General features: G+C 58.6%; 60 protein-coding genes and 1 riboswitch. Of the genes, 26 read left to right on the plus strand and 34 right to left on the minus strand.

Annotated elements, in window-relative coordinates; genetic code table 11:
* From J1W56_RS19365 to mazG, 5 genes are all read left to right on the plus strand, one after another.
* Nucleotides 1-235: hypothetical protein (locus tag J1W56_RS19365; protein ID WP_223614945.1), on the plus strand; the 235-nt coding region annotated here is incomplete at its 5' end.
* A 432-nt stretch (nt 236-667) separates the two neighbouring features.
* Nucleotides 668-2,746: a hypothetical protein gene (locus J1W56_RS19370; protein WP_223614946.1), complete on the plus strand. Its 2,079-nt coding sequence runs from the start codon at nt 668-670 to the stop codon at nt 2,744-2,746.
* 164 nt (nt 2,747-2,910) lie between these two features.
* A complete protein-coding gene (locus J1W56_RS19375; protein WP_223614947.1) occupies nt 2,911-3,933 on the plus strand; it encodes a hypothetical protein in 1,023 nt (340 codons plus the stop codon).
* A 110-nt stretch (nt 3,934-4,043) separates the two neighbouring features.
* Nucleotides 4,044-4,280, plus strand: coding sequence for a hypothetical protein (locus J1W56_RS19380; protein ID WP_223614948.1), 237 nt, complete (start codon nt 4,044-4,046; stop codon nt 4,278-4,280).
* Between the two features lie 76 nt (nt 4,281-4,356).
* Complete coding sequence (gene mazG / locus J1W56_RS19385) at nt 4,357-5,178, plus strand: nucleoside triphosphate pyrophosphohydrolase (protein ID WP_223614949.1); 822 nt, start codon at nt 4,357-4,359, stop codon at nt 5,176-5,178.
* Between the two features lie 6 nt (nt 5,179-5,184).
* On the opposite strand, the gene hflX is transcribed toward mazG, so the two are convergent.
* From hflX to J1W56_RS19430, 9 genes are all read right to left on the minus strand, one after another.
* Entirely contained in the window at nt 5,185-6,597 is a 1,413-nt protein-coding gene (gene hflX, locus J1W56_RS19390; RefSeq protein WP_319025570.1) for a GTPase HflX, read from the minus strand.
* Between the two features lie 8 nt (nt 6,598-6,605).
* Nucleotides 6,606-6,851: an RNA chaperone Hfq gene (gene hfq, locus J1W56_RS19395; RefSeq protein WP_091885912.1), complete on the minus strand. Its 246-nt coding sequence runs from the start codon at nt 6,849-6,851 to the stop codon at nt 6,606-6,608.
* A gap of 119 nt (nt 6,852-6,970) precedes the next feature.
* Nucleotides 6,971-7,837 (minus strand): D-amino-acid transaminase, encoded by an 867-nt coding sequence (locus J1W56_RS19400; RefSeq protein ID WP_223614950.1) that lies wholly within the window; start codon nt 7,835-7,837, stop codon nt 6,971-6,973.
* Between the two features lie 11 nt (nt 7,838-7,848).
* Entirely contained in the window at nt 7,849-8,952 is a 1,104-nt protein-coding gene (locus J1W56_RS19405; protein ID WP_223614951.1) for a lactonase family protein, read from the minus strand.
* An 8-nt stretch (nt 8,953-8,960) separates the two neighbouring features.
* A complete protein-coding gene (locus J1W56_RS19410) occupies nt 8,961-9,725 on the minus strand; it encodes an MBL fold metallo-hydrolase (protein WP_223614952.1) in 765 nt (254 codons plus the stop codon).
* A 21-nt stretch (nt 9,726-9,746) separates the two neighbouring features.
* Complete coding sequence (gene trkA, locus J1W56_RS19415) at nt 9,747-11,123, minus strand: Trk system potassium transporter TrkA (RefSeq protein WP_223614953.1); 1,377 nt, start codon at nt 11,121-11,123, stop codon at nt 9,747-9,749.
* 227 nt (nt 11,124-11,350) lie between these two features.
* Nucleotides 11,351-12,712, minus strand: a complete 1,362-nt coding sequence (ntrX, locus tag J1W56_RS19420; protein ID WP_223614954.1) for a nitrogen assimilation response regulator NtrX — start codon at nt 12,710-12,712, stop codon at nt 11,351-11,353.
* Nucleotides 12,702-14,978, minus strand: a complete 2,277-nt coding sequence (locus J1W56_RS19425; RefSeq protein WP_223614955.1) for a sensor histidine kinase NtrY-like — start codon at nt 14,976-14,978, stop codon at nt 12,702-12,704. Before J1W56_RS19425 ends, ntrX begins: the two co-directional genes overlap by 11 nt.
* Nucleotides 14,979-15,179: 201 nt before the next feature.
* Complete coding sequence (locus J1W56_RS19430; protein WP_188346345.1) at nt 15,180-16,079, minus strand: LysR family transcriptional regulator; 900 nt, start codon at nt 16,077-16,079, stop codon at nt 15,180-15,182.
* Between the two features lie 110 nt (nt 16,080-16,189).
* Between J1W56_RS19430 and J1W56_RS19435 the strand changes: the two genes are divergently transcribed.
* From J1W56_RS19435 to J1W56_RS19450, 4 genes are read left to right on the plus strand one after another with little or no spacing between them, the layout of a single operon-like run.
* Nucleotides 16,190-17,272 carry a 4-oxalomesaconate tautomerase gene (locus J1W56_RS19435; protein WP_223614956.1) on the plus strand — a complete coding sequence of 361 codons (1,083 nt, stop codon included), beginning with the start codon at nt 16,190-16,192 and terminating at the stop codon, nt 17,270-17,272.
* A gap of 47 nt (nt 17,273-17,319) precedes the next feature.
* A complete protein-coding gene (locus tag J1W56_RS19440) occupies nt 17,320-18,321 on the plus strand; it encodes an ABC transporter substrate-binding protein (RefSeq protein ID WP_223614957.1) in 1,002 nt (333 codons plus the stop codon).
* An 11-nt stretch (nt 18,322-18,332) separates the two neighbouring features.
* Nucleotides 18,333-19,163, plus strand: a complete 831-nt coding sequence (locus J1W56_RS19445) for an ABC transporter ATP-binding protein (RefSeq protein ID WP_223614958.1) — start codon at nt 18,333-18,335, stop codon at nt 19,161-19,163.
* On the plus strand, nt 19,147-19,923 hold the full coding sequence (locus J1W56_RS19450) for an ABC transporter permease (protein WP_223614959.1): 777 nt from the start codon (nt 19,147-19,149) through the stop codon (nt 19,921-19,923). Before J1W56_RS19445 ends, J1W56_RS19450 begins: the two co-directional genes overlap by 17 nt.
* A 62-nt stretch (nt 19,924-19,985) precedes the next feature.
* Here the strand turns inward: J1W56_RS19450 and J1W56_RS19455 are convergent, their stop codons facing one another.
* On the minus strand, nt 19,986-20,351 hold the full coding sequence (locus tag J1W56_RS19455; protein WP_223614960.1) for a nuclear transport factor 2 family protein: 366 nt from the start codon (nt 20,349-20,351) through the stop codon (nt 19,986-19,988).
* 204 nt (nt 20,352-20,555) lie between these two features.
* Between J1W56_RS19455 and J1W56_RS19460 the strand changes: the two genes are divergently transcribed.
* A complete protein-coding gene (locus J1W56_RS19460; protein WP_404928571.1) occupies nt 20,556-21,260 on the plus strand; it encodes a hypothetical protein in 705 nt (234 codons plus the stop codon).
* 20 nt (nt 21,261-21,280) lie between these two features.
* Nucleotides 21,281-21,754, plus strand: coding sequence for a DUF2127 domain-containing protein (locus J1W56_RS19465; protein WP_223614962.1), 474 nt, complete (start codon nt 21,281-21,283; stop codon nt 21,752-21,754).
* Nucleotides 21,755-21,790: 36 nt separating this feature from the next.
* Here the strand turns inward: J1W56_RS19465 and J1W56_RS19470 are convergent, their stop codons facing one another.
* The 6 genes from J1W56_RS19470 to J1W56_RS19495 all read right to left on the minus strand — a co-directional run bounded on the left by J1W56_RS19470 (nt 21,791) and on the right by J1W56_RS19495 (nt 27,053).
* A complete protein-coding gene (locus tag J1W56_RS19470) occupies nt 21,791-22,144 on the minus strand; it encodes a DUF1428 domain-containing protein (protein WP_223614963.1) in 354 nt (117 codons plus the stop codon).
* An 83-nt stretch (nt 22,145-22,227) separates the two neighbouring features.
* Nucleotides 22,228-22,689, minus strand: coding sequence for an SRPBCC family protein (locus tag J1W56_RS19475; protein WP_223614964.1), 462 nt, complete (start codon nt 22,687-22,689; stop codon nt 22,228-22,230).
* On the minus strand, nt 22,682-22,999 hold the full coding sequence (locus J1W56_RS19480; RefSeq protein ID WP_223615207.1) for an ArsR/SmtB family transcription factor: 318 nt from the start codon (nt 22,997-22,999) through the stop codon (nt 22,682-22,684). Before J1W56_RS19480 ends, J1W56_RS19475 begins: the two co-directional genes overlap by 8 nt.
* 178 nt (nt 23,000-23,177) lie before the next feature.
* The gene (locus tag J1W56_RS19485) at nt 23,178-24,107 is read right to left on the minus strand and encodes a substrate-binding domain-containing protein (RefSeq protein WP_223615208.1); all 930 of its coding nucleotides are present in this window, start codon (nt 24,105-24,107) and stop codon (nt 23,178-23,180) included.
* A gap of 67 nt (nt 24,108-24,174) precedes the next feature.
* On the minus strand, nt 24,175-25,500 hold the full coding sequence (locus tag J1W56_RS19490) for an ABC transporter permease (protein ID WP_223614965.1): 1,326 nt from the start codon (nt 25,498-25,500) through the stop codon (nt 24,175-24,177).
* Nucleotides 25,497-27,053, minus strand: a complete 1,557-nt coding sequence (locus J1W56_RS19495) for a sugar ABC transporter ATP-binding protein (RefSeq protein WP_319025571.1) — start codon at nt 27,051-27,053, stop codon at nt 25,497-25,499. Before J1W56_RS19495 ends, J1W56_RS19490 begins: the two co-directional genes overlap by 4 nt.
* Before the next feature lie 136 nt (nt 27,054-27,189).
* On the opposite strand from J1W56_RS19495, the gene J1W56_RS19500 reads away from it, so the two are divergent.
* Nucleotides 27,190-27,894, plus strand: coding sequence for a GntR family transcriptional regulator (locus tag J1W56_RS19500; RefSeq protein WP_223614967.1), 705 nt, complete (start codon nt 27,190-27,192; stop codon nt 27,892-27,894).
* Nucleotides 27,895-27,915: 21 nt separating this feature from the next.
* Here the strand turns inward: J1W56_RS19500 and J1W56_RS19505 are convergent, their stop codons facing one another.
* Together J1W56_RS19505 and J1W56_RS19510 are read right to left on the minus strand one after the other, a co-directional pair.
* Nucleotides 27,916-28,491 carry a DUF1349 domain-containing protein gene (locus tag J1W56_RS19505; RefSeq protein ID WP_223614968.1) on the minus strand — a complete coding sequence of 192 codons (576 nt, stop codon included), beginning with the start codon at nt 28,489-28,491 and terminating at the stop codon, nt 27,916-27,918.
* Nucleotides 28,492-28,656: 165 nt separating this feature from the next.
* Nucleotides 28,657-28,950: a hypothetical protein gene (locus J1W56_RS19510; RefSeq protein ID WP_223614969.1), complete on the minus strand. Its 294-nt coding sequence runs from the start codon at nt 28,948-28,950 to the stop codon at nt 28,657-28,659.
* A gap of 285 nt (nt 28,951-29,235) precedes the next feature.
* Here J1W56_RS19510 and J1W56_RS19515 point away from each other — a divergent pair, with 285 nt between their 5' ends.
* The 4 genes from J1W56_RS19515 to J1W56_RS19530 all read left to right on the plus strand — a co-directional run bounded on the left by J1W56_RS19515 (nt 29,236) and on the right by J1W56_RS19530 (nt 33,657).
* The gene (locus J1W56_RS19515) at nt 29,236-30,246 is read left to right on the plus strand and encodes an iron ABC transporter substrate-binding protein (protein ID WP_223614970.1); all 1,011 of its coding nucleotides are present in this window, start codon (nt 29,236-29,238) and stop codon (nt 30,244-30,246) included.
* A 210-nt stretch (nt 30,247-30,456) separates the two neighbouring features.
* The gene (locus J1W56_RS19520) at nt 30,457-31,998 is read left to right on the plus strand and encodes an ABC transporter permease (RefSeq protein ID WP_223614971.1); all 1,542 of its coding nucleotides are present in this window, start codon (nt 30,457-30,459) and stop codon (nt 31,996-31,998) included.
* Entirely contained in the window at nt 31,995-33,077 is a 1,083-nt protein-coding gene (locus J1W56_RS19525; protein WP_223614972.1) for an ABC transporter ATP-binding protein, read from the plus strand. The genes J1W56_RS19520 and J1W56_RS19525 overlap by 4 nt, the downstream gene beginning before the upstream one ends.
* A gap of 67 nt (nt 33,078-33,144) precedes the next feature.
* Nucleotides 33,145-33,657, plus strand: a complete 513-nt coding sequence (locus tag J1W56_RS19530) for a DUF1993 domain-containing protein (protein WP_223614973.1) — start codon at nt 33,145-33,147, stop codon at nt 33,655-33,657.
* 11 nt (nt 33,658-33,668) lie between these two features.
* Here the strand turns inward: J1W56_RS19530 and J1W56_RS19535 are convergent, their stop codons facing one another.
* Nucleotides 33,669-34,031: a DUF6481 family protein gene (locus J1W56_RS19535; protein WP_223614974.1), complete on the minus strand. Its 363-nt coding sequence runs from the start codon at nt 34,029-34,031 to the stop codon at nt 33,669-33,671.
* 305 nt (nt 34,032-34,336) lie between these two features.
* Here J1W56_RS19535 and J1W56_RS19540 point away from each other — a divergent pair, with 305 nt between their 5' ends.
* The gene (locus J1W56_RS19540; RefSeq protein ID WP_223614975.1) at nt 34,337-34,663 is read left to right on the plus strand and encodes a hypothetical protein; all 327 of its coding nucleotides are present in this window, start codon (nt 34,337-34,339) and stop codon (nt 34,661-34,663) included.
* 6 nt (nt 34,664-34,669) lie between these two features.
* On the opposite strand, the gene J1W56_RS19545 is transcribed toward J1W56_RS19540, so the two are convergent.
* The 9 genes from J1W56_RS19545 to J1W56_RS19585 all read right to left on the minus strand — a co-directional run bounded on the left by J1W56_RS19545 (nt 34,670) and on the right by J1W56_RS19585 (nt 41,889).
* The gene (locus tag J1W56_RS19545; protein ID WP_223614976.1) at nt 34,670-35,608 is read right to left on the minus strand and encodes a bifunctional helix-turn-helix transcriptional regulator/GNAT family N-acetyltransferase; all 939 of its coding nucleotides are present in this window, start codon (nt 35,606-35,608) and stop codon (nt 34,670-34,672) included.
* 126 nt (nt 35,609-35,734) lie between these two features.
* Nucleotides 35,735-35,941 (minus strand): TOBE domain-containing protein, encoded by a 207-nt coding sequence (locus J1W56_RS19550; protein WP_223614977.1) that lies wholly within the window; start codon nt 35,939-35,941, stop codon nt 35,735-35,737.
* A 109-nt stretch (nt 35,942-36,050) separates the two neighbouring features.
* The gene (locus tag J1W56_RS19555) at nt 36,051-36,926 is read right to left on the minus strand and encodes an aldo/keto reductase (protein ID WP_223614978.1); all 876 of its coding nucleotides are present in this window, start codon (nt 36,924-36,926) and stop codon (nt 36,051-36,053) included.
* Between the two features lie 219 nt (nt 36,927-37,145).
* Nucleotides 37,146-38,399, minus strand: a complete 1,254-nt coding sequence (locus J1W56_RS19560; protein WP_223614979.1) for a BAR domain-containing protein — start codon at nt 38,397-38,399, stop codon at nt 37,146-37,148.
* A gap of 112 nt (nt 38,400-38,511) precedes the next feature.
* Entirely contained in the window at nt 38,512-38,919 is a 408-nt protein-coding gene (locus tag J1W56_RS19565; protein ID WP_223614980.1) for a hypothetical protein, read from the minus strand.
* A gap of 198 nt (nt 38,920-39,117) precedes the next feature.
* Nucleotides 39,118-39,858, minus strand: a complete 741-nt coding sequence (locus tag J1W56_RS19570) for an NAD-dependent epimerase/dehydratase family protein (protein WP_223614981.1) — start codon at nt 39,856-39,858, stop codon at nt 39,118-39,120.
* A 92-nt stretch (nt 39,859-39,950) separates the two neighbouring features.
* Nucleotides 39,951-40,835, minus strand: a complete 885-nt coding sequence (copD, locus tag J1W56_RS19575) for a copper homeostasis membrane protein CopD (protein WP_223614982.1) — start codon at nt 40,833-40,835, stop codon at nt 39,951-39,953.
* Nucleotides 40,835-41,206 (minus strand): copper homeostasis periplasmic binding protein CopC, encoded by a 372-nt coding sequence (gene copC / locus J1W56_RS19580; protein WP_223614983.1) that lies wholly within the window; start codon nt 41,204-41,206, stop codon nt 40,835-40,837. The genes copD and copC overlap by 1 nt, the downstream gene beginning before the upstream one ends.
* A gap of 86 nt (nt 41,207-41,292) precedes the next feature.
* Nucleotides 41,293-41,889 carry a histidine phosphatase family protein gene (locus tag J1W56_RS19585; protein WP_223614984.1) on the minus strand — a complete coding sequence of 199 codons (597 nt, stop codon included), beginning with the start codon at nt 41,887-41,889 and terminating at the stop codon, nt 41,293-41,295.
* A gap of 47 nt (nt 41,890-41,936) precedes the next feature.
* Nucleotides 41,937-42,087: riboswitch (cobalamin riboswitch) on the plus strand.
* A gap of 32 nt (nt 42,088-42,119) precedes the next feature.
* Here J1W56_RS19585 and J1W56_RS19590 point away from each other — a divergent pair.
* The 4 genes from J1W56_RS19590 to J1W56_RS19605 all read left to right on the plus strand — a co-directional run bounded on the left by J1W56_RS19590 (nt 42,120) and on the right by J1W56_RS19605 (nt 44,312).
* Entirely contained in the window at nt 42,120-42,329 is a 210-nt protein-coding gene (locus J1W56_RS19590; RefSeq protein WP_130269314.1) for a CbtB domain-containing protein, read from the plus strand.
* A gap of 12 nt (nt 42,330-42,341) precedes the next feature.
* The gene (locus J1W56_RS19595) at nt 42,342-43,082 is read left to right on the plus strand and encodes a CbtA family protein (protein WP_223614985.1); all 741 of its coding nucleotides are present in this window, start codon (nt 42,342-42,344) and stop codon (nt 43,080-43,082) included.
* A 64-nt stretch (nt 43,083-43,146) separates the two neighbouring features.
* Nucleotides 43,147-43,797: a hypothetical protein gene (locus J1W56_RS19600; RefSeq protein ID WP_223614986.1), complete on the plus strand. Its 651-nt coding sequence runs from the start codon at nt 43,147-43,149 to the stop codon at nt 43,795-43,797.
* A gap of 164 nt (nt 43,798-43,961) precedes the next feature.
* A complete protein-coding gene (locus tag J1W56_RS19605; RefSeq protein ID WP_105733139.1) occupies nt 43,962-44,312 on the plus strand; it encodes a DMT family protein in 351 nt (116 codons plus the stop codon).
* A gap of 2 nt (nt 44,313-44,314) precedes the next feature.
* Here the strand turns inward: J1W56_RS19605 and J1W56_RS19610 are convergent, their stop codons facing one another.
* A complete protein-coding gene (locus tag J1W56_RS19610; RefSeq protein WP_223614987.1) occupies nt 44,315-45,277 on the minus strand; it encodes a hypothetical protein in 963 nt (320 codons plus the stop codon).
* Nucleotides 45,278-45,504: 227 nt separating this feature from the next.
* On the minus strand, nt 45,505-46,518 hold the full coding sequence (locus J1W56_RS19615) for a 1-aminocyclopropane-1-carboxylate deaminase (protein ID WP_223614988.1): 1,014 nt from the start codon (nt 46,516-46,518) through the stop codon (nt 45,505-45,507).
* A gap of 159 nt (nt 46,519-46,677) precedes the next feature.
* Here J1W56_RS19615 and J1W56_RS19620 point away from each other — a divergent pair, with 159 nt between their 5' ends.
* Entirely contained in the window at nt 46,678-47,142 is a 465-nt protein-coding gene (locus J1W56_RS19620) for an Lrp/AsnC family transcriptional regulator (protein WP_223614989.1), read from the plus strand.
* Between the two features lie 23 nt (nt 47,143-47,165).
* Here the strand turns inward: J1W56_RS19620 and ntrC are convergent, their stop codons facing one another.
* From ntrC to dusB, 3 genes are read right to left on the minus strand one after another with little or no spacing between them, the layout of a single operon-like run.
* Nucleotides 47,166-48,632 carry a nitrogen regulation protein NR(I) gene (gene ntrC, locus J1W56_RS19625; protein WP_223614990.1) on the minus strand — a complete coding sequence of 489 codons (1,467 nt, stop codon included), beginning with the start codon at nt 48,630-48,632 and terminating at the stop codon, nt 47,166-47,168.
* A gap of 2 nt (nt 48,633-48,634) precedes the next feature.
* A complete protein-coding gene (locus J1W56_RS19630) occupies nt 48,635-49,792 on the minus strand; it encodes a two-component system sensor histidine kinase NtrB (protein WP_223614991.1) in 1,158 nt (385 codons plus the stop codon).
* A complete protein-coding gene (gene dusB, locus J1W56_RS19635; RefSeq protein WP_223614992.1) occupies nt 49,789-50,787 on the minus strand; it encodes a tRNA dihydrouridine synthase DusB in 999 nt (332 codons plus the stop codon). Before dusB ends, J1W56_RS19630 begins: the two co-directional genes overlap by 4 nt.
* Nucleotides 50,788-50,979: 192 nt before the next feature.
* On the opposite strand from dusB, the gene J1W56_RS19640 reads away from it, so the two are divergent.
* Together J1W56_RS19640 and J1W56_RS19645 are read left to right on the plus strand one after the other, a co-directional pair.
* Nucleotides 50,980-52,173 carry a bifunctional 2-C-methyl-D-erythritol 4-phosphate cytidylyltransferase/2-C-methyl-D-erythritol 2,4-cyclodiphosphate synthase gene (locus J1W56_RS19640; protein ID WP_223615209.1) on the plus strand — a complete coding sequence of 398 codons (1,194 nt, stop codon included), beginning with the start codon at nt 50,980-50,982 and terminating at the stop codon, nt 52,171-52,173.
* Nucleotides 52,170-52,661, plus strand: coding sequence for a CinA family protein (locus J1W56_RS19645; RefSeq protein WP_223614993.1), 492 nt, complete (start codon nt 52,170-52,172; stop codon nt 52,659-52,661). The genes J1W56_RS19640 and J1W56_RS19645 overlap by 4 nt, the downstream gene beginning before the upstream one ends.
* Before the next feature lies 1 nt (nt 52,662).
* Here J1W56_RS19645 and J1W56_RS19650 read toward each other — a convergent pair whose 3' ends face one another.
* Nucleotides 52,663-53,091, minus strand: coding sequence for a GNAT family N-acetyltransferase (locus J1W56_RS19650; RefSeq protein ID WP_223614994.1), 429 nt, complete (start codon nt 53,089-53,091; stop codon nt 52,663-52,665).
* A gap of 299 nt (nt 53,092-53,390) precedes the next feature.
* On the opposite strand from J1W56_RS19650, the gene J1W56_RS19655 reads away from it, so the two are divergent.
* Both J1W56_RS19655 and J1W56_RS19660 read left to right on the plus strand, forming a co-directional pair.
* A complete protein-coding gene (locus J1W56_RS19655; protein ID WP_223614995.1) occupies nt 53,391-54,119 on the plus strand; it encodes a class I SAM-dependent methyltransferase in 729 nt (242 codons plus the stop codon).
* 355 nt (nt 54,120-54,474) lie between these two features.
* Nucleotides 54,475-55,104, plus strand: coding sequence for a DUF1062 domain-containing protein (locus tag J1W56_RS19660; protein WP_223614996.1), 630 nt, complete (start codon nt 54,475-54,477; stop codon nt 55,102-55,104).
* Nucleotides 55,105-55,179: the final 75 nt, after the last annotated feature.

Consider the following 55,179-nt stretch of genomic DNA (forward strand, 5'->3'; position numbering starts at 1 on the left):
CTATTCACTGTCGCCGGGCAGAGCTGCGATATCGAGGTCTCCGCCCTGCCCGTCGATGAGCCTCGGCATCTGTCAGGATGACATTTTAACTTTGCACAACAAGCGACATTTCAACCTTGCTGCCACATTGTTTGTAGCCGGGTACATTCTATTTTCAACTGCAACAGGTACTAAACCCTCTTTGTTCTCAGGAGGATGCAATGCGCAGCAGTTTCCGTCAGTTGAACATGAATGAACGCCGTATCATAGCGCAGATGCTGCAAGCCAGAGCAGGATGACTTCAACAATGATTTCTGCATATTTTTTGCGCTAGTGCTGATAAGAGCCCAATAATTAGGCTGATTTCATTTTCGAAGGCGGTGGCGAGGTAGACTGGTCTCACGAGCAGATCCGCAGTTTACGGTTTGGATCGTCACAACATGGATGGTTATCCCTATGTTATCTCGGATGTTGGCTAATTGCAGCCACGTCGGGATAATTGGCACAAAATTTGCGTATCGAGCTGTGGCGAATGGTTTTTTATTTCGCCATTTAGTCAAGCCCGTAATTTCGGGATGAAAACGATATTTCAGCAATTTTTGCGAGGCATAAAGTGAAAATCAATTTTGAACCGAGGCGCAATCTGCCTTTGCATGTCGATTAACCATCGCGGTTAAGGCGAGCTCTGTTGATGGGCTGCGCTTATTTACCTGCCACGTCTCTGCTAGCCGTATTGAGCGGGTGTAACGAAGATAACGGTCTGGCATCTGATAGTGAGACTATCACGGCATCTCCTTCGACGTTTGACCTTCCTTCCGAAGCCGTTGTTGAGGCAGAAGTTCCCCCGTCTACACCATCCCTTTCCATACCGCTTCCCCCTTACGCGACGACAGATGTTCAGCCGTCGCTCCCCGCCCCGTCCACCGAATCGCCGCCAACGACCGTGCCTGTCACGCATATCCCGGAACGGCCCGAGCTCATCGCGCCGCCCGCTGAGTCCGCGCCGGACAAAGGTGTTTCTCCGGAAGCGGGCAAGTCTCAGTCAGCAGCATCCGAGCCTGTGAAACCGCTTGTGGTGCAATCCGCGCCACCGACTGCAGCAATGGCTGTAGCTTCGACCGGCGCCGTTTCACCAACTACCCAAGCAGTTGTGGGAAATACCGTCCTGACGAAAGCGCCTGCGCCCTCGCCAAGCTTATCTGAGCCGGTGAAGCCGCCAGCTCCTCCAGCAGTCAAGCGGACCAGAATGAATGTTGGAATCTACAATTTGGAATATAACTCATTCACGCAAATTTCCACTCGCAGCAAAGCCATATTCACGGGATGGGCGGTAACAATCAACGATCCGAAAGATCCCCAAAAGACAATCACGTTCGAAAGCACGGACAAATATCTCAAATACGCCTCTGACAATAAGATGCCGCCAGCCATCACCTCTGATTCAGCTCGCATTGCCGATCCGAAAGACACGACCAAAACACTTGTTTACGAAGCAATTGAAACCTATCTGAAGCGCGCTCTGGACAACAGGTTTGCGCTCTTCTATCGGGCCATGGTGACGGCTTTTAAAAAGCACCCCCCGACGGAATTTGATGTGAGTTTCTTCACCGCACCGGAGTTCTACTGGAATGTTCCATGGAGCGATTTTGTGAATGAAGCCGAGTTGGTCAAATCCGGTGACTTATATCTTGATACCGTGACGCGCAACGCGAGAGCCTTGATATCGAAGTTTCCGGAAAAAAAATATGGCAAGATCGTTCTCTTGCCAGGTACTGTCGCGACGCTCGCGAAGGCCAGTCACACTTTTTATGTGAATCAAAAATACATCGAGACAACACCAATAGGAAAGCCGGTGTACAATGCGCGTAATCATCTTGTTTGCACGCACAATCTGTCATTGGATGATCCTCTCCATCGCAGGCCGGCCTATATGATCTGGCCCAAACGGATGGTCTCCTCGATAGACTACAAGGACAGCACAGCTGGTAATTGTAAGAATGATGACTGGGATAAAGCCAAAAAAGATGGCAAGCTCCTCACAACAGAGCCAACTAATCCAAATAAATGGGTTTACCCCATGGGGTGCACACTCAATTCGGATACCAAGCTCGAAATTTTAGTCGCAAAAGTAAGCTCGTCACTTGCCGAATCCTTTGATACCTCAGGAAATTTAATTTCGAGCAAGTTTCAAAATGACCTTATCGAGGGGCTGCCTTTCGGTATTGATATTTGCCTAGATTACATGTCCGCAAATGTTCAAAGCGACAAATATCGCATGGCACAATTGGACCAGCGATATTTCAAACTGGACTTCGTGATTTCGGCGGGAACTTCTCTATCAACTGCAAATTATGCCGATACGCCATATATCCAGTATGCGATACATAATGAGGGTATTCTGCCGTCCAGTGAGAGCTACCATTATTGGGATTATACAACTGGAAACGCAGTAAAAAGGGATTTATACAGCTCCATATGGGGTATTGAATACGATAAACGAAACAATACCGTCAGCGGTGAACTTTTGACACCTCTCGATGCCAGATCTACATATGACGACATAAGGGGTGTCATTACCGTCGATAAGAGCGTTTCTTTCATTGCTCCTGCGGACGCAGATTCACAGGGGATTCCCAATATTCTTGATGCAATGAATCCCGCCAAAGTTCGCATCTGGTCTCTTGATGTCGATGTTTCCGATACGGTGAAAAACGCGGATGCAGTTGCTGCTGCCAATACCAAATCAGTAGTTCAGTTCATAAAATAATCCCAGGCGATCCTTGGTGAAGGCCTTGCCTTGAAGGCCAGATATACAAGCAGGGGCTGTACAGCCCCTGCTCACATCGCTCGCCAAACCATATCTCCACCGCTAAGCTCATCGTCGAGTCGCACACGTGCCCTGAACTTGTAGACACAAGAAGGATGACCGCCGTGGATTTGAAAACTGTACGCGCACTGAAGACTGAAATCGCAGAACAGATCATTCGACCGCTCGTCACTGAAATTCGCGCCGAGCGCCGCATTGTCCGCTCCACCGCAATACGGCGTCTGACCGGCATCGAAGGCGGTATCGCGCTTGGCATTGCCGCCGGCGATGGAAAGAACGATTACCGGCTCGCCGTCCGCGTCCAGCGCCGTGCGCTCGAAACAAATGCCTATCTGCGCCAGCAGATCGAGGAAGCAGCCCGCAACAAGGCCGACATCACCTATATCGGAACCGTGTTCAAAGGCGGCGCTCTGGCAGCGCCGGCAGTCTTGCCCTGGCATCAGCTGCGCCAGAGGCCGCTGCTGATCGGCGCGTCGGTCGGGCATTATTCGATTACGGCGGGCACGCTCGGCGGCTTTGCGCAGCACACGGCGAGCGGCAAGGCCGTCATTCTGAGCAACAATCATGTGCTGGCCAATGAAAACAAGGCGAAGATCGGCGATGCGATCCTGCAGCCTGCCGCCTATGACGGCGGCAGGAAAAGCAAGGACAAGGTCGGCGAACTGCTGGCTTTCGAGCCGGTAGTATCGGGCGCAAACAATCTGGTCGACGCTGCCATCGCCTCGATCGATGCGGATATCGACTTCGACGCGGTGACCCTGATGGGTGCGGGGAAATTAAAGGGCCTGCGCAAGACCCCGCTCCGTCCCGGCGACAAGGTGTTCAAGATCGGCAGGACAACCGGCGCGACGCAAGGTGTTGTTACGGCAATCGAAGTCGATGACGTGGTGGTCAGCTATGAATTCGGCGACATCGGTTTTGACAGCCAGATCGAGATCCAGACCACAGGCAGCGGTCCTTTCAGCTCGGGCGGCGACAGCGGATCGGTGATCATGGACGAAAAGGGCTATGCCTGCGCCCTGCTGTTTGCCGGCAGCGACCAGGGTGGCACCAACGGCAAGGGTGTCACCTTTGCCAATGATCTTTCCATCGTGCTGGAGAAATTGGGGCTGACGATGCCGGTTTGACCCTAGTGGAACGAATTTGACATTCGCATTCCGTTTCACATCACGCGCACCAAGCGAATGTCAGAATCGGACCACTAGCGGGAGTGGTCGGGATGCACTAAATTAAAGCCATGACCACCTCCATCGAACAGGCGCGGCTTGCCAAGCCGAAAGCCAGGGAACTGGCCGGATCATGCGGCACTGTCATTGGTGTCGGCCTGATCCGCATCGGTGACTCCTACGCCATCAAGGTCAATCTGCGCGATCAGGTTCCCGAAACGACCGAGCTTCCGGAAACGGTGGACGGCGTGAGGGTCGTATATGACGTGATCGGGCCCATATCGCTGCAGGCGGCCGGGAAACGCTGACCGATCCTGTGGACAAGCCACCGGCATTTCAGCTCGGTCATATCAGCCGCCCCGCTCCTGTCTTAATGTATCCCTCATGAAACCATCACGTGACATCACCCGCCTTCTTGAGATCATGCAGGCCCTGCGCACGCCGGTGACCGGCTGTCCGTGGGATCTTGAGCAGGATTTCAAGTCCATCGCCCCCTATACGCTCGAGGAAGCCTTCGAGGTGATCGATGCCATCGAGCGCGATGATATCGACGATCTGCGCGAAGAATTGGGCGATCTGCTCTTGCAGGTGGTGTTTCATGCGCGGATGGCGGAAGAAATGAAGGCATTCGATTTCGGTGACGTGGTCCAGGCGATCACGCACAAGATGATCCGCCGCCATCCCCATGTCTTCGGTGAAGAGGCCGCCCGCGGTGCCGGCATGGCCAAGGGCATGTGGGACAAGATCAAGGCCGAGGAAAAGGCGGAGCGGCGCGAGCGCCGTGCTGCGCTCAATCTGGGCGCCGTGGAGCCGACCGGCTTCCTCGACGACATTCCGCACGGCTTTCCGGCCCTGATGCGCGCACTCAAACTGCAGCAGAAGGCGGCCAAGGTTGGCTTTGACTGGTCGGAAGCCGCGCCCATTCTCGACAAGATCGAGGAAGAAATCGGCGAGTTGAAACAGGCCATTGCCAATGGCGACCGGGAAAATACGGAAGAAGAATATGGCGACCTGCTGTTTGCCATGGTCAATCTCGGCCGCCATTTGAAGCTTGAACCGGAAAGCGCGCTGCGTGGCACCAATGAAAAGTTCCGGTCACGCTTCCACTATATCGAGCGCAAGCTGAACGAGCAGAAACAGACGCTCGACGCGGCGACACTCGATGAAATGGAAGCACTTTGGCAGGAAGCCAAAACCGCGAAGTAACCCGTCTTAGCCGTTGGTTCGGCGCAGCAATTTCTCGTCGAGATTGGCGTGGGACGCGACGGTCATGTCCATGGTGAGTGATACCGACCCGTCGTCCAGATCCTTGCGTTTCACATTGCTGGAGTGCTGGTAGATCCAGTCCATCAGCCGCATCTGGTCCGGCCGCAGGGTGATTTTGACATGCTTCAGCTTGCCGGCAATGCGGTTCTCGATTTCCTTCAGCAGGGCGTCGACGCCCTCGCCCGTGATCGCCGACACCGGAATCGGATGTTCGTCGCCCTTCACCGCCGCACTGAGACGCTGTGCCGACTCGCGGCCCGCATCGTCAAGCCTGTCGATCTTGTTCCACACTTCGAGAATGCGCTTCGTATCGCCGCGCTCGATGCCGAGGCTGGTCATGATCGCATGGACGTCTTCCGACTGGGCTGCAGTATCCGGATCGGAGATATCGCGGATGTGCAGGATCAGATCGGCTTCAACCACCTCTTCCAGCGTCGCCCGGAAGGCGGCAACGAGATGCGTAGGCAGGTTGGAGATGAAACCCACCGTGTCGGAGAGGATGATCGTCTCGCCGTGCTCCAGCCGGATACGGCGCAAGGTCGGATCAAGCGTGGCAAAGAGCATGTCCTCGGCCACGACCCCTGCTCCGGTCAGCCGGTTGAACAGTGTTGATTTGCCCGCATTGGTATAGCCGACGAGCGCCACGACCGGATGCGGCACCTTCTTGCGCTTGCTGCGGTGCAGGGTGCGGGTGCGCACCACCGTTTCCAGTTCGCGCTTGATGCGCAGGATCTTTTCCTGCAGTGCGCGCCTGTCGGCCTCGATCTGCGTTTCACCGGGACCGCCGAGGAAGCCGCCGCCGCCACGCTGGCGTTCAAGGTGGGTCCAGCTGCGGACCAGCCGCCCCTTCTGATAGGTGAGGTGCGCAAGTTCCACCTGCAGGGCGCCCTCTTTCGTCTGGGCGCGCCGTCCGAAAATCTCAAGAATGAGCCCGGTCCTGTCGAGAACCTTGGCGTTCCATGCCTTTTCGAGATTGCGCTGCTGTACCGGTGTCAGGGAATGATCGACGATCACGAGCTCCGCATGGGAAGCCTCGATGAGCTCATGAATCGTTTCAACCTTGCCCGTCCCCAGCAAGGTCGCCGGGCGCGGCGCCGAAACCTGCACGATATCGGAATGGACAATGTCCAGATCGATGGCGCGGGCCAAGCCTTCTGCCTCTTCCAGCCGCGCATCGTCGCTGCGCTGGAATTCGGGCTGGTGCTTCATGCGGCCGTGATCGTCGGCCTTGCCGCCATCGGAAAAGCGCGTCGGCAGAACCGGCACAATGACGATTGCGCGCGTGGCTTCTCTGGCGGTCTCACCATTGTCGGTTGATCCGCCAGGGTTTTGCGCGTTACGCCTTGTTTCTTTGGTCAAATGTTATCTCAGTCGCTGTCTTCGGCCTCAGCTTCGAACATTTGCACAGGCTGGCTCGGCATGATGGTCGAGATGGCATGTTTGTAGACGAGCTGAGAATGGCCGTCGCGGCGCAACAGGACGCAGAAATTGTCGAACGAGGTGACAATACCGGTCAGTTTGACGCCATTGATGAGGAAAATTGTCAGAGAAATCTTCTGTTTTCTGACTGAATTCAGAAATAGGTCCTGAAGATTCTGCGATCGTTCAGCCATTGTTTTTGTCCTTTTATGCGATCAGCAAACGTGTCTCATACAAATTTCGGCAACGGGAGCAGAAAGCCTACTCCTGCAGGAGGTGAAAAATGGTTTCTGTTAGTCCCCTCATACTCCGGTTAACAGGATGGCGTTTTTTCCGCAATGTCAAAAAACGCTTCCCGTAACGAAAGTGCGATCGTTCCCGGGTGCCCATTTGCCACCGATTCGCCGTCAATCGCAACGATTGGCATCACAACAGTTGTGGCTGCGGTCATGAAAACTTCGCGCGCCCGCTTGGCTTCCTCGACAGAAAAGCCGCGTTCCTCGATCGTCAATCCCAGCTTTTTGGCCACATCGAAGATGGTTGTGCGGGTAATACCGCGCAAAATGCCGGTTTCCGCCTGTCTGGTCACCAGAACGCCGTCCATGGTGACAATCCACGCATTTGTTGCCGCGCCTTCCTTAACGGTGCCATCCGGATCGATGAACCAGGCTTCCTGAGCGCCCTGCTCCTTGGCCAACTGGCGCGCCATAACATTTGGTAAAAGGCCGATAGATTTGATGTCCACCCGCTCCCAGCGGTTTTCCGGCACCGTGATGACCTTCACACCCTTTGCCGCCCGGGCAGCGAACATGACGGGATCCGTGCGCTTGGCGGTGATGACGATGGAAGGCGGCGTATTGGCCGCGGGAAAGACGTGGTCGCGCTTGGCGACACCGCGCGTCACCTGCAGATAGACCATGCCATTGTACACACGGTTGCGCCGGACCACCTCGGCGATCACGCTCTGCAGCGCCTTCCGGTTCATCGGCCAGCCGATCCGCAGCTCCGAAAGCGAGCGGTCGAGCCGATTGAGATGGCGCGTCATGTCCATGATGTTGCCGCGGGCAACCTCGCAGACTTCATAAACGCCATCGGCAAACTGGTAGCCGCGGTCTTCAATGTGAACACCGGCATTGGCATGGGGAATGTACTGGCCGTTGACATAGGCGATACGGGACATCGGCAAAACTCCTATTCGAACTGGCCGAAGACCATGCGCATGGGCGTTGGCAGGTCCACCCGCTTGCCGGTATCTTCCAGCGCACCCGTTTCGATATCGCGTTTGAACACGGCGATGCCCCCGCCTTTCTGATTGGCAACGAGCATGAACTTGCCCGTGGGATCGATGACGAAGTTGCGCGGGCCGAGACCCTGCGACGGTGTCCAGCCGATCAGCGCAAGGCTGCCGTCGGCGGCAATGGCGTAGCTGACGATGCTGTTGTGGCCACGGTTGGAGCCATAAAGGAACCGGCCGTCGGCACTGACGGCGATCTCTGCGCAGGTATTGGTCGCGGTGAAGTCCGCTGGGATGGATGGAAGCGTCTGGCCAAGCGCCAACTCGGCGGTTTCGGCATTATAATGCAGAACTGAAACAGTGCTGTTCAATTCGTTGATAACATAAGCAATCCTCCCATTCGGATGGAATGTCATATGGCGCGGTCCGGCACCATCGGGCAAGGTCGTGAAGGGCGATGCTGCCAGCTCCAGTTTGCCGCCCTTCGACGGCAGCTTATAGGCCATGATCCGGTCCAGGCCGAGATCGCAAACAAACACGGTCCGATTATCCGGGCTGACGACGGCGCAGTGACCATGCTGCCGCTTGTCCGTCGGCAGGATCGCATTTTTGCCCTCATGAATAGCAGCGGCAAAGGCCGGTTCCAGCCCGCCGTCGGCGCGGATGGCGAAAGCGGCAACGGCATTGCCGGGGCGTTCGCCCAGCGCGGCAACGGTATAATTGGAGGCAAAGATCGTCTCGCCGGACTGATCGAACCCGAGATGGCAGGTGGTGTTGCCAAGGGTCGGCTGCATGTTGATATAGGACAAGGCTCCCGAGGCCGGATCGATATCGAAGGCGACAGCCATCCCCTCGTTCCATTCGGGGATTTCCACTGCCGCGTAAAGACGCCGACGCTTTTCGTCGATGGCGATATAACCGGGATTGTCGATTGCGAGGTATTCGCTGACGAGCGTGAGATCACCGGTATTGTCGTCAAAGCGGAAGACGCTGATCCCCTTTCCCGTATTGGGCAAAGCGTTGCGATTCAGGTTGCCGACAAAAGCATAGGTCTTTGGCATGGTTGGTCTCATGGGTTGGGGGCTGTGAGATGGAGGGTTTCTCCATCGGAAGGGATGATCAGCTTGTGGGAATCGATAGCCGCTGCCTGCGCATGGGCCTTCAGATCGTCGCGGGTGACTGTTGCATGGTCAAGGGCTTCCATATGCGTCGCGATGACTTTTGTGTTCAGAGGTGAAATGCGGCAGACCTCGACGGTCTGCTCCGCATCCATGACGATGAGAACACCGTCCCATTTGGCACCGCAGGAATGGGTGACGATGATATCGGGCTGCGTCGCTTCGATTGTTTCGCGCACGGGCGGATAGAGGATCGTATCACCTGCCCAATAGATCGAGGGTTCGCCATCCGCCTCGATGGTGAAACCGATGACATTGCCCATCAGCTGAAGCACGGCCCCGGTGCCGTGATTGCCGTCGCGACGGGTCAGGCGCATATTCTTCCACGTCAGATCCCCGGTCAGTGGCGTGACGTCGGTGAAACCGAAGGAACGGATTTTCTCTTCATCGCCCGGCTGGCAAATCAGCGGCAGATGCTTGGGGACAAGTTCCTGCGCCACGGGGTCGAAATGATCCGCATGCAGATGCGAGACGAGTACAAGCTCGACGCCATCAAGGATCTCGTCGGTTGAAACCGGCAGATCCGTCATGGGATTCGGCGAACGGCCGGTAAAGGACGGACGGCTGTGTTTGGGAGCGAAAAATGGATCGATCAGGACGGTTGAACCGGCATAGTCGAGTTTCAGCGTGGCATTGCGGAGAAGTTGCAGTTTCATGTCGGTGCGTCTCTCTGCTGATCAGAAGAATTCGAGACTGACGCGGAACATCTGCTCGACCTGTTTGACCGCTTCGGCCGTGGCAAAGATGACCACCCGGTCCTGCGGTTTGATGCGGACCGAACCGTCGGGGCGGATGACTTCGCCGTTGCGGTAGATCGCGCCGATCCGCAGTCCGTCCGGCAGGTCGAGGTCGCGCAGCGGGGCGCCGACAAGCGGCGAGGTTTCAAGCGCCTCAGCCTCGATAATCTCCGCCCGGCCCTTCTGGACGCTGTGTACGGCCCGGATACGGCCCCGCCGCACATGCTGCAGCACACGCGAAATGGTGACGCTGCGCGGGCTGATATGGGCATCGATGCCGAGGGATTTGCTGAGGTCGAGATAGTCCGGGTTGTTGATGAGGACGAGACTGGATTTGCAGCCGAGGCGTTTGGCCATGACGCCGGCGAGCATGTTGACCTGGTCGTCATTGGTCAGTGCGACCAGAAGGTCCGCATCCTGGATTTCCGCTTCCAGCAGCAGTTTCTGATCCAGTGCACTGCCATGCAGCACCATGGAACGCCGAAGACCGTCTGCGATGGCATTGGCGCGGGTCAAATTGGGTTCGATCAGCTTGACCTTGGTCTTGGGCTGCTTGGCTTCGATCATCTGGGCGACGTAGAGCCCGACATTGCCGCCGCCGGCAATGACGATGCGTGTTGCCTCGGGTTCCTCGTGACCAAACAGCGCCAATGTACGGCGCACCTGTGACTTGGTTGTCGCGACATAGGCGATGTCACCGGCCAAGAGGTGATCGGCAGAGCGCGGAATGAGCAACGTGTCATTGCGGATGATCGCCATCACGGTCGACGGCAGGTCAGGGAAGAGATTGCTCAATTGAATGAGCGGCGTGTTGATGACGGGACAGTCTTCCAGGCATTCGATCGCCATCACCACGATAGTCTCGTCGGCAAAACGGACAACGTCGCTCACACCGGGCAAGGCGATGCGGCGCAGCACCATTTCCCCGACCTCAAGCTCGGGCGAAATGATGACGTCAATCGGCATGTGATCGCGGGAAAACAGATCCTGATAGTGCGGCTGCAGATAGGCCTGTGCGCGGATGCGGGCGATCTTGGTCGGCACATTGAACAGAGCATGCGCCACTTCACAGGCGACGATGTTCACCTCGTCATAAAGCGTTGCCGCAATGATCATGTCCGCCTGCTCGGCACCGGCGGCCGCCAGAACATCCGGGTGGGCGCCGTGACCGACAAAACCGCGCACATCCAGCGTGTCGCGTATGACCTGAATGAGCTCGGCCGACGTGTCGATGACCGAAATATCATTGTCTTCGGCAGCCAGGCGTTCGGCGATGCCATATCCAACCTGCCCTGCGCCGCAGATGATCACACGCATCAGCTGGCTTTGCCTTCGGCAATCACGGCCATTGCGTCCACGTCAATGAGACTGCTGGCCGGCGGGCCTTGCGGATTGACAGCACGAAACATTCCTCACTCCCATGATGAAGGGCCTATGCCGCAGGGCAAAGGCCGCCGACTTTCCCGTAAAAGCCGGAGAGTCGCAACCGAATACTGTCGGCTACCATCGTATTCCTCCGAAGTCCCGGAGATTGCGTGAAGCGGTTAGACCCCGAGCGATTTCAGCTTCCGGTGCAGAGCCGAACGCTCCATGCCGACAAACTCCGCCGTGCGGGAAATATTGCCGCCGAACCGGTTGATCTGCGCAATGAGATACTCCTTCTCGAAGCGCTCACGCGCCTCGCGCAGCGGCAGGGCCATGATGTGCTGGTCGGATTCGGTTGGAGCCTTCGGCAGCGTGTCGCCGATTTCCGCAGGCAGCAGATCGGCGGTGATAACGGCTTCCGGATCATCGCCGCGCGCCAGGATTATCAGGCGCTCGATATTGTTGCGCAGCTGGCGGATATTGCCCGGCCAGGAATGGGACTGCAGCACGGCCATGGCATCCGGGCCGATCTTGCGCGGCTTGATACCCGCCTGTTCGGCAATCTGCGTCATGAAGAATTCGACAAGCGCAGGAATGTCGTCGCGCCGGTCCGCCAAGGGCGGAACAATCACGGGAACCACTGCCAGCCGGTGGAACAGGTCTTCGCGGAACCGGCCCTCGGCAATCATCGCTTCGAGATTTTGCGCGGTCGAGGAGATGATCCGCACGTCCACCTTGATGCGCTTGGTGCCGCCTACCCGTTCAAACTGCTGATCGACGAGCACGCGCAGGATCTTGTTCTGCGTTTCGCGCGGCATATCGGCAATTTCATTGAGATAGAGAATGCCGCCATGGGCTTCCTCCAGCGCGCCCACCTTGCGCTCGCCGCCATCGGATTCCGTGCCGAAAAGCTCGACTTCCATGCGCTCCGGCGTGATCGTCGCCGCGTTCAGGTTGACGAATGGTCCCTTGGAACGGGTCGACAGGGCGTGGATGGCCCGTGCCGTGAGTTCCTTGCCTGCACCGGACGGGCCGGTGATCATGATGCGGCTGTTGGTCGGCGCGACACGTTCGATGGTCTGGCGCAGGTGGTTCATCGACAGCGACGTGCCGAGCAGTTCCGAGCTTTCCGTCGAGCGCTTGCGCAGGTCGGAAACTTCGCGCCGCAGCTTGGATGTTTCGAGCGCCCGTTCGGCGATCAGAATCAGACGGTCAGCCTTGAACGGCTTCTCGATGAAATCATAGGCGCCGCGCCGGATGGCCGAAACCGCGGTTTCGATGTTGCCGTGACCGGAAATCATGACCACGGGAATATCGGGATGGCGGCTCTTGATCTCGTCCAAAAGGGCAAGACCGTCGAGCCGGCTGCCCTGCATCCAGATGTCCAGAAAGATCAGGCGGGGAATGCGATCATCGATCGCCGCCAATGCGCTGTCCGCGTCCGAGGCTACACGGGTTTCGTGCCCCTCGTCGCTCAATATTCCTGCAACAAGCTCGCGGATGTCGACTTCATCGTCGACGACAAGAATGTCAGATGCCATTTGAATTCACCTGTTTCGCCGATGGATCGGAATTGTCGGCTGTCTGTGTATTGGTATGGGTCGTGGGAAAAACCATGCGGATCATTGCACCCCGCCCGCCGTGGAAATCCGCGGGGGCATCGTGCAGTTCAATTTGACCGTCATGTTCTTCAACGATCTTTTTGACAATTGCGAGGCCAAGGCCCGTGCCTTTCTCGCGCGTCGTCATGTAGGGTTCAAGCAAACGCTGCCGGTGTTCACGCGGCAAACCTTTGCCATTGTCGGAAATTTCGACAATCAGAGCATCTCCCTCCTGCCTCGACCGGATACGGATATGTCCGTCACCCAGTCCATCTTTCACAACGGATTCAATTGCTTCTGCAGCATTTTTGATAACGTTTCCGAACGCCTGCCCGATAAGCCGGCCGTCGAATTGCCCGATGAGCGGCACATTGCCGAAATCCCGCTCGAAGCGGATATCGCTGCGGCTGACTTCGACCAGGAACGAGGCTTCGCGCAAGGCTTCGCGCAAATCCATCGCCTTGATTTCCGGTTTCGGCATGCGCGCGAAGGATGAAAACTCGTCGACCATGCGCCCGATGTCACCCACCTGCCGGATGATGGTTTCCGTGCACTGGTCGAAAACTTCACGATCTTCGGTAATCACCTTGCCATAGCGCCGGCGGATGCGTTCCGCCGACAACTGAATGGGCGTGAGCGGATTTTTGATTTCGTGGGCGATGCGCCGCGCGACGTCGGCCCAGGCGGATGAACGCTGCGCCTCCACCAGATCGGTGATGTCATCGACGGTGACCACATAGGAGTGGTCAGCGGATTCCGCGTCTTCGACAGTAATCTGGACATTGAACGTCCGGGCGCTGCCGCGGCGCGACATCGATACCTGTTCGCGGTAAACCGACCGGCCCGTGGCATGGGCAACCTCGAACACCAGTCCGATTTCCGGGACGAGCGCCGTCAGATTCTTGCCGACGGTCGTGACGGGGTCCAGATCGAACATCGCTTCGGCGGAACGGTTCATGATACCGATTGCCCCATCGGCATCCACGCTGATGACCCCTGCGGTCACGCCGGAGAGCACCGCTTCGGAAAAACGGCGGCGTTCGTCGATCTGGTCCTTGGCGGCAACAAGATCGCGGCGCTGCGTTCCCAGCTGGCGCACCATGGTGTTGAATGTCTGGGACAGCGACCCGACATCGCCGTCGGAACGGCGCACCGGCACCGCAACATCCAGATTGCCGGTTGCAACATCATCCGCTGCACCGATCAGCAGCCGGATGGGGCGCACCAGCCGGTCCGCCACCGCAATGCCGGTCCAGATGGCCGAAAGAAGCAAAGTAAGAGTCAGGCCGAAGTAGAGCAGAGCAAACAGAATCTGCGTGTCCACACCATTGGCAACCGGTTTGCCGGCATCGAGATTGTTGCCCTCGATGGCGCGCATGGAGTTGAGAATGTCCCCATCGACCGGGCGGACCGTGTAGAGGAACATATCCGGTATCTGCTGGAGTTTCACGACGGCACTGAGCAGATTGGTCCGTTCCGGCGGGATGAGCACCGGCTTGCCGTCCTGCGCCGTGTTGAGAATGGATTTTGCGACCGGCGGAATTGAAAAATTCGTGCGAATGTCGGCGCGAACGGAGGTGTCACCGTTGGAGCGGATGATGAATGCGCCGATCAGGCCGCGGCCGAGCGCCTGCTGGGTCAGGAAGCGCGTAAAACTGGTGCGGTCCAGATTGTACAGCGAGCGTTGTGCGTCGACATCGCTGACCATTTCAAGCGTCGTGCCCTGCAGGTTGCGCGCGCTTTCCTGAATGTAGGAATTGGCAAGGCTGATCGACGAGTTGACGATCGTCGTGGTCCGCATTTCGAACCAGCGATCAAGCCCGAGATCGAGGGTGACCGATGCAACGATAGCCACCAGCATGGCCGGTACCGCAGCGACAAGTGAAAACAGCACGACGAGGCGCACATGCAGGCGGGATGCAGCCTTCCCCCGGTTCCTGGCCTGGCTGATACGATAGACTTCGCGGCCGATCAGCACGATCAAGGCGAGAATCAGCAGCGCATTGAGACCGGTCAGGATAAAAGTGAGGTTGCTCTCGGGCTGAACCGGGGTCATTCCCGTGAGGATGAAAAACGTTACGCCCGTCGTCAAAAGCGCCAGAACTACCGTGACAACGCCGATACGGGAGTAAAAGCGCTGCGTGTTGCCGCCAGCGGCAGCCGTGAGCGAGTTTCCCAACTGATTGACCGAATTTGATAAGAGCATTGCTTACATCATCCCAACCAAGTTGCACTCATGCAACACATTGTGGCGGAAATGCAACGCCCTCTCGTCGAAACCTGTGCAGAATTGGTTCAACACCGCACGGTTGGCACGGCTGGTCCCTTCGGGTTGACCAGGTCAATAGGCTGCATATTGCAGATCACAGCTTCCCTTGAAGAAGCAGTTTTCGCGGTGGGCACCGCCCTAACCTTCCGACCAAGTGCCAATCAGCATGTTGAGAAATCGCTCGGCAGCGGGTGACAATGTTCCTCCCCGCCGCCGTACGACACCGATGGTTCGTGAAATTTCCGGATTGCGGATCGGCCGGGTGACAAGAAACGGATGCTCCTCCTGCGGCGTTGCCAGCTTGGGCAGCACGGAAATCCCTAGTCCCGCCTCGACGAGGCCGAGCGACGTCGACAGGTGCGTCACCTCGTAGAACCAGCGCAATTTCAGGTTGGATTTTGCCAGTGCCGCGTCGAGCAGTGTCCGGTTGCCGCTGGAGCGGTGCACGGTGATCAGCGGATAGGGCGTCAGGTCTTCCCATCCGAGTTCGCTTTTGGCGGCAAGCGGGTGATCCTTGCGCGCCGCAAGCACGAACGGGTCCTCGATCAGCCGGTCGAAAATCAGATCGGGGTCGGCGGCGCCCATGATGTTGATGCCGAATTCCACCTCGCCGCGGGCAACGGCCAAAAGCCCGTCGGTGGCGGGAAGGTCCAGGATGCGAAAGCGGATGTGCGGGTATTCGGCATTGAACTGCTTGATCACCGTCGGCAGGAAATAGAAGGCGGCGGTGGGCAGGCACGCGATGGTGACGAGCCCGCTGCGCTGGGCGCCGATATCCCGCACGGCAAAGAGCGAGCCGTCAAACTCCTCCAGCATGCGCTGAACGAGCGGAATGAGTTCGCTTCCCACCGCCGTGGCCGAGACATGGCGCGTGGTCCGCTCCAGAAGCGGCGCTCCGATGGTTGCCTCCAGCTTCTGGATGCGCCGGCTCAACGCCGGTTGCGAGAGATTCAAGGCTTCCGCCGCCCGGTGAAAACTTTCCAGCTCCACCACCGAGAGAAAAGCCCGCAGATCCAGTATTTCACAATTAATGCTCATATCACATCAATCCTCGCAAACTTTGCATTTCACATATCAATCACCTTACCGCAAAATGCAAGAAACCGACAGATTGTTCTGTTGAACGCATGAATGAAGAGCACTGCGCCATGAATGACCTCCTTCGCATACCTTGCGTCCTCATGAGAGGCGGTACGTCCAAGGGACCGTTTTTTCTGGCATCGGACCTTCCCTCCGATCCACGTCAACGCGACCAGATCCTGTTGTCGGTGATGGGGTCCGGTCATCCCCTGCAGATTGACGGTATCGGCGGTGGCAACCCGGTCACCAGCAAGGTTGCCATCGTTGGCCCGTCGACGGTAACAGGCGCCGACGTCGACTATCTCTTTGCCCAGGTGCGGATCGATCAGCAGATGGTCGACACATCACCCAATTGCGGCAACATGCTTGCTGCCGTTGGCCCGTTTGCCATCGAAGCCGGTTTGATCAGAACGACAGGACCGGTAACGCGGGTGCGGATACACAATGTCAACACCGGCAAGCTGATTGAGGCGGAGGTCCCGACGCCGGATGGCCGCGTGGCCTATCTCGGCGATGCATCGATTGACGGGGTGCCGGGGTACGCCGCGCCGATTGCCCTGACATTCATGGACGCCGCCGGCGCACGGACCGGCAGGCTGTTTCCAACGGGCCATCCACGCGAGATCATCGACGGTATCGACGTCACCTGCATCGATTGCGCCATGCCGATGATGATACTTGAGGCTGCGTCCATCGGGGTAACAGGCTATGAGAGCGCTGCCGAACTCAACGCCGATCATGCCCTCCTCGAGCGGCTGGAAAAGCTGCGGCTGCAGGCAGGCCAGCGCATGGGCATGGGCGACGTGCGGACGCAGGTCACGCCCAAACCCGTCCTTATCTCGACGCCGAAAGCCGGCGGTGATCTGAACGTGCGCTATTTCATGCCGCACCAATGCCATCCCTCCCTCGCCACGACGGGAGCCGTTGGCATTGCCACCGCGTGCATCAGCGATGCCACGGTCGCATCACGCCTGATCGGAGGACGCAAGCTTCCGGTCAATCTTGTTCTCGAGCATCCGAGCGGCCGTCTGGAAGTCAAGCTGGAATCCCGCAATGGCACAACGGTCGCCGGCATACTGCGGACCGCCCGTCGCCTGTTCGAGGGGCAAGTCTTTGCCAAACCTGTAGCGCAAATGGTTTGCGCAGCATAATTGAACGCGGTTGCCGGGAGGGCATCGCACATCTGGGAGGAAATACCATGCATAAACTCATGCTCGCGCTGGCGGCGACGGTTGCATTCGCAGGATCGGCGTTTGCCGAACCTGTCCGCATCAGCGTCGGCTCCTACAATCTCAACAACCTGCCGTTTCCGGTCGCCTCGGGTCTGGGCCTTTATGAAAAGGAAGGGCTTGATGTCACCGTCGAGAATTTTGCCTCGGGCGGTTCGAAGACGCTGCAGGCGCTCGTCGCCGGTTCGACCGACATAGCCGTCGGCTTCTACGATCACACGATCCAGATGCAGGCGCAAAAGAAGAACGTTGTTGGCATTGTGCTGCTGGCGCGCAATTCGGGGCTGGTGCTTGCAGGCGGCAAGAACAGCACATTCGATCCGGCAAAGCCCGAAACCATCAAGGGCGCCAAGATCGGCATTACCGCCCCCGGTTCCTCGTCGGATTTCTTCGTTCGCTACTATCTGCAGCGCCACCAGCTTTCGGCGGATGACGTTTCGCTCATCGGCGTCGGTTCCGGCTCGGCAGCCGTCGCCGCTCTCGAACAGGGAAAGGTCGACCTCCTGGTGAACTACGATCCGGCGGCGACCTTCATTGAAGCCAAGGGCGTCGGCAAAATCCTGATCGACGCGCGCAGTGACGACGGCGCCAAGGAGATCTACGGCGGCATCTATCCGACCTCGGTTCTCTACGCCACGCAGTCCTACATCGACAAGAATCCGGAGACGATCCAGAAGGTCGTCAATGCAACGGTCAAGGCCCTGGAGTGGATGAACAAGAGCGCTCCGGAGGAAATCGTTCAAAAACTTCCTGAGGCCTTCATTTCCGGAGACAAGGAAACCTACATAAAGGCCGTGGCAAACGCCAAGCCCATCTTCTCTATCGACGGCCGCTTCAACGAGGCCGAAGTCGAAACGCCGCTGGCAGTCCTGAAAAGCTTCAATGACAAGGTGGCGGCAACGGATATCGACCTGAAGAAGACCTACACCAACAATTTCGTCGACAAAGCGCCGCACGAAGGCACGAACTGAGGGAGAGAACCATGGCCTTGGCAATGGTAAAACCGGTTGCGGCCGCAACCGTTGAACAACCGCGAAATGCGATGGTGTCCATCGATTCGGTAACGATGTCATTCGGCACGTTCGTTGCGGTGGAGAACGTCGATCTGACGGTGGCCGATGGGGAGTTTCTTGCCATCGTCGGTCCCACCGGATGCGGCAAGAGCACGATATTGAACGCCATTGCCGGACTGCTCAAGCCGTCCGGCGGCCGTGTCTCGATTGATGGCAATCCGGTATCGGGCATCCAGAACGATATCGGTTACCTGTTCCAGCAGGACGCCCTGCTGCCCTGGAAAACCGCAATCGAGAATGTTGAACTCGGGCTGCTGTTCAAAGGCGTGGCAACGGCGGAACGCCGCGAGCGGTCGATGATGTGGCTGGCCAAGGTGGGCTTGAAGGGTTTTGAGCAGCGATATCCGCACCAGCTGTCCGGCGGCCAGCGCAAGCGTGTGCAGATGGCGCAGGCGCTGATTACCGGCCCGAAAGTCATTCTGATGGACGAGCCGTTTTCGGCGCTTGATATCCATACCCGGCATCTGATGCAGAATGAGCTCCTGCGCCTGTGGCAGGAGGAGCGCCGCGCCGTGGTGATGATCACCCATGACCTGGAGGAAGCGATAGCGCTCGGCGACCGGGTGGCGGTGCTTGCCGCGGGGCCGCGCAGCCGGGTTATCGACAGTTTCGACGTGGACCTTGCGAGACCGCGCGACGTCGCTGAAATCAAACTGGATCCACGTTTTATGGATCTGTACCGCAATATCTGGGCGTCGCTGCGCGGCGAAGTGGAGAAGAGCTATGAACGTCGCGACTGAACGACTTATCCAACTGGGCCTGCTTGTGGCCATCCTCGGCGGCTGGCAGCTTGGCGTATCGACCGGTGTCATCGACGTGTTCTTTTTTCCGGCACCCGTCGACATTTTCAACCAGATCGTCAGCTGGGTCATCGATCCCAGTTTTTATCGCCATGTCACGATCACGCTGACGGAAACCGTTCTGGGCTATGTCATCGGAACGGGACTGGGCGTTGCCGCCGGCGTCTGGCTCGGTCTCAGCCGCAGTGCCGCGCGCATTCTCGATCCGTTCATCAAGGGCCTCAATGCCATTCCGCGTGTGGTGCTTGCGCCGATCTTCGTGCTGTGGCTCGGGCTTGGTTTGTGGTCGAAGGTGGCGCTCGCCGTCACACTGGTGTTCTTCATCACGTTCTTCAACGCCATGCAGGGCGTGCGCGAAGTCAATCCGGTGGTTCTGGCCAATGCCCGTATTCTCGGTGCAAAGCGTTCGGAACTCCTGCGCCATGTTTACTTTCCCGCTGCCGCCAGCTGGATTCTGTCCTCCCTGCGCACCTCCGTCGGCTTCGCGGTCGTTGGCGCCATCATCGGTGAATACCTTGGCGCGTCGGCAGGCCTTGGCTATCTGATCGCGCAGGCGGAAGGCAATTTCGATGCAGTCGGCGTTTTTGCCGGTATCATCATCCTGGCCGTCTTTGTTCTCGTCATCGACCGCGTGCTCGACGTGGTGGAGAACCGGCTGATCAAATGGCGACCGAACACGGCTGAAGAGAAGACAGCCTGATCCGGTCAGGCTGCCTGGTGACAGCCATAAATGCGGTTTGCCGCGGTGCTTTCCGGGACTTCTCAGGAGGCATCGCGGTCTTGAACCGTCACGCGCAGAATTTTCCCGGCTGCATCGAACAGAATGACTTCCTCGCCGGAACGCCGGGACACTTCACCCGTCTGGCGGTGCGTTGCGACCAGACGCCAAACCGATCTGGCCGATTGGGGCGACAGTTCTTCGATCAGATCGTCCTCGGCGATCTGATCGGGATAGCTTGCAAAATAGACCTTGAATGCATCCAGGATAGCCTCCTGCCCGGCAATCTCACCAATACCGCTCGATGCATAGACGGCATCGATTGCGAAAAAGCCGGCAAGTACCTCAAAGTCGAGGGCATTGATGGCAGCGTGGTAAAGGCGGGTTGTTTCAACGGGATTGAACGGCATGAGAGGGTCTGACTCCGGTTTGAGCCGGTGGACAGTGCACTATCCCTCGCATTTGTTCCAGAACTCCCCTGCCCGAAATCGCAGGCGTTTGACAGCCGCCGCCGCTTCAAGGACATAATTGTCCGTGCACTGTTTCGGTGCAGCAGTGGATGCAGCGGTCTTTCAGCAACGGGGTGAAAACAAGTGCAGACAGCACACACGGATATCAGTCAGAAGCATATGGCGGTGCGGACCCATGCACTGGACTTCTGGATGGCGCGCGCTGCCGTCCTCGTCGTCGCCGGATTGCAGTTCCTGCTGGTGAATGATTTCTCGTGGGGGCCGCGCTGGCTCGCGCCGGTGATCGAGCTTTTGCTGCTGGCGCCGCTTTCCATGGCAACCGCATGGGTGCAGACGCGGGCAAGGCAGGCAACGACGGACGAGCATTTTCATCTTGTCGGGCGTTCGCGGCGCCTGATCCGCCGCGCCGCCCTCGGCCTGACAATCCTGATCACGTTCATGAACTTTGTCGCGCTGTATTTTCTTGTAAGAGCCCTTCTCGGCGGGCATGCCGGGTCGGCGCAGACACTGCTGATCGATGCGGTCAACATATGGGTGACGAACGTCATCGCCTTCACGCTTTGGTATTGGAGCATCGACCGCGGCGGCCCGGCCAGCCGCGGGCTGACATCAAAAACCTATGGCGATTTCCAGTTCCCGCAAATGGTCATTCAGGATGAACGGCTGAAAGACTGGTCACCCGGCTTCATCGATTACCTCTTTCTGTCATTCACCAACGCGACGGCTTTCTCGCCGACCGACACGATGCCCCTGTCACCACGGGCAAAACTGCTCATGATGGCGGAAGCGTCGCTCTCCCTCCTGACCATCGCCCTTGTCGCAGCACGCGCCGTCAATATTCTGGCGTAGCGGCGGAACGGGAAGCCTTGATGAACGAGAAGCGCATTCACCGGATTTTCGAGATCAGCATCCTGTTGAAGGGCGCCCATGCGCTCATCGAGTGTATCGGCGGTCTGATCCTGGTTTTTGTCAACACGGCCTCTATCCGGTTGATGGTGAACACGTTCACACAGACGAGACTCCTGGACGATCCCGATGATTATATCGCCACGCACCTTGCAAGGCTTGCCAGCGATTTCTCCGTCAGCAGCCAGCATTTCTATGCCTTTTATCTGCTGAGCCATGGCCTCATCAAAGCCCTGCTTGTCATTGCGCTGCTGCGCAACAAGCTGTGGGCCTATCCGCTGTCCCTCGTGGTTCTGGGGCTGTTCATCGCCTATCAGCTTTATCGCTACTCCTACACGCAGAGTCCGGCGCTCATCGTGCTGACGGTTTTCGACCTGTTTGTCATGCTGCTCATCTGGCACGAGTATCGACTGGTTCAAAAGCACGTCGCGCGGTAGGTCACCCCGATTACGCTGAAATCCCTTTTATGGTTGTCAGAGTTCCATAAAGGACTCGAACCCGCCATAGATCATGCGCTTGCCATCGAAGGGCATCTCCCATTTATCGCTGGCAAGTCGGGGATCCGCCATGGCTTTCTTGTTGGTTTCGTCCCGCTGCTTTCGTGACGCATGAACAATCCACGAAAAGACGACGACTTCATCGTCCTTCGCCTGCACGGCGCGCGGAAACGAGGTGAGTTCGCCATAGGGAACGTCATCGCCAAGGCATTCTACATAGGCCAGCGCGCCATGTTCCTTCCAGACATCACCAGCCACGCGTGCCATGGCCTTGTAGGCATCGATCTTGTCCTTCGGTACGGCAAGCACAAATCCATCAACATAGGTCATCATACCCTCCTCATTCGGTTCAACGGCCCTAGGACGATTGAACGGGCCGACATTCTACATCGTTCCCGTTTTTATTCGGGCGCTTACATATCTTTCGGCCAATGGCGTGTCGCTTCAAGCGATTCACCTGTCTCAAGCAGGCTCTTGAGGCTCGAGAGAAGGCTGGGCCATCCGGTGGAAACCTTTTCGATCAGCTTGGATTCCGGCCGGTCCATCTCATGGACTACAGTCAGTTTCACCATATCGCCCATCGGATCAAGCTCATAGGTGAGGCGCGAAAATCCCTCCTGCTTCAATTCCGGCATGAATTCGTTGCGCCAGGACAGAACGAGGCGTTTGGGCGGATCAATTTCAACAACCTCTCCGGCATCGCCGACCCGCCCGTCCGGAATCATGAGTTTCCACGAGGAACCGGGCTGCCAATCGCAATCCTGCCAGGTTCCCGCCCAATACTGCCGGGTAAATTCCGGATCGATCAGCGCGTGCCAGAGCTTTTCCGGCGTTGTGCGGATATAGGTCACGTACACAAATCGGGGTTTAGTCATGGCCGTCTTCCTCCAGGGTTTTCTTGAGTTCATCGAGGGTGCGCAGCGGACCCCGTTCATACTTGTGGATCCAGCGCGTGGAAATTTCATGGATCGGCACCGGGTTGAGGTAGTGCAGCTTTTCCCTGCCCCGCCAGACCGTCGCGATGAGATTGGCCTCTTCCAATATTGCAAGATGCTTGGTTACGGCCTGACGCGTCATGTCGATGCCCTCGCAGAGTTCGCCCAGCGTCTGGCCGTTCCTGGCAAAGAGGTTGTCGAGCAATTGGCGCCGGCTCACATCGGCAAGGGCCCGGAATGTCGCGTCTATGGTCATATCCACATTATGCAACCTTTTAGTTGCATGTTAAACCATTACGCGATGCCGCTGGGTTACACACCCTGTGCAACAGCCATGCATCAAAACTTGAAAAATGAAATATTGTCGAAATAACAGTGGAGTAACCGATCTTTCTAAAGCGGTTACTCCACTTCTTTGCTCTCAATGGTCAAAGACCGTTCTTTTTGAGAATCTCCGGCGCATTCGCCTTGGTGATGGTTTCAGTACCGAGAACGATCTTCTTTTCCACCTTTTCGCCCGCCAGAACTTTCAGCGCCTGGCGCAATCCCTCCGCTCCGGGTGTCGGGTAGAGGAATGTTGCGGCAAGTTCCCCCTTGTTGACCCACTGGACGCCTTCATTCGGCAGTCCGTCGACACCGAGGAACAGGATATCCTTCTCGCGCCCCGCATCCTTGGCGGCAAGGTAGGCACCATAGGCCATCGGATCATTGTGGCCGTAGACCAGCTTGATGTCCTCATGGTTGCGCAGGGCGGTTGCCATGATGTTGTAGGCCTGATCTTGCTTCCAGTCACCGGACTGCTTGTCCAGGAGATAGGTGATGCCCTTCTCCGCGTCGGTGTATTTGTGGAAACCGTTGCTGCGGTCATGGCTTGCCTGCGTGCCGAGGCCACCCCAGATTTCGACGACGGTGCCCTTGGCCTTGCCCTTGCCGCCGAGCAGTTCCACGGCATGTTGTCCCGCTGCTTCGCCGATCACCACATTGTCGCCGCCGATCCACTGGGTGAACTTGTCGGTATCGACGTTGCGGTCAAGCACGATCACCGGAATGCCGGCATCCATCGCCTTTTCCACGACACCGGTCAGGCCTGCGGATTCCTTGGGTGAAATCAGGATTGCGTCCACCTCCTGCCGGATGAAATTTTCAACGTCGGCCACCTGCTTTTCCGTCTTGTCCTGGCCATCGGCGACAAGCAGCTCAACATTCGGATGGTTTTTGGCTTCGGCAACCAGATCCTTGTTGAACTGAACGCGCCAGGGCTCGACGGTCGTGGTCTGGCTGAAGCCGATGACATACTTATCCTTGGCCCATGCACCCGGCATGTGCAGCGCCAGCGGCGCGATGAAAGCGGTTGCCATTGCCAATCTGGCAAAATGTCTGCGTGTCAGATTCATCATATCCTCCCTGATATTGCTTGTTGTCAGTTCATTCCCCCTGCCCTTGCCGGTTTTCTGGCTTGCCGGGCACGGATTTCTTGGACGGCGTGGCTGTCATGAGCTGGTGGAGAAAAAACAGCCATCCGCTGGAGCGCCGCTCCTGCAGCAGCACCGCCACGATGATGATGATGCCCTTGAGCACCAGCTGCGTGTTGCTGTCGATATTGTTGAGCTGCAGGATATTGCTGAGAAAGCCGAAGATGAGGACGCCGACAAGGGTGCCGATCATCGAGCCGCGACCGCCCATCAAGCTGGTGCCGCCGATCACCACGGCGGCAATGGCGTCGAGTTCAAGCCCCATGCCCGCATCGGGCTTTCCCTGCCTGTATTGCGCGACATAGAGAATGCCGGCCAGTGCGGCGAGATATCCCGATATGGCATAGACGCTGATCTTTACCCGCCAGACCGGCACACCAGCGAGCCGCGCCGCCTCTTCATTGCCGCCGATGGCATAGATGTACCGTCCGAACTTGGTGTATTTCAGGATCACCCAGAACAGGAGAATGATGCCGGCGAAAATCAGACCCGGCACCGGAATCAGCCCGAAAATGAGCGCGCGCAGGAATTCGAAATTCGCCGTCGCGTTGCTGCCGGTATAGACCGGCCAGACCGCCGTATTCTGCCCCGCCGTCAGGCGGGCAATGCCCAGTCCCGCCACCATCATGGCAAGGGTCACGATGAAGGGCTGCAGGCGACCGCCGACGATGACGAGGCCGTTGACCATGCCGAGCATGAAACCGACGGCCGGAACCACCACGAGTACCAGCAGCACGCCGGCCTTTGCATCAGCGCCGGAGGCGACCCACCAGGCAATAGCGGCCGCGGCGACCACAGCCACAAGGGCGATAATGCGGTTCAGTTGCGTCCGGTCATTTTCGGGCTCGCCAACGGAGCGGCCAGGTACCTTGGCAAGGAACAGCCCTGCCCCCAGCACAACAAGGAATGCCAGCACGAAAATGGCGGGAACGCCAATGGAATAGGCGGCCGACCAGCCCTCATTGGTCAGAAGCATGGCGCAGACGACGGAACCCAGCGCAAGCACGGACCCGACCGAGAGGTCAATTCCGGCAATGAGGATCACCAGTGTCATGCCCACGGCAGTAATGCCGGTAACCGAAATCTGCCGGAAAACATCGGACAGGTTGCCGTAGGACAGGAAAATATTGTGCCCCTTGGACGAGATCGGCGATGAGAAAATGCCGACCAGAAACAGCAGCACCAATCCCCAGTAGAGCTTGGTTGCATTCAGCAGGCGCTTGATCCGGCCAAGATTGCCTTGGGATGACTGCATGGTCTGCTCGCTCGTTCGTGTCATGCCGCGCCCCTTGTCAGAGCCGTGCCCAGGGGTGTCGCCAGTTCCATCACCTGTTCTTCGGAAAACGCTGTGCTCTCAAGAATGCCCGCCGCCCTGCCCTCGCACATCACGAGGATGCGGCTGGAGAGCGCAAGAAGTTCCGGCAATTCGGAACTCACCATGATCACCGCAACGCCGGACAGGGCGAGCTTTTTCAGGAGCTCGTAGATTTCATCCTTGGCGCCGACGTCGATCCCCCGGGTCGGTTCATCCAAGAGGACGACGCTGGGCCGGGTTTCCAGCCATTTGCCCAGCACGATCTTTTGCTGGTTGCCGCCGCTCAGCTGATCGATCTTCTGGTCCGGGCCATCGCAGCGCACGTGCATCGCTTTGATGATCCGGCCCGCTACGGGGTCCTCGCGCCGGCGGCTGATCCAGCCGAACGGCGCGAGCCAGGACAAGGACGGCAGCACGGCATTGGCCCGGATGTCCGCATCCATGAGAAGACCCGTTCCCTTGCGGTCCTCGGTGAGGAAGGCAATGCCCTTCGCCACCGACCGGCGCGGGGTCAGGGAAGCGGCGGCAAGGCTGGTGCCGTTGCGGGTGATCGTGCCGGAGCGTTCTCCAGTCGCCGCGCCAAAAATCAGTTCGAGCACTTCAGTGCGCCCGGAACCGAGCAGCCCGCCGATCCCGAGAATTTCACCGGCGTGGAGATCGAAGCTCACATCGTCGACAACATTGTGCATGCTGCCGCGCGAATTCGGGCGGCGCAGGCCGAGATGGCGCGCTTCAAGCACAATCGGCCTGCCCGATCTATCCGCCTTGGGTTCCGGCGCAGCCAGATCGCGCCCAACCATCATGCGGATGAGATCGCGCTCGCTTACATCCTGCGCCCGGCGCGTGGCGATGAAGCTGCCGTCGCGCAACACGGTGATCTTGTCGGCAAGCGAGAATATTTCATTCATCCGGTGGGAAATGTAGATAATGGCAACGCCGTTGCGGGCGAGTTCCCGCACAAAACTTGCCAGTCTCTGGGCTTCGGCCTCCGACAGCGCCGAGGTCGGCTCGTCCAGAACCAGCACGTCGGCATTCAGGGACAATGCGCGGGCAATCTCGACAAGCTGCTGCTCGCCGACGCGCAAATTCTCCACGTCGGCACGCGGATCGATATCGATGCCGAAGCGGTCGAGCAGTTGCGCGCTCCTCGTCTCGATGCTCTTGCGATCAATGAACAGGCCGCCGATCAACGGCTCGCGCCCGAGAAAAATATTCTCGGACACGCTGAGGCTTGGAATGAGATTGAGTTCCTGGTGGATGATGGCGATGCCGTTATGCTCGGCTTCGCGCGGCGAGGCGAAGTCGACCGCCCGCCCCCGGACAAGCATGTCACCGCCGCTGCGGCGATGCACGCCGCTGAGGATTTTCACCAGCGTCGACTTGCCCGCACCGTTCTCCCCCATGATGGCATGAATCTCGCCCGGATAGATGTCGAGATCGATACTTCGCAGGGCAACAATATGAGCGAATGACTTGCTGATGCCGCGCATCGAGACGATCGGCAGCTGACTATCCAAAATGTTCCTCCCAAAACATTCTTTCAAGTTAATATGTAACATGTTAGATGTTATTAGGCAGGAGTCAAATGCTTCATTCGGAGAAATGGAATTCAGCCTCCCGCCATGCAACAGGGCCTACCGGGGAGCTTTGGACGTGCAATTGGGGTCAGGCGGCAAGAGTTTCAGGGAACAGAAGGTCGTCGCGGTCACACGCAAGGACCAGGTTTATACCATCCTGCGGCAGGCCATCATTTCATCGCAGCTGGCACCCGGCGAAGCCATCCGCAAGGAACTGGTGGCGCTGCAGCTCGGCGTATCACGCACGCCGGTCAGCGATGCCATCAACCGCCTCGCCGACGAAGGCCTGGTGGAGATTTACCCGCAAACCGGCACTTTCGTTGCCCGGCTGCGCCTCGACAAGATCGAGACCGCCCAGTTCGTGCGCATTGCCCTGGAAACGGCGGCCATCCGGCGGGCGGCGGAGCGCAGCACGGCTGACATCGTGCAGCGCCTGCGCGACAATCTTGACCGGCAGCGCAAGGCGGCGGACTCCAGGGATTTCGAAGGGTTTTACGCGCTCGACGAGGAATTGCACGATATGATCTGCGATGCGGCGGGTTTGGTCGGATTGCGCGAAATTGCCGCCAAGGAGCGCAGCCAGATCGACCGCGTGCGGCGGCTGCTCCTGCACTACGAAACGCGTATGGTCGAAACGCTGAAAGAGCACCAGGCTATTGTTGATGCCATTGCCGACAACAGCGTCGAGCGCGCGGCGGCGGCGATGGAAGAGCATATTTCCAAGATGGGCAAAATGCTGCTGCAGCTGCAGACCAAACGGCCGGAGCTGTTTGCCGATTAGCAAACCGCCCCTCGCCGCGGCCTAGTCCGCATGCAGGTCACGCGGGATTGCCGGGCCGACCTCGAGTTCGCGGAATTCCGCCGCAAAGCCGCCCCGCTGCGGCGAACAGGCCATGATACCGACCGACGCATCGTCTTTGGGAAACGGCGCGAGCCTTGCCATCTGCCATGGCGCATCATTGATGGCATACTGGACCCGCACCGCATCATCATGGCGGGTGAGCCGGATGTGCACCGCGTCGTCGACACGGGCGCTGTGCAGGGGAATAACGGACCAATCGGATATGCGGTTGGTCACGACAACGCTGAAATGCATGAGGCCGTCGGTATATTCGATGCCGGTCTTGATCCAGGTCCGGGCGTCGATCCGCAGCATCAGACCGGCCTGATCATAGAGTTCCCGGTAATCGCCGCGCACCGTCACGCGGGCGCTGAAATCGCCGCTGACCGGCGTCAGATAGGCATGGCCGTTGTCGCGCTCGAAACCATAAAAGGTATGCTGCCAGAAATCGGTGTTCTCAGCCGTCGCAAGCGAGAGCAGACGAGCATCGCCGTGATGGGACGGCGGCGCATTGAGCCAGTTGAACGCATCAGTCATCACTCTCTCCACACGCGAATCCGGCCTGAAACGGCAAATGCGGTGTAGCAGATTGCGGCTGGCGCTGAAACGCGCCGATTTCTGATCTTGCGGTCGCTGAAAGTCGGGATGCGCGATGGCTTTCGTGATTCACGCATATTCATGTCGGATTAACGGAGCAAAGTCTCACGAATGCAGTGTTTGCGGGCGTTCGTCGGCTGGCGTGAAGCGGAACGGCTTTTGAAAATGCCCTCTCTCCGCCAAGACGTTCAGTTCGCGATTTGCCGCCATGACGGCCAGCTCATCCACATCGCGCACACCGCTTTCATAGATCGCAATGACAATCCGGGCGAGCTGGTTGCAGCGAGCGTGGGTTTTCGGGCAGCGATCGAGCATTTTTGAAGCCCGGTCATGGGCCTGCTGCATGATGTCCCAATCCGTCGTGGAGTGAATGCGTTGGTCCCTGCTTGAAAAAGGCATGACACACTCCCTGGATATGACTGAAAGTTTTGCAATGCCGCACTGCCGTGCCTGTGGCAGGGCAAAATCGCGGACAAAACGAGTAGATTCCTCTTTGCACCGGAACGCAAATCACACCCGACAAAGCTGGTGATAACTATTTTGTGATAGGCATTTTGGGTTATAAACGCCAACCATTTTTTGTTGACCAGACCGCTCATGTTTTGTATGGCTCACTTGTTCCGGGGTCCATTGCTGGCGCAACCGAAATTTGCTCTGCAAGCCATACAAATCAAAGAGGTTTTCATGAAAATCAACTTTCCGACTTTTGCAAGTGCCGCGGCGCTCGCTGTTGCCTTGATCGCCGCGCCGGCGATGGCGCAGAACGCCGATGGCATCGTTGTCTACAATGCGCAGCATGAAAGCCTCACCAAGGCGTGGGCTGACGGTTTCACCAAGGAAACCGGCATCAAGGTGACGATCCGCAACGGCAAGGACATGGAACTGGCCAACCAGATCGTGCAGGAAGGCGCTGCTTCCCCGGCTGACGCATTCCTGACGGAAAATTCCCCGGGAGTGGTTCTGGTCGACAATGCCAAGCTGTTCGCACCGCTCGACAAGGCAGTGCTCGATCAGGTGCCGGCCAATTACCGCCCGGAACATGGCCGCTGGACCGGCGTTGCCGCCCGTTCCACCGTGTTCGCCTATGACAAGAACAAGCTGACGGAAGACAAGCTGCCGAAGTCGCTGCTCGACCTTGCCGATGCAAGCTGGAAGGGCCGCTGGGGCGCCGCACCGGCTGGCGCGGATTTCCAGGCAATCGTCAGCGCGCTTCTGGAACTCAAGGGTGAGGAAGCCACAGCCAAGTGGTTGAAGGCACTCAAGGAAAATGCGACCGCCTACAAGGGCAACAGCGTCGCCATGAAGGCCGTCAATGCCGGAGAAATCGAAGGCGCGGTGATTTATCACTATTACTATTTCGGCGATAAGGCCAAAACCGGCGAAAACACCAAGAACGTGTCCCTGCACTACTTCAAGCATGAGGATCCGGGCGCATTCGTCAGCATTTCCGGCGGCGGTGTTCTGGCTTCGAGCAAGCACAAGGAAGATGCCCAGGCGTTCCTGAAGTGGGTCACCGGCAAGGCTGGCCAGGCAATATTGAAGGACGGGGATTCCTTCGAATATGCCGTTGGCAAGGATGCGGCATCCAATGCCGCTCTGGTGCCTCTGGCCGATCTGCAGGCGCCGAAGGTCGAACCTTCGAAGCTGAACAGCAAGAAGGTGACGGACCTGATGACGGCAGCGGGCCTGCTGTAACCACAATGCCGGTTAGCCGGCAATGAAATAACTCTGGACACCTCCTGCACAGACATTTGATCTTGCAGGGGGTGTTGTTCGATTCCCCTTCGGGTATGAAGGCCAATCTGGCCGCCGGCGGGTGTTCGTGCATATGAAAGCAAATGTGAATTGTTGTCTACCGGATCAATAAACGGCCAACGTCCCGATGCAGCTGCTGCGCAGCTGGCCTTGGTCCCGCATCATGCCGTGCGTCGCCTGCCGTTTTTATCCGTGTTCGGCCTTGCCGGGCTTGTTGCCCTGCTCAGCCTTCTGCCGCTCGGTTTCGTCATCTGGGTTACCATCCAGACCGGCTGGGATACGGTGGTCACCCTGGTGTTCCGCGCCCGCGTCGGCGAACTCCTGATCAATACGGTGCTGCTGGAAGTCTGGACAATCCCGCTTTCCATCGTTCTGGCGGTCAGCCTTGCCTGGCTGACCGAGCGCACCGACCTGCCTGGCGCCCGCCTGTGGGCGTGGCTCGCGGTTGCGCCGCTTGCCGTACCGGCCTTTGTCCACAGCTATGCCTGGATCAGCATGGCCCCCAGCCTGCACGGCCTGTTCGGCGGCGTGCTGGTTTCCGTTCTGGCTTATTTCCCGTTTCTCTATCTTCCGGTCGCGGCGCAGATGCGGCGCGTCGATCCGGCCATGGAAGATGTCGGCGCATCGCTTGGCCTCGGGCCATGGCGGGTCTTCTTCCGGGTGCTCCTGCCGCAGTTGCGTTTTGCCATTTGCGGCGGCTCCCTGCTGATCGGCCTGCATCTTCTGGCGGAATACGGCCTTTTCGTCATGATCCGCTTCGATACCTTTGCGACAGCCATCGTCGACCAGTTCCAGTCGACCTTCAACGGTCCTGCCGCCAACATGCTGGCCGGTGTTCTGGTGCTGTGCTGCGTCGGTTTGCTGGCTCTGGAAGCGTTGATCCGCGGCAATGAACGCTATGCCCGTGTCGGCTCGGGATCGGCCCGCCCGATCACAAAGTACCGGCTGGGCTGGCTCGCCCTGCCTTGCCTGCTCATTCCGCTGGCAACCACGGCGCTGGCGCTGGGTGTTCCGTTCGTCACCCTTGGCCGCTGGCTGATCGCCGGCGGCACATCGGTGTGGAAGCTGAACGAAATCGGCACTGCCTTCGGGACAACACTGCTGCTGGCCGTTGCCGGGGCCTTGCTGGCCACCGTCGCAGCGACGCCCATGGCTTGGCTTTCCGTGCGGGCTCCCGGCCGCATGCAGCGAGCCCTCGAGGCCTGCCATTATTATGTCGGCTCCCTGCCCGGTGTCGTGGTCGCGCTGGCGCTTGTGACCATCACAGTGCGTGTTGTCCTGCCGCTCTATCAGACGGCGGCGACATTGCTGCTCGCCTACGGGCTGCTCTTCCTGCCGCGCGCCCTCGTCGGACTGCGGGCCAGCATCGCGCAGGCGCCTGTCGAACTGGAGCGGGCCGCCATGGCGCTCGGGCGCACGCCGGTGCAGGCGGTCACGCGCATTACCATGCGGCTGGCCGCGCCCGGCGCCGCCGCCAGCGTAGCATTGGTGGCACTCGGCATTACCAACGAATTGACGGCCACGCTGATGCTTGCGCCCAATGGCACGCGTACATTGGCGACGGAATTCTGGTCGTTGACCAGCGAGATTGATTACGCGGCGGCCGCGCCCTATGCACTGATGATGGTGGTGCTGTCCCTGCCCCTCACGCTCCTGCTGCATGCCCAATCGAAACGGATAATTGGACGATGACCTTTCTCGACATTCGCGGTGTAACAAAACGATACGGTGTCACCACCGCCGTCGATGACGTCACGCTGTCAGTCCCGGCGGGCAGCCGCACGGCGGTTGTCGGACCATCGGGATCGGGCAAGACCACCCTGCTGCGCCTCATCGGCGGGTTCGAAGCCCCGGACAGCGGCCAGGTGACGTTGAACGGCGACGTATTGGCCGAGGGCGCGACGATCGTTCCGGCGCATCGCCGCAGTGTCGGGTTCGTAACACAGGATGGCTCGCTTTTCCCGCACCTGACCGTCGCCGACAATATCGGCTTTGGCCTGGACAAGCGCAGTCCCGACCGCAGCCAGCGTATCCTTGCCCTCATGGATATGGTCGAGCTCGACCCCATCATGCTGAACCGCCGGCCGCATCAGCTTTCCGGCGGACAGCAGCAACGGGTCTCGCTTGCCCGTGCCCTCGCACGCCAGCCCAAGCTGATGCTGCTGGACGAGCCGTTTTCCGCGCTCGACACCGGTCTGCGCGAAAACATGCGCAAGGCTGTTGCGGCGGTTCTGAAAAAAGCCGGCATTACCACCATTCTGGTCACTCACGATCAGGCGGAAGCCTTGTCCTTTGCCGATCAGGTCGCCGTGATGCGGCAGGGCAAACTGGTTCAGGCCGGACCGCCGCGCTCGCTCTATCTGAACCCGTCGGACCGCACGACGGCCTCGTTTCTCGGCGATGCAATTCTGCTGCCGGCGCAGATCGGCAACGGCTGGATCGATTGCGCCTTTGGCCGGTTGAAGGCGCGAACAGCCGAACGGCTGGGCACAGCGGAAATCATGCTGCGCCCCGAACAGCTGAAACTTGTCTCCGTCACCGAGAGCGACGCCGTGGCCGCCCCTGACGGGAATGCCGGTTATGGCAAGGTCGTTGACATCGAATTCGGCGGCGCGGTGTGCACGGTGACGCTTGCCATCATGGGAGACCACGGTTCTTGCAATGGCCAGCGGGCCGCGCCGGTGCAGATAAAATGTTCCGCAGTCAATCTTCCTGCAACCGGGGATCACGTGCGCATTGAAGTCCTTGGCGAGCCGCATATATTTGGCTGATGCGGTTGCTGTTCCGGAATCGGAAAGCGCAACTGCTTAAACAAGCATGCTCCCGGAAGGAACACCCATGCCGCTCTCCATGTACCAGATTTCAGTCCCGGTCTTTATCCGCGGGTTTTCGATCGTCTCGGCGCTGATTGCCAAGGCCGAATCCTATGCGCAGGAAAAGAAGATTGACCCTTCCGTGCTTGTCAGCGCGCGCCTGGCCCCCGACATGCTGCCGTTTTCGGGACAGATCCAACGGGCCAGTGACACATCCAAGGCGACCATTGCCCGCCTGACCGATGTCAAAGTGCCAAGCTTCCCCGACGATGAAGTGAGCTTTGCCGATCTGAAGGCGCGGATAGACAAGACCGTCGCCTTTCTGGAAGGCCTGGACACATCAGTGCTCGATGACAGCGAAGGCCGCGAGGTTACCCTGAGCTTTGGTCCGCACAAGGCGCATCTGGGCGGCCATGACTACATGCTGCAGTTCGCGTTGCCGAACTTCTTTTTCCACGTCGCCACCGCCCATGACATCCTGCGGCACAATGGGGTTCCCATCGGCAAGCTGGATTATCTGGGCGCCTACAGCAACTAAAAGAGAAGCCGTTAGCGCTGTCTTGCCTTGCGGGCAGCGTAGCGGCGATCGCGTTCCGCCTTGCGCTCGGCCTCATCGGCGATGACGCGGGCGATCCGGTTGCTTGACTCGGCCTGAAGCGCCTTTGCGGCGGCTTCTGCTGCTTCTGCCACGGCTGCGGCTTCCGCAAGCTTGCGGTCCCGTTCTTCCTGCCTTGCGCGCTCGCGCTCTTCCTGCCGTGCCGCACGTGCCGCCGCAATGGCTTCCCGTTCTGCGCGTTTTGCCTGCACCTCAGGGTCGGTCGGCTTTGGTGCTTTTTCGAACTTTTTGAGAAGCAGTTGCTTGGCCTCGGCCGCCGCTTTGCGGCGATCAGCGAATTCATTGAGATGTTTCAAACCGGGGTAGTCCTTGTATGGGTCGTTTTGGATCTGCCGGAGGCGCGCCCGGCACCTGCCGTTCACGCTACAACGCACCGCATCACGCAGCGCCGCAGATAGAGTTCCTGTAACCTACCCGGCTCGCCGTGACAATGAAAGCCCCGTCTAAAGACCAATTGAATTATCAAGATTTCCGGCTCATTGTAATATCTGGTGTCGATTGGCAAAAAGAACGTGAAAACCTTCGGGTCACGCACCATATCTCTGGAAACGATCAGGCGTCACAATCTGGCACCACGGACGGACGCCCATGGGAGAGCAACATGGCTCACTTTGAATATCAATTGCATGCCTTTGATCTTGATAGCAAATTTGGTTTTGCTGACGGCAATATGTTTGGCGCGCTGCTGCGCGAAAAACTCGGGAGGCTGGCACCCAACAAGCGCGAGGTGCTGGTCGAATGCGTCAAACGCTTCCTGTTGCCGGCCATTCCGCGCCGGGTACAGACAATGATTGTTGCCAAGGGCCATAACCCGATCCGGCTGGTTGCCGGCGAAACCATCGACGATGTCGAAGATGTCACGGTCGGCATCCGGGAAAAGGACGTGCTGCAGATTGCCCGCGAGCTTCTGCGCCGCGTCAAGTCCTAGACGGGTTCACTCCGGTCGCAGATCAAGTGTCCACGTCTGTCCAACAAGGTCGTGGCCGAAAGAATGGTGCCGTTCTTCCTCCATGAGCTTGAATCCGGCTTCCTGATAAATGCGCCGGGCCGAAAGCAGAAAGTCATTTGTCCAGAGGGTTAGCTTGCGATAGCCGACGGCCCGCGCCCGCTCGATGCAGGCGGCAACAAGCGCCGAGCCGATGCCCAATCCCCGCGCTGACGGTTCCACATAGAGCATGCGCAATTTGCCGACCTGCGGGTCGTCCGTGCGCATGAGAAAGACCGAGCCGGCAATTTCACCATTCCGGTCGGCAATCCACGCCTGTTCCCGCGCCGGATCGAAGTTTGCGATAAACCCGGACATAATGCCGGCAATCAGACCTTCAAACGTCCAATCCAGATTGTATTCCTTGTTGTAAAGATAGGCCTGCCTGTGAACGACCAGGCCAAGATCGCCTGCCCTGGGAGCCCGCAAGGTGTAGGCCGGAGCCGGGCTGACCGTTTCGGATCGATTGCCCAGTATGGAGCGGATCTCGCGCATGGATTGGGTCAAGCGGCTGACACGGGCTGTATCGAGCAGCGCAAGCACCGCATTGGCCCTCTCGATAGCGCTTCGGTCCAGCGCTGCGAAGGCAGCCTGCCCCTCCGGCGTCAGCGAGAGGATACGCAGCTTGGCGTGATCGGTGCTGACCGTGCTGCTGACAAGCTGGCGCGCTTTGAACCGTGCCAGTATCCGGCTGATCTGCGCGGTGTCCATGTCGAGTATCCGCGAGAGGTCGGCAGCCGTTTTGACGGTGTCATTATTGGCAAGTTCATAGAGAATGCGCGCTTCGGGAAGCGAAAACGGACTGTCGGTCAGATGCTCATCCAGCAGGCCGATAATGTGGGTGTAGAAGCGATTGAACGTGCGTATTTCTGCGACCGGTTCCGACATCGGCCCATTCCTTTGCTGTTGACTGGCTTGAGTATTGACTCAGTCAACATTAAAAGGCAAGCGGTTGTCGGCACAAACGGAAAGTGCCCGCGAACGGGCACCTTCATTGCCGACGTGACTGGTCAATCAGTCAACGGCGACCATGACGTCGGAAGCCTTGACGACGGCATAGGCACTGTCGCCAACCTTCAGCTGCAACTCGTCAACGGCTTCGTTGGTGATTGATGCCGTGACGATTGAACCGCCGACATCGATGCGGACATGGGCCGTCGTTGCTCCCTTGGTCACTTCGACAACTGTCCCTTTCAGCCGATTGCGTGCACTGATCTTCATGGCGTTTCTCCTGTGGTTTGCCGCACTTTAGACGGGCGAATGCTGTTTACAAGAAGCAAAAGAAAAAGGCCCGGAAAACCGGGCCCTTTCTGCGTTCTCCCAAGGAAATTTATCGTCCGGCGAGTGCCTTGCCTTCCCGGTCAAGCGCGCTGAATTCCTCATCGGAGAGGCTGATCCTTGCGGCATCGACGTTTTCCTCAAGGTGCTTGACCTTGGATGTTCCCGGTATGGGCAAAATGACCGGGCTGCGCTTGAGTACCCATGCCAGGGCGATCTGGCCCGGCGTCGCCTTGTGATGGGCAGCGATGGTGTCCAGCAACGAGCCTGGCTTTGCCAGATCACCGGCAGCCAGCGGGAACCAGGGAATGAAGCCGATTCCGTTTTGCGTGCAGTAATCCACGACATCCTCGCTTGCGCGATCAACGAGATTGTAGCGGTTCTGCACCGTCGCCACTTTGAAGAATTTCGAAGCGGCCCTGATCTCTTCAACGGACACCTCGCTCAGTCCGGCGTGGCGGATCACACCCGCGTCCAGCAGCGATTTCACAGCGCCGAACTGTTCGTCACGCGGTACTTTCGAGTCGATCCTGTGCAATTGCCAGAGACCGATCTGATCAACACCAAGCTGGCGAAGGCTCTTATGCGCCTCGTCGATCAGGTATTTCGGATCGCCCTTCGGCGTCCAACGGTCCGGTCCCTCGCGCGTAAGGCCAGCCTTCGTGGCGACGAGAATGTCGCCATAGGGATGAAGGGCATCCCTGATCAGAAGCTCTGAAACATCCGGACCATAGGAATTTGCCGTATCGATGAAGTTCACGCCAAGTTCCGGCAGGCGCTGCAAGGTGCGGACGGCTTCCGGCTTGTCGGCGGGTTCCCCCCAGATACCACGGCCAGTGATGCGCATGGCGCCAAAGCCAAGACGATTGATTTCGATATCGCCGCCAATTCTGAATGTACCGGATTGGGATGCAATGGATTGGGACATTGTCACAGTTCTTTCGTTTGAATTGGAGTATTCGATGAAAGTCGGGAACGTCTGTTGCGCACGGAACGCGCGCAAGATCGTGAACGCACGCCACGGTGCGTCCTTGATACATATAGACCGCAACGGCAAAAGTTTAAGGCTTGAAGACGCGCCCGCCCTCGTTACTCGTCACGAGAGCGGCCAACGATTGCCATTGGCCGATACCCGAACGGCTGTATTCTAATTGAAATAAAAGGCGTAAGAGGCGAAATTTCCTTCGAAGATCGCCGTGATCTGGTTCCATTCGCCGCTGCTCATCGCCGGACCGTCCTGAAGATACGGCACGGCAGCCGGACCGGTGAGCCAGAGGATGAAATCAAACGGCCTCGGATCGTCGAAAACCTTGGCCAGATTGATGCCTTTGTCAAAGCGCCAATGGGGAACGAGGATCTTGCCATCCAGGGCCGCCTCGAATTGCGACAACACCGCGAGCCAGGCCTGGATGCGCTCCTGCGTGACATTGAAGGATGGCAGCACACCGCTCTTCTGCTTCGGGCCGGGCAGCCATTCATGGTCGTCGTCGGTTTCCTTGTCGACGAGGGCCCAGGTTTCCCGGTTGAGTGCAATGACCTTCTTCAGGTGAACGCGCACATCGCTCCACATCGCCGTGTCCGCAACCGGCCAGCGAATGGTGTGAATGAGGGTTATGAAATCAGCGATGTCATCGGCCTGTGCCTTGTTCACCCCGAACATCGTATATTCGTCCGCGCCCCTGCCGTTGACTGCCGACATGGTCGAGACAGCACGGGGAAACACCACGCTGAAGCTGCTGTTCCAGCTTTCGGAAAAATCATGGGAAAGCCATGCCTTGGCGACGGCCATCAGCAGATTGTCATAACCTTGCAGCCATTTCGCATCGGCGGTGTCGAAGCCGACAATGAAAGGCAGGGGATCGCCGTTTTCATTGGTATCGGAAATGGCACGGCCGATATGGTCTTCCGGCCCAACCTTGCCGTCGCCATTCCAGTCAAACCGGGCAACGGAAAGATCGACTTTCAGCTTTGCCGGCTTGTCGCCAACGGCGGCAAGTGCCTTGTCGGCAGAATCGAGATCGGCAATGAACGTTGCGAGAATGCCGCGGAATTGCTCATAGGTGATGGGTTCCGGATCACCGTTTCTGGCGATTTGGCTGGCGCCCAGCCCCAGATACAATTCATAGCCATCCGATTTCGAACCAAATCCATGTTTGAAAAGCGATTGCGCCAGCTTTTCGAACGCGCGGGCGGTGCGCACAAGGCCCAGCCCCAGCTGCGCATCGGCATTGTTCGTCGCTTTCGCTGCCAAAGCCAACAGTTGCTCATCGGCCTCGCCGATACGGCCATTGGCAAGATATTTCTGGAACAGCTCGGTCGCGGCATTGTCCGCCCGCGCAGCTGCTGAAAAAGCGAAGCAGGCAAAACTTGCCGCCATGATCAGGGAAATGAGTTTTTTCACGCAGATTTTCCGTTGTTGATGACATCGAACAGCGGATTGATAGGCCGGCGGAAAGCAAAAGTCTGTAAAATACAATCTTGTGGTGTGCTTATTCACCTATAGATTGCAACTATCAGCGTGGCTGATCGTCATCCCTGGCAAAAAATGCCGTCTTTTCTGCCTCTGATTGCAGCACTTCCTGAGCCCGGTCAAGCGCGCGCATGGCGGCAAAAAGCACCTCCCGATCATGCTGGTGCGCCTCGAACAGCGCAACAAAGGCCGGGTTGGTGATTTCATGCGGTTTTGGCGCAGCTTTGGCCCGGTTCAAGCTGTCATCAGCGGTGCGCCTGGCCTTCTCCACGTGATGTCTGGCCGCATCAACATCCGACAAGCTCTTGAAATACTGGCTCATTGTGCGCTTTACCGCTTTCGATGAACGCCCGGCTGCGCTGGAGAGCAAAGCCTGCCTGCTCTGCTCTTCCAACGTATTCTTGCCGGCGCGGCCGGCAGATTTGCTGTTCAGGTCGGACACGTTTTTCATGGGCCATTCTTTGACGATTGGCCACAGCATAGGGCATGGCATCCCATGCTGAAACGAAAGCACGGTTAAAACTCCCGTCAAAACGGGCACTGGATTCCGGTTCTGCCACCTGTGCTAGAACGAGATTGCGCTTTGCCCCTCTCCCAACTCTGTGGGAGGCCGTCTGTCGATTCGCCTCGCGCCGGTCATCGCGAGGGTCTATGGACGGCCGTCAATGCGGAATGCGGCGTCCCAGCCAAGTGCATGGCGGGCTTTCCCGCTGTTGGCGACAACGTCCGTCTCGGTAACATTGTAGGCGCCGCTTGCACCGCGCTCGATAGCCTTGAGTGCTGCGCTGGCGGCCGCATCGACATGGACGCGCAAATCCGGATTGGCCGGCATATCGACGCCGGTCCCCGGCCCGTAGAAAAAGCCGTAGCGCAGGACAATGCCCTCCATGCCCGGCTCGTTCAACACAGCCCGTTCCATGGCCGCGACACCGGCAACGGTCGTCGCGCGGGGTTCTTCCGCGTGCAGATCAAGCGGATCCGTCTCGATGAACACACCGGGTTTCGGCGCATAGGCCCAGGCGATGCTCTGCGCGATGATGCGCCCGACACCCGCGATTTTTGCCGCCTGCACAAGATTGGCGGTTCCCTCGCTGCGGATGCGCGCATTGCGGCTGATGAAATCCTTCATCGCCGCTGGATTGACACCATGCGGCAAATCCGTGAGCTGATGTATGATCACATCGGGCGCGGCCTCAGCTACAACGGATTTGAGTTTTTCGGCATCGAAGACATCGACAATGGCCGGCTCAACCCCGATCCTTCGCAAGGAAGCGGCCTTCTCGGCGCTGCGCGTGGTGCCGGTCACCACATATCCGGCCTCCACCAACAGCGGTGCAAGCCGCCTGCCAACCGCGCCGCTGGCGCCTGCGAGAAAGATATTCCTGATCATGTGCCTGTCTCCTGTCATTGCCTGCAATTGGTCTTGCGCCACCAAGACGAGACAGCCCGATCGAACGTGACATGCCCCTCACGTTTTTCGACCTAGACAGGTTCGAGCATGCCAAACCAGGCAACCAGCCCGAGCACGACAATGCCCAGCGCGATCTCCGTCAGGGTTCCGAGCCGAATGGCGCGTATGGAACCTGCCTCGCTGCTGCGCATGCGCGGAACGAAAACATACCGGTTGATCAGGGCCAGTCCGGTCAACACCACAACCAGAATGATCTTCAGCGCCAGCAAGGCCTGATAGGGGGATGTCCAATCAGCCGGCAGACGTCGAAGGACGAGCGTGGTATTGACCAAGCCGGACGCGATCACCAGTGCGACGGCCGCATGACCGGCCGACGAAAACCGCATGAGCGCCGTTTGTGCAGCCACACGCCATTCCGCCTGGCGCAGCCGGCCAAGAATCAGCACAACCGGTATCAGCGCTCCAATCCACGCGCCGCCCGAGAGCACATGCACCATATCGTTGAAACGGTGGGCTGCGCCGATCCAGCCCTCCCGCATTGTGGCATGGCCGGAAAATGCCAGGCTTGCCAGAAGCAGTCCCGACGCCATGGCAAGAGCGACGCGCGCGCGGCGTGGCGACAGAGCCAATGCGGGCAACAAAAGCAGGGCGGCCGCGACCTGTATCGCCCAGCCGCGACCGACACTGGTCTCAAGCAGCACGTCCCGGATGGTTCCGAGATCGACGGCATCGCTCCAGCCCTGCCCGATCATTCCAGCCTGCAGCGGCAGCGCGGCAAAGATCGTTCCGATAGCCAGAAAGACCGCGATCCCGCTCGCAGGACGCAGGCGCTCCCCGATCTCCAGCGCCAGGGGTTTGGGCACAAGCAGTGCGAGATAGGCAAACGCGCCCCACAGGAACATCGTGGACGTATTGTGCACGAACCTGCACAGAACAAGCGTGGTCTCCAACCCCATCAGGGTTTGACGGCGAATGTATAGCTGCCCTTGGTCTTGTGACCGTCGGTGGAAAGTGCGGTCCAGTTTACGGTGTATTCCCCCGACGCGAGGGGTGCCGACAGCGGAATGACCAGTGTCTTGTGGTCGTTGATCGACAGTTTGGCCTGTCCCGTCGATACGGTCGCCTTGCCCGGGCCGGTGATCGTTGCGCCTGAAAATTTCAGGTTCAAACCCTCGGAAAACCTCAGATCGATCTCGACGGGCGAGACCTTCACAATGGCGTTTTCGGCCGGAACTGCCGATTCAAGATGGGCGTGCGCCAATACTTGCCCCAACAGGCCGGCATTGAGGACGGTTGCGACAGCAAAAATACGAATGAGCCGTGACATGAGAACTCCTGTGAGCGGGCGGATTTGACGGGTCCGTAGAAAGGGTGCGACCGCGCGGCGAAAGCTAAGCCTGATTTTTGCCGGGATCATGGCAGTAACCCTGTGGGACGCGGCGGCACGCAGGCGGCAGCGCGAAGCATCCACCGGCGGCCGTCGCTGCTCATTTCCGTACAGCTGCGCGGCTCGACATCGATGCGCCAAAATGCGGAATCCGGTGCCTGCAAGACGCTCAGAACAGCGGCGCGAATGACGGAAGCGTGCGTCACCACGATTGTGTGACCGCCATCATGCATATGCGCGCTCATCCAATCTGCAATCCTGACGAGAAAATCATGGATGGACTCGCCGCCATGCGGGGCCGAGGCGGGATTGTTCATCCAGTCCGTCACATCGTCCGGGTGGGCTTGGTGGACAGCGGCAAGCGTCCTCCCCGCCCATTTCCCGTAATCGATATCCGCCAACGCCGTATCGACAACGGATTCCAAACCCAGGGCATCGGCGGTTTGCCGGGCACGCAGCGCCGGACTGGTCAAAACATGGTGCGCACGGCGCAAATGCCCGGCAATGGCCTGCAGGTTTTGGGCTTCCCCGGGTTCAAGCGCTTCGTCGGCGGGGAAAGCACCTGTGCGGACCGCCGGTGTGGCGCCATGGCAAACAAGGGTCAACCGCGTGGCTCTGGCCAAAATATCCCTCAAAACCCTCAGGAAAAAACCGGAAACAGCCCGCAGACCGTTCATTGACAGTCTGCGGCGCGCACAGATATAACCGTGCTGTTGCGAGTTTGGAAGCCGGTGAAATTCCGGAGCGGTCGCGCCACTGTAATTAATCAGTCCTTTTTCACTGATTGAAAGCCAGACCCTGGCCGCAACATCATTTATTCCGTTAGTGAACGCGTCATTCTGGGAGAAAATTCATGTCCGATATCGCTCTTACGCCGTCAGCAGGCGTCACGCCCATTCCTCTTGGCGAAGTCTTGCCCTGGGCCATTTTCGGCGGGCTGATCATGCTGCTCGCAATCTATTTCATCGGTGCGGAAGAAGGTGCGATGTCACTCTTCTCAGGCATGTATGTGCACGAATTCGTTCATGACGGCCGCCATCTCCTCGGTTTTCCCTGCCACTGAGGAAACGAAACAATGACAAGAGATCTTTTGATCCGCGGCATGATCGTAGGGGTCATCGCCGGGTTGTTGGCGTTCGGGTTTGCCCGGGTGTTCGGCGAACCGCAGGTTGATCATGCCATTGCCTTCGAGGAAAAGATGAGCCAGGCGGCCGGCGCAGCGGCTGAACCGGAGCTTGTCGCGCGGGCGACACAGGCCGGCATCGGCCTGTTTACCGGCATTGTCGTCTACAGTGCCGCGCTTGGCGGGTTGTTCTCCCTGGTCTTTGCCTTTGTGCATGGCCGGGTCAGTTCCCTCAGCCCGCGCAGTACGGCGGCCCTGCTGGCGCTCGCGGGTTTTGTGGCAATTGTTCTCGTTCCCTGCATCAAGTACCCGATGAATCCGCCTGCGGTTGGCAGCCCGGACACCATCGGGGCCAGAACGGAATTGTTCTTCGTCATGCTGGTGGTTTCGCTCGGTGCCCTTGCGGCGGCTGTGGGTCTGGCAAAGCGCCTTTATGCCCAGCACGGCGCATGGAACGCGACATTGATGGCCGGTGCCGCCTATGTCGTGTTCATTGCGCTGGTGCAATACTCGCTTCCCGCCATCAACGAAGTTCCCGAACAGTTCTCACCGACCGTTCTCTGGAACTTCCGCGTCGCATCGCTGGGGATCCATGTGATCGTCTGGACCACGCTTGGTCTGCTCTTCGGCGCTTTGGCTGAACGGGTTCTGGCCGGACAGCGTCCGCGCTATCGCCTGCATGCGGCACGCTGAGCGCAGTCGCGCCATTCCTGAACGCCCTGTGGGCGTTCAGGCTTCCGCTGCCGATGGGACTGTCATGAGACCGCAACGCTTCGATATCCCTATGGGATGCCCGGCAGGCTGGTTCCTGGCGCTGGTCGCATGCCTGTTCATGCTGCAAACCGAAAGCGGATGGGCGCACCGCAGCAGCGCCGGCACCGATACATCGGGCATTTCCATTCCAAGCCTGTCCCATGGTGAAATGGCGGTTATCGCCGACTACCGCAAGCCGATCCTCGATCTGGCGGCCCGCATGACCCGCACCGATGAAAAATTCCGGCGGCTGCTGAACTACACCAATATCCAATACAGCTATTGTCTCTGGGGCATTGTCCCCGGCAGCATTGCGGATGAGCAAAGCCCTTTCAATGCCTGTTCGCACGCTTATCTTGCTGCGACGAAGGCTGTGCTTGTGTATATGCGCGACATGCCTGAACACCGGGACGCCGTCAGTACCCTTGTCTCCGATCTCGATGTCACACTTGTGCGCAACGGCGGCTCTTTCGTCATGTGCCAGTATAGCGGCGATCCCTACAACACGGCTGATATCATCAGACCGCGCTGGAGCGATGTGCCTGGACACCTGACCAGCCTGTTTTCCTTCCTGGGATTCGCGATGCTGCTTGTTTCAGCGGTTTTTGCCGTCATCCATCTGACACGCCCGCCACGACAGCCCGTCAACGCCTGATCAAGGCTATGGCCTTTAGGTCACACCGCGCATGTCTTGTCGCCAAACCCCAGATCACCCTTTCCGCTGCGCGCGACTTGACGTAAGCCTGCTGTCCGGATCGCTTTGACCGTTTGAACCTTATTGCATTCCCTGCCCCAAGACGCTTAGCGCAAGGACACTTCATGCCCTCCTTTGATTATATCCGCCCCATCCTCCTGTTGCTTGGCTCAAATGTTTTCATGACATTTGCCTGGTATGGCCATCTTAAATTCGCGGACCGTCCGCTCTTTCTGGTCATCCTCATCAGCTGGATGATTGCCTTTGCCGAATACTGCCTTGCGGTACCGGCGAACCGCTACGGTCACGAGATCTATTCGGCCGCCCAGTTGAAGACCATCCAGGAAGTGATCACGCTTCTGGTCTTTGCCGGGTTTTCAGTGATGTATCTTGGCGAAAAAATCACGATCAACCACCTCGTCGGCTTCGCGATGATCTGCGGCGGCGCATTCTTCGTGTTCAAGGGTCCGCTTTAGGATCAAACGGCAGCGAGACCGCCCAGCGCCTTGTCCTTCAGGTCGCGAAAGGCCTGGGAGGTCCGGCTTAGCCGCTCCTCCCATTCCGGGTCGATGGCTTGTCCCTCGATGGTCCTGAAATAGACCGTCATCAAGGCAGCGATGGCAAAGGGCTCGAGCAAGGCCATTTTCACCGCCCATGCCAGAGCAATGGCGACGAAAACCGCGTAACCGGCGCTTGGTCCCGGTATCCAGTAAAGCATGGCTGCGGCGGGCGTCAGCGTCAGCACGAAAATACCAGCGGTCATGATCCAGACGATGAATGACAGCCAGATGGCATTTTTCACCATGATCCTGCTGTTCTGCGCGTAGAGCACGATGCCGCGCATGCCGTTGTCGAACGGCGCGGCTCCCGCCATGCGGATATTGTAACCGAGAATGATTTCATCGACATAGGTGATGGACATGCGGAGGAAGCTGTTGAGCAGATTGGCCGCAGCCAGCAACCCCGGGACAGGGACAAGCGATGCGATCCCGGCCGTCAGCACACTGATGGATTGCAGGACCGCCTTGATGAGCTGATCAAAGACAAAGAACACATTGGCTTCGATGAACCGTTCGGTGACGACCGTCCGGGCATAGGTCAATTGCCCCTGCCCGCCTGGCACCGCCTTGCCTCCAATGAGATGCACGAGCACCGCGATGTGGCCCGCCTTGAGAATGTAGAGAAGGTATTCACGCAGATCGCAGACCAGTGCCGTCGCAGCCACGAGACCAATAAGCCCGCCGATTCCAGCACAACGTGCGGGCGCTTCCGGGTCTGACAGGATAAAAATGTGACCAATGCCATAACCGGCACCGGCACCGCAGGCAACAATGACACAATAGGCAGCAGGTATTGCGGTATAGACGATCATGCGCAGCACGATGAATGGCCACGTCCGCACCATGATGATCAGGGTCCAGAAGATACTGAAGTTCCACATATTGCCAATGCCTCGATTCCAACGGCAGTCCGCGGAATTTATTGCATTATTTCAAGTTAAAACACAATATTTGAATCGAGGGACATTGAGAAGCGGCTGAAGATTGCAACCTTATAAGCATCGGATCCGACGAGTGAGATTAATCATTAGTCGGATAATATTTTAACAGAACCGCTGAAAGGAGCCATAACTCCCCTCTCGCGGCACTTGAATCGCCTGTAGCACGGCTAGCCGTTGCGAAACGTATAGGCATAGCCGTTCAGCGCCGGAGCACCGCCAAGATGCGCATAGAGCACCTTTGACCCATCGGGGAAAAATCCCCTGCCAACGAGATCGATCATGCCCTGCATGGATTTTCCCTCGTAGACAGGATCGGTGATCATCCCTTCCAGCCGGGCACAGAGGCGGATGGCCTGCTTGGTTTCCTCCGAGGGGACACCATAGACCGGATAAGCATAGTCTTCGTTGAGGATGACATCCGCCGCAGTCAGGTCTTTGCCAAGCTCGACCAGATCCGCGGTACGGCGGGCGATCTCCAGCACCTGTGCCCTGGTCTGCGCCGGGGTGGCCGAGGCATCAATGCCGATGACGTTGCGTTCGCGCCCGTCTTTGGCAAAACCGACAAGCATGCCGGCATGGGTCGAACCGGTCACCGTGCAGACAATGACATAGTCGAATGTGAAGCCGAGCGCGGCTTCCTGCGCCCGCACCTCTTCGGCAAAGCCGACATAGCCCAGGCCACCATACTTGTGCACCGAAGCTCCCGCCGGGATCGGATAGGGTTTGCCGCCCTTGGCTTTCACATCCTCGATGGCGTTTTCCCAGCTTTCGCGAATACCGATGTCAAAGCCTTCATCCACCATTTCCACATCCGCGCCCATGATCCGGCTGAGCAGGATATTGCCGACGCGATCATAGACGGCGTCCTCGTGCGGCACCCAGCTTTCCTGTACCAAACGGCATTTGAAGCCGATCTTCGCGGCTGCCGCCGCAACCATCCGCGTGTGGTTCGACTGCACGCCGCCAATCGATACGAGCGTATCTGCGCCCGAAGCGATGGCATCCGGTATGATATATTCGAGCTTTCGCAGCTTGTTGCCGCCGAAGGCCAGCCCCGAGTTGCAATCGTCGCGCTTGGCATAAAGCTCGACCCGGCCGCCGAGATGTGCGGACAGGCGGCTCAGTTTTTCAATAGGCGTCGGCCCGAATGTAAGCGGATAGCGTTCGAATTTTTCCAGCATTGTTTTCCCTTTCGAAGTGGTTTTCGTAGGCAAAACGCTATCACCCTTCCAAAGAAAGGTGCTCTCATAGTTCGGCGCTGAAATTGATGAATAATGATTTCACTACGCCAATTCTGCGCTATGCTTCTGCATTAACGTTTATTTTCGGAAGATTCTTTCATGCCGGGTGAACTGGACCGCATCGATATGAAGATGCTGCGGCTGTTGCAGAAGAACGGGCGCTTGACCAATGCCGAGCTGGCAACGCTTGTGGATGTGAGCCCGGCGACCTGCCATCGGCGCACGCAGCGCCTGTTCGACGATGGTTTTATCAAGACAGTGCGGGCCATGGTGCAACCGCAAATGGTGGACCGGGGTGCACTTGTCATGGTCGGCGTGGTGCTGGATCGTTCGACGCCGGAAAGCTTTGCGCAGTTCGAACAGGCGGTGACGAAACTGAGTTTTGTTCTCGACTGCAATCTTGTCGCCGGTGATTTCGATTATTTCCTGAAAATCCGCGTCAAGGACATGGCCGATTTCAACCGGATTCACGGCAGCCAGTTGATCGCCCTGCCCGGCGTGCGCCAGACCCGGACGTTCTTTGTCATGAAGGAAGTCATCGACAACGCACCGCTGGATTTTTGATCGAAGCGGTCGGAATCTGTATCCTATCGCCCCAAATCGTTCTTGGTGTTCTTGTAGATATTCACGCCAAGCTCGCGGATTTTCTTGCGCAGCGTGTTGCGGTTGAGCCCGAGCAGTTCGGCTGCTTTGATCTGGTTGCCATGGGTAGCGGTCAGGCATGAGAGGATGAGCGGGTATTCCACTTCCTCCAGCACGCGCTGGTAAAGCCCGACCGGTGGCAGGTCATCGCCATAGGACAGGAAGTAGCGCTGCATGTTGAGTTCGACTGCCTGGGCGATGGTGATGTCCTCGTTGGACATCGACGTCGAGGATGGCTCCGCCGGCCGCAGGTCGGCCTTGAGCTCCGCCTCGATCACATCCGCATTGATTTCTTCCTGCGGATAAAGCGCGGCGAGACGGCGCACCAGGTTTTCCAGTTCGCGCACATTGCCGGCCCAGGGATAGCGGCGCATCAGGTCGAGACCATCGGCGGTGATGCGTTTTTCCGGCAGGCCGTCCTTTGCCGCCATCTTGAAGAAATGCCGGACAAGGTCGGGAATATCCTCGCCGCGCTCGCGCAGCGGCGGCAGGCGCAGCGGCACCACGTTCAGGCGGTAATAGAGATCCTCGCGGAACATGCCCTGATTGATCAGCGTCCGCAGGTCCTTGTTTGTCGCGGCCACGATCCGCACATCGGTCTTGATCGGCGTGCGCCCGCCCACGGTCATATATTCGCCCTGCTGCAGTACGCGCAGCAGGCGTGTCTGTGCTTCCATCGGCATATCGCCGATTTCATCGAGGAACAGCGTGCCGCCATCCGCCTGCTCGAACCGGCCGCTCGACCGGTTCTGCGCACCGGTAAAAGCACCCCGTTCATGGCCGAACAGTTCCGATTCGATCAGGTCGCGCGGAATGGCAGCCATGTTGATGGCGACGAACGGCCCCTTGCGGCGACGGCCATATTCATGCAGCGCCCGCGCCACCAACTCCTTGCCCGTGCCGGATTCACCTGAAATCATCACGGTCAGGTCGGTCTGCATCATGCGGGCAAGAACGCGGTAGATATCCTGCATGGCGGGCGAGCGGCCCACCAGAGGCATGGTATCCGGTTGTTCTTCATTGGCCCATTTTTCCGGCTTTTTCTTCGGTTCAGCCAAGGCACGGCCGACAATGCTGACAAGTTCGGTCAGATCGAATGGTTTTGGCAGATATTCATAGGCCCCAGCCTCCGAAGCGCGGATTGCCGTCATGAAGGTGTTCTGCGCGCTCATGACGATAACAGGCAGATCGGGGCGCGATTTCTTGATGCGCGGCAGAAGGTCGAAAGCGTTTTCATCGGGCATCACCACATCGGTGATGACAAGATCGCCGTCACCGGCGGAAATCCAGCGCCACAGGGTGGCTGCATTGGAGGTGATGCGCACATCGTAACCGGCACGCGACAGCGCCTGATTGAGGACTGTTCTGATTGCTGCGTCGTCATCCGCAACGAGAATGCTGCCCAAGCTCATGATCAGAATCCTGCCTTTTTCGATATAATCATTTCATCCGCATGGTCGTCGTCCGACGGATCGCTCTGCCATGCGGGCATCAGAATGCGGAATGTCGTCTTGCGCGGCACGGAATCGCACTCGATGACACCGCCATGATCGCCAACGATTTTTGCAACGAGCGCCAGGCCGAGGCCCGAGCCGTTCGGCTTTGTCGTGATGAACGGATCGAACAGATGCGGCATGATATCCGGTGAAACGCCTGAACCGGTATCCTGCACGCAGAATTCGAGTGGCAGGGATACCCGGTTGCGGATGCCCGGAATCGACAGGCGGATACCGGGGCGGAAGGCGGTCGACAGCGTGATCTCGCCCGGCTCGCTCGTGCCGATGGATTCCGCCGCATTCTTCACCAGATTCAGGAACACCTGTACGAGCTGATCACGATTGGCAAAAACATAAGGCAGCGACGGGTCATAATCTTCGTGGAACTTGATGTGGCTGGCAAAGCCGTTCTTGGCGATGGCTTTGACGTGATCCAGCACGACGTGGATATTCACCGCCTCCCGCTCGATCGGGCGCTCGTCGGAAAACACTTCCATGCGGTCGACAAGCGAGACAATCCGGTCGGTCTCGTCGGTGATCAGCCGCGTCAGCGCGCGGTCATCATCGTTGAGACCGGTTTCCAGCAGCTGCGCCGCACCGCGAATACCCGACAGCGGGTTCTTGATTTCGTGCGCCAGCATGGATGCAAGGCCGGTCACCGAGCGGGCAGCGCCGCGATGGGTCATCTGCCTGTCGAGCTTTTCCGCCATTGACCGCTCCTTGAACAGGATGACGATCGATCCCGGTGCTTCGCTGACCGGCGTGACGTAGAGATCGACAATGCGGTCCTGTCCGAGGCGCGGCGACGAAACATCGACGCGATATTCATTGACGGGCGACGGGCTTTCCCGCACCTGCTTGACCAGAGCCAGCAACGGGCTGCCGAATGGCAGCAGCATTTCCAGCGTGTTGCGGCTCAATATGCTGGCGCTGGAGCGGAAAAACGCTTCCGCATCGGAATTGGCATAGGAAATATGCCCGCTTTCATCGAGCATGATCACCGGATGGCGGATCGCATTGAGAACGATCCCGGCCAGTTTGTCGTCCATCGCAACATTGTCTGCCGATGTCATCATGCAACCTTCTTCATGTCATGTTCGTCCGGCCGCGCGAGTGCGGCATGCAGGCGCCCGGCAACCAGACGCGGATTGGTTTCGGTCATGATCGCGGCGCGTTCAGCCGCGCTGATATCGACACCGTGCTTTTCCAGATACCAGCCGAGATGCTTGCGCGAATGCCGAATGCCGGTCGGCTCGCCGTAATGGGCCAGCATCGCTTCGTAATGGGCGACCGCATAATCGGCGATCAGGCCTGTGTCCTGCCCGTTCTGCACGCCATGAACGATCGTCCCGGGCAGCCAGGGCTGCCCATAAGAGCCACGTCCGACCATGACCGCATCGGCTCCCGACGCCTCGAGAATGCTATTGGCATCGTCGCGGTTCAACACATCGCCATTGGCAACAAGCGGGATGGAAACGGCTGATTTGACGGCACGGATGGCATGCCAGTCCGCCTTGCCTTCATAGAACTGGCAGCGCGTGCGTCCGTGCACCGTCACCATCTGCACACCGGCCTGTTCGGCACGGGCGGCAAGTTCCGGCGCATTGATCGTGTCGTCATCCCAGCCCAGACGCATTTTCAATGTCACGGGAATCTTTACCGCAGCGATGGTCGCCTCGATCAGCGTCAGGGCATGATCGAGATCGCGCATCAGGGCTGAACCGGAAAAACCGCCGGTCACCTTCTTGGCCGGGCAGCCCATATTGATATCGATGATATGCGCGCCCTCACCTTCGGCAATGCGCGCGGCTTCCGCCATCCACTTTGTTTCGCGTCCGGCGATCTGCACCACATGGGTGCCGAGACCGTCTCCGCGCAGCCGCAGCAGGTTGCCGCGCTCGCGCGTGCACAACTCGGCGCTGGCAACCATTTCGGACACGACCATGCCTGCGCCGGCCTTCCACGCCAGCTGGCGGAACGGCAGGTCGGACACACCGGACATCGGCGCAAGGAACACCCGGTTACGCAGTTGCACGCCGCCTATCTCGAGTGGTTGATTCAGATCGATCACGTCACTATTGCCTGTTTCGTATGCAATTTTCCAATCGCCTATCCTTTAGACAGGAACACCGGACTAGGCAAGGCAAAGAGCACCTCGAATGGACGAGATTTCGTTTAAACCTCTGGTCTTTCGCCTCGGCAAGAGGTAACGCAGTCTGGAGTTACGGAGAGAAGTGTGGCGGCAGGTACAAACGACAAGCAGATGCGGGTGGCAGCCGTCATTGTGGCGGCTGGTCGCGGGGAACGCGCGGGCCAAAGCGTTGAAGGACCGAAGCAATACCGCAAGATCGGCGGTGAAGCGGTTCTGGCGCATACGCTGCGGGCCTTTCTCGGCTGCCCGTTCATCGACGATGTCGTCGTTGTCATCCACAAGGAAGATGAATCCCTCTTCGCCCAGGCGGCAGGAGACTATGCGGCACGGGTCACATGCGTAACCGGAGGGCCGACGCGGCAGGAATCAACCCGGCTTGGCTTGCTCGCCCTGAAAGACCAGGCGCCGGACCACGTGCTCATCCATGACGGTGTGCGGCCGTTCATCTCCGCCGACCTGCTCGAGCGGGTTATTTTCAACCTGACGCCGCATATTGGTGTCCTGCCGGTGCTTGCCGTCTCCGATACGCTGAAAGCAGCGGGCCATGATGCCATGGTCAGCGCCACGGTGCCGCGCGCCGGGCTTTATGCGGCACAGACGCCGCAGGCCTTCCCCTATGGGCCGATCATGGCGGCGCATGATGCCGCGTTTGCCATCGGCCGTTCCGATTTCACCGATGATTCTGCCATTGCCGAGTGGCAGGGCCTGCCGGTGCGGATTGTCGAGGGATCGGCTGACAATACCAAACTCACCTGGGCAAAGGATATCGATATGGCTGATGACCGTCTGTCGCAAAGGCATGCCGCCTTCCCGGATGTGCGCACGGGCAACGGCTATGATGTGCATTCTTTCGAGCCCGGCAATGGCGTGACGCTCGCCGGCGTCTTCATCGAACATGACCGCAAGCTCAATGGCCACTCCGATGCGGATGTCGCCTTGCATGCACTGACCGATGCTTTGCTGGCCACGCGCGGCGCGGGCGATATCGGCACGCATTTCCCGCCGTCCGACCCGCAATGGAAGGGTGCCGCCTCGCATATTTTTGTCGAGCATGCCGTGAAAATCGTCAAGGCGGCGGGCGGGCGTATCGCCAATGCCGATATCACCCTGATCTGCGAAGAACCGAAAGTCGGCCCGCACCGCGAGGCGATGACCGCGGCCCTGTCGAAAATGCTCGGGATTACGCCCGATCGTGTATCGGTCAAGGCGACGACCAATGAAAAAATGGGCTTTATCGGCCGCAAGGAAGGCATCGCCGCCATCGCCACGGCGTCGGTGATCTATCCGGGAGGATTGCCGGAATGAGCGGACTGATCGCAGAGGCAAAAGCCATCGCGGTTCTGGAGGCCTGCCGTGCCAGAGGCATTCTCCTGGCAACGGCGGAATCCTGCACCGGCGGGCTGATTGTGGCATCGCTCACCGACATCGGCGGGTCATCCGATGTGGTGGATCGCGGCTTCATCACCTATTCCAACGAAGCCAAGCACGCGATGCTCGGCATTCCCATGGAAGTGATCGCTGCCCATGGCGCCGTATCGGAGGAAGTGGCGCTGGCCATGGCAGCGGGCGCATTGCAACACTCCCGCGCCGGCATTGCCGTGGCGGTGACGGGTGTTGCAGGTCCGGGCGGCGGATCGGCGGCCAAGCCGGTTGGTCTCGTCTGGTTCGGTGTCGCCCTCAAGGGACAGGCGCCGCAGGCTGTGCGCCATGTTTTTCCCGATCAGGGGCGCGCGAGCATCCGGCAAAACGCCGTCGAAACGGCGCTCGATCTGGTGTTGAAGACGCTCGCCTGACTCAGGTGCGCGACACCCGGAACGCCATGCCGATGGAATCCGGCGTCACCGGCTCGAAGCCGAATTTTGCGTAGAGATGTTTGGCCGGGCCATCGGCGATGAGGCTGACATAGGCGCCATCAGGCGCTTCCGCCGCCACATAGTCCATCAGCGCAGCCATGATCTTCTTGCCAAGCCCGCGCGCCTGATGGGCGGGATCAACCGCGATGTCCACCACCTGATAGAAACAGCCGCGATCCCCGACGATGCGGCCCATGCCGACTGCCTTGCCGTCCAGTGTCACCGTCACGCCGCAGACCGTGTTGGGAAGACCGATGAGAGCCGCCTCACGGCTCTTCGGACTCAAACCGGAAATCACCCGCAACCGGCAATAGTCGTCAACGGATGGTGCTTCCCCGTGAAGCGTGTAATCGTGCTCAACGCCGCTCATCATTCTCTCCCAAGCTGGTTGCGCCGCAGTTCTAGCTGAATCGTCCCGCTGCGATCAATCACCCGATGCGCGGAAACTTGCCATTCTTGACATCATCACCGCCAGCATGGGATATCGGTTCCATGATCGAGAAAGACGTTTTGATTGTTGCGCGGGTTGCCGGCATCCCAACAGGCGGGATGCAGGGACTTCGTGCACGCTGATCGAAAAGCGCAACGCGTCACCAGCAAACCCCGCCGGCAACGGACGGGGCTTTTTTATGGTGCGCGCCGTCCATCGGCATCAAGATGGAGAACACGATGACACAGAATATTTATGATACGCCGGCCTTCTTCGAAGGCTACAGCCAGTTGGGCCGCTCGGTGGGCGGTCTTGCCAGTGCCGCGGAATGGCCTGCCCTGCAGGCGCTGATGCCAGACCTCCACGGCCTGCGCGCCGTGGATCTCGGTTGCGGTTTTGGCTGGTTTGCCCGCTGGGCGCGCGAGAACGGTGCCGCAGAGGTGCTGGGCCTCGATGTTTCGGAAAACATGCTGGCGCGGGCGCGATCAACGTCGACAGATGCGGCCATTCGTTATGACAGAGCCGATCTGGAGGTGCTTGACTTGCCCGAGGCAGCGTTTGATCTCGCCTATAGCTCACTCACCCTGCATTACATCGACAATCTGGCCGGGCTGTTCCGGACCGTTCACAAGGCACTCGTTCCCGGCGCGAAATTCATCTTCTCGATGGAACACCCCATCTTTATGGCACCATCCCGTCCCGGCTGGTCGATTGATGCGGAAGGTCGCAAATCCTGGCCCGTCGACGGCTATCTGGTCGAGGGACCGCGGGTGACCGACTGGCTGGCCAAAGGCGTCATCAAACAGCACCGGACAATCGGCACCATCCTCAATCTGCTGATGACAGCGGGTTTCACCATCGCCCACGTGGAAGAATGGAAGCCGACGAAAGAACAGATCATCGCGAGGCCCGAGCTTGCCGAGGAACTGGAGCGGCCGATGTTCCTGCTGGTTGCCGCACAGCGCTAAAAGCCACAAGACGCCGTTTGATCGCGAGAAATCCGGGGGCTTCCAATGGCGCCCGGATTTTGATACGGCTCAGCGCGGAAGAGTTTTTGCCCCTCCTGGAGTCTCATTTTGCCATCGTAAAGACCGGTCTCGCCTGTATTACCCCGTGCTGCTGACAACGCGCGTTGCGTTCCGGCAGTGCTGACACATGTTCAGCGGGTGGCAGAGTTAGAGGCCGGTTGGCAATTCAAGCGTGCGCCTTCCGCAGACGCATCGGCCCAAAACTCTTCCCATCCCCGAACACGCCACACCGCGCTCAGTCCATGACTGTCTGACAGCCTTCTTGCTGAACTTCCAAAAGGAAGATCAAGACGGCATGTCCAATACTCTCTGCGTCCAATGGACCATTGTTCCACGAACGGCTCCCCAGCCTCGCATCGCCTGCAGCCATTGCCGCTGCGTGCGGCCCTTCCAATCCAGCGGCAAGGCCCGGCTCAACGCCAATGGCCGCAAACTCGATGCCTGGCTCATCTACAAATGCACGGTCTGCGACAACACGTGGAACCGCACGATTTTCGAGCGCAGGCATGTCCGGGATATCGACCTGCAAACCCTTGCAGCGCTTCAGACCAACGATCCGGAATGGCTCGACCGTCTGGCATTCAATCCAATTGGATTGAAGGCAATGGAGGTCACGGAGTTCTCAGATGTTACCGTCAGGAAGAAGCTTCTCTCTCACGCGCTGGATGTAACGCAGCTGTCGATTGAACTCAGACTGCCACTGACAACGACCGTGCGCCTCGACCGGCTTCTGGCTTCGGAACTGGCTTTATCCCGCAGCCGGATACAGACACTCGAAAGCGACGGCCTGCTGTCCACGGTGCCATCGGGTCGCAACATTCTGCGAAAAAGCGTTGGAGACGGTCTGGTCGTTCTCCTGGATATTTCCGACGAACCAGAGCGCGGCAGGATTATCGATGCGGCAAGCAGACAGGTGAACGGCTGAAACAGAACACCCCACGGCGGCGATTCCTGCGCTGTGGGGTGTTTTAGTTAACCGGCAAATCAAAAGATGGTTTTG

The organism is Phyllobacterium calauticae (assembly GCF_019991125.1).
Classification (GTDB): domain Bacteria; phylum Pseudomonadota; class Alphaproteobacteria; order Rhizobiales; family Rhizobiaceae; genus Phyllobacterium; species Phyllobacterium calauticae.

Coding starts and splice junctions, on each gene's coding strand:
- J1W56_RS19410 (WP_223614952.1), bottom strand. CDS start 9,725: ATGAAACTGCAACTTCTCCGCAATGCCACGCTGAAACTCGACTATGCC.
- J1W56_RS19455 (WP_223614960.1), bottom strand. CDS start 20,351: ATGCCGTTCAATCCCGTTGAAACAACCCGCCTTTACCACGCTGCCATC.
- J1W56_RS19510 (WP_223614969.1), bottom strand. CDS start 28,950: ATGCCTTTTTCAAGCAGGGACCAACGCATTCACTCCACGACGGATTGG.
- copC (WP_223614983.1), bottom strand. CDS start 41,206: ATGTCACGGCTCATTCGTATTTTTGCTGTCGCAACCGTCCTCAATGCC.
- ntrC (WP_223614990.1), bottom strand. CDS start 48,632: ATGAGCTTGGGCAGCATTCTCGTTGCGGATGACGACGCAGCAATCAGA.
- J1W56_RS19525 (WP_223614972.1), top strand. CDS start 31,995: ATGACCTTTCTCGACATTCGCGGTGTAACAAAACGATACGGTGTCACC.
- J1W56_RS19405 (WP_223614951.1), bottom strand. CDS start 8,952: ATGCCAAAGACCTATGCTTTTGTCGGCAACCTGAATCGCAACGCTTTG.
- hfq (WP_091885912.1), bottom strand. CDS start 6,851: ATGGCTGAACGATCGCAGAATCTTCAGGACCTATTTCTGAATTCAGTC.
- J1W56_RS19645 (WP_223614993.1), top strand. CDS start 52,170: ATGAGCGGACTGATCGCAGAGGCAAAAGCCATCGCGGTTCTGGAGGCC.
- copD (WP_223614982.1), bottom strand. CDS start 40,835: ATGGGGTTGGAGACCACGCTTGTTCTGTGCAGGTTCGTGCACAATACG.
- J1W56_RS19640 (WP_223615209.1), top strand. CDS start 50,980: ATGCGGGTGGCAGCCGTCATTGTGGCGGCTGGTCGCGGGGAACGCGCG.
- J1W56_RS19595 (WP_223614985.1), top strand. CDS start 42,342: ATGACAAGAGATCTTTTGATCCGCGGCATGATCGTAGGGGTCATCGCC.
- J1W56_RS19555 (WP_223614978.1), bottom strand. CDS start 36,926: ATGTCCCAATCCATTGCATCCCAATCCGGTACATTCAGAATTGGCGGC.
- mazG (WP_223614949.1), top strand. CDS start 4,357: ATGAAACCATCACGTGACATCACCCGCCTTCTTGAGATCATGCAGGCC.
- J1W56_RS19660 (WP_223614996.1), top strand. CDS start 54,475: ATGTCCAATACTCTCTGCGTCCAATGGACCATTGTTCCACGAACGGCT.
- J1W56_RS19655 (WP_223614995.1), top strand. CDS start 53,391: ATGACACAGAATATTTATGATACGCCGGCCTTCTTCGAAGGCTACAGC.
- J1W56_RS19565 (WP_223614980.1), bottom strand. CDS start 38,919: ATGAAAAACGTGTCCGACCTGAACAGCAAATCTGCCGGCCGCGCCGGC.
- J1W56_RS19615 (WP_223614988.1), bottom strand. CDS start 46,518: ATGCTGGAAAAATTCGAACGCTATCCGCTTACATTCGGGCCGACGCCT.
- trkA (WP_223614953.1), bottom strand. CDS start 11,123: ATGCGTGTGATCATCTGCGGCGCAGGGCAGGTTGGATATGGCATCGCC.
- J1W56_RS19470 (WP_223614963.1), bottom strand. CDS start 22,144: ATGACCTATGTTGATGGATTTGTGCTTGCCGTACCGAAGGACAAGATC.
- J1W56_RS19590 (WP_130269314.1), top strand. CDS start 42,120: ATGTCCGATATCGCTCTTACGCCGTCAGCAGGCGTCACGCCCATTCCT.
- J1W56_RS19400 (WP_223614950.1), bottom strand. CDS start 7,837: ATGTCCCGTATCGCCTATGTCAACGGCCAGTACATTCCCCATGCCAAT.
- J1W56_RS19435 (WP_223614956.1), top strand. CDS start 16,190: ATGAATGACCTCCTTCGCATACCTTGCGTCCTCATGAGAGGCGGTACG.
- J1W56_RS19620 (WP_223614989.1), top strand. CDS start 46,678: ATGCCGGGTGAACTGGACCGCATCGATATGAAGATGCTGCGGCTGTTG.
- J1W56_RS19570 (WP_223614981.1), bottom strand. CDS start 39,858: ATGATCAGGAATATCTTTCTCGCAGGCGCCAGCGGCGCGGTTGGCAGG.
- J1W56_RS19515 (WP_223614970.1), top strand. CDS start 29,236: ATGAAAATCAACTTTCCGACTTTTGCAAGTGCCGCGGCGCTCGCTGTT.
- J1W56_RS19450 (WP_223614959.1), top strand. CDS start 19,147: ATGAACGTCGCGACTGAACGACTTATCCAACTGGGCCTGCTTGTGGCC.
- J1W56_RS19485 (WP_223615208.1), bottom strand. CDS start 24,107: ATGGCAACCGCTTTCATCGCGCCGCTGGCGCTGCACATGCCGGGTGCA.
- J1W56_RS19380 (WP_223614948.1), top strand. CDS start 4,044: ATGACCACCTCCATCGAACAGGCGCGGCTTGCCAAGCCGAAAGCCAGG.
- J1W56_RS19630 (WP_223614991.1), bottom strand. CDS start 49,792: ATGATGACATCGGCAGACAATGTTGCGATGGACGACAAACTGGCCGGG.
- ntrX (WP_223614954.1), bottom strand. CDS start 12,712: ATGGCATCTGACATTCTTGTCGTCGACGATGAAGTCGACATCCGCGAG.
- J1W56_RS19430 (WP_188346345.1), bottom strand. CDS start 16,079: ATGAGCATTAATTGTGAAATACTGGATCTGCGGGCTTTTCTCTCGGTG.
- J1W56_RS19505 (WP_223614968.1), bottom strand. CDS start 28,491: ATGACTGATGCGTTCAACTGGCTCAATGCGCCGCCGTCCCATCACGGC.
- J1W56_RS19545 (WP_223614976.1), bottom strand. CDS start 35,608: ATGTCGGAACCGGTCGCAGAAATACGCACGTTCAATCGCTTCTACACC.
- J1W56_RS19425 (WP_223614955.1), bottom strand. CDS start 14,978: ATGCTCTTATCAAATTCGGTCAATCAGTTGGGAAACTCGCTCACGGCT.
- J1W56_RS19600 (WP_223614986.1), top strand. CDS start 43,147: ATGAGACCGCAACGCTTCGATATCCCTATGGGATGCCCGGCAGGCTGG.
- J1W56_RS19650 (WP_223614994.1), bottom strand. CDS start 53,091: ATGAGCGGCGTTGAGCACGATTACACGCTTCACGGGGAAGCACCATCC.
- J1W56_RS19440 (WP_223614957.1), top strand. CDS start 17,320: ATGCATAAACTCATGCTCGCGCTGGCGGCGACGGTTGCATTCGCAGGA.
- J1W56_RS19610 (WP_223614987.1), bottom strand. CDS start 45,277: ATGTGGAACTTCAGTATCTTCTGGACCCTGATCATCATGGTGCGGACG.
- J1W56_RS19530 (WP_223614973.1), top strand. CDS start 33,145: ATGCCGCTCTCCATGTACCAGATTTCAGTCCCGGTCTTTATCCGCGGG.
- J1W56_RS19540 (WP_223614975.1), top strand. CDS start 34,337: ATGGCTCACTTTGAATATCAATTGCATGCCTTTGATCTTGATAGCAAA.
- J1W56_RS19465 (WP_223614962.1), top strand. CDS start 21,281: ATGAACGAGAAGCGCATTCACCGGATTTTCGAGATCAGCATCCTGTTG.
- J1W56_RS19490 (WP_223614965.1), bottom strand. CDS start 25,500: ATGACACGAACGAGCGAGCAGACCATGCAGTCATCCCAAGGCAATCTT.
- J1W56_RS19605 (WP_105733139.1), top strand. CDS start 43,962: ATGCCCTCCTTTGATTATATCCGCCCCATCCTCCTGTTGCTTGGCTCA.
- J1W56_RS19475 (WP_223614964.1), bottom strand. CDS start 22,689: ATGACTAAACCCCGATTTGTGTACGTGACCTATATCCGCACAACGCCG.
- J1W56_RS19445 (WP_223614958.1), top strand. CDS start 18,333: ATGGCCTTGGCAATGGTAAAACCGGTTGCGGCCGCAACCGTTGAACAA.
- J1W56_RS19550 (WP_223614977.1), bottom strand. CDS start 35,941: ATGAAGATCAGTGCACGCAATCGGCTGAAAGGGACAGTTGTCGAAGTG.